This window comes from Martinezella sp. CNPSo 3957 (assembly GCF_057784395.1).
Genome location: NZ_JBXSOU010000001.1, coordinates 342,723 through 400,393, shown reverse-complemented (window position 1 = coordinate 400,393; position 57,671 = coordinate 342,723). Strand labels below are relative to the sequence as shown.

Below are 57,671 nucleotides of genomic sequence, written 5' to 3'. Positions count from 1 at the left end.
ACCACCAACAGCTACGCGCTCGTACCCTTCCACATTGGCGAAGAGCGGTTCTGGAAGGAAGGGGCCGATCTCATCGCGCTTTCCGGACAGCTGGCTCGCGACGCCGCCAATGCCTGCAAGGATCGAAAAATCTTGGTCGCCGGCTCCCTGCCGCCCATCTTCGGCTCTTACGAGCCGCAGAATTTCGATCCGTCACGCGTTCAGGACTATCTCAAGGTTCTGGTCGAAAACCTCGATCCTTATGTCGATGTCTGGCTCGGGGAAACCCTCAGCCTGATCGCGGAGGGAGAGGCGGTTCGGGCCGCGGTTGCCGAAACCGGCAAGCCGTATTGGATCTCCTTCACACTGGCCGATGATGCCGCGCAAAGAAATGGAGCCTCGCCCAAGCTCCGCTCCGGCGAAGCCGTCGAGGATGCGGCTCGCTGGGCAGCAGCATCCGGTGCCGACGCGCTTCTTTTCAACTGCAGCAAACCGGAGGTCATGCGAGAGGCCGTCGATGTCGCAGCGGAGGTTTTCAAGCAGAGCGGCCACAATCTGCAGATCGGCGTCTATGCCAATGCCTTCGAAGGCGAACAAGGTGAGTTGGCCGCCAATGAAGGCCTTCACGCGACCCGGCAAGATCTGAGCGACGACGCCTATTCGCGCTTCGCCTGTTCATGGGTCGATGCCGGCGCAACGATGGTAGGCGGTTGCTGCGGGATTGGCGCGGGGCATATTCATCGGCTGAAGAAGGCCCTCCTTACCCAGGGCGTGTAGCAAAAGCCGAACATTGATCCGCAAGGCGATCGCTGGCCAAAGGACCGAGATAGGTCTTTTAATCATGCGCCGCTGCTACGGCCTGCGAAGCCGGGCTTTGAGTCCGGCTTTGCAGAAGTTCGCCGCGCTCCTCCAGAACGGGATAGGCGGCAGCGGCGACCAGATGGGAATTGATCTGTTTGAGATCGCGCAGCAAATCAAGGTGAAGAGAACTGGTCTCGACGGTCTCGATCCCGCCTTGCCGCAGGCGTTGGAAGTGAGCCTCCGTACCCTCACGCTCCGCCTTGCGAAAGATAACCTTCTCCTCCGCCAGCATGCGAGCGGTGCTCTCGTTCTGGGTCATGAGCAAGGCCGCCGTCGTGCGCAGGTTCGTCTGCAATCGATCGAACAGCCGCGCCAATTCAAGCTGGCCCTCCTTCGAGAAGTTCAGACCCCGGCGCAGACGTTTGGCCAGATGCGGCAAGAGGTTCTGATCGAGAACGTCGCCGGCGTGTTCCATATTCATCGAGAACAGCAGGATCTCGTTCAGGCGTCGTCTGTCGGCCTCGCCGAGTTCATCGGGATCGATCGAGGTGAGATAGGTCTTTACGGCCGCATTCAGACTGTCGAGGATATTGTCCAGCGACCGCAATCGCGTCAGCGCCTTTCGATCCGTATCCGATAGGGCAGCCTTGGCGCCGGCGAGCATTTCGGAGAGGACATCGACCAATCTCAATGCCTCTCGTGCTGCCGCACCAAGCGCGACGACGGGTGTCTCCTTGGCAGCTGGATCGAGATACCGGGGACGCGTCGGATCGGTCTCGTCAATCTTCCGCGGCAGCAATTTGGTCAGGAGATCAGCATAGGGCCGCAATAGCGGCATGAACACCATGGCCAAAACGACATTGAAGGCGGTATGAAAATTGGCGACGGCGCGGGCGCTATCGCTATCCACCAGCGCCGACAAGCGCGTGACCGGTTCCAAGAAGCCGATCAGCGCGATCACGCCGACAATGCGTGTCATCATATTGCCTATGGGCAGGCGTTTCACCGATAGATCGGTCCCCGATTGCCCTTCGATGAGCGGATTGATCGCGGTTCCGAGATTGGCGCCGAGAACGAGCGCAAAAGCCTGGTCGACATCGACAAGGCCCTTGCTCGCGAGAGACATGATGAGCAGCACGACGGCCACGCTGGAATGGGCGGCCCATGTCAGAATAGCGGCAAGGAGCATGCTCAGCACCGGCGTCGCGGCAATCGCATCGAGGACATAAGCCAGCGCCGTCGACCCCTCATACTGCGTCATCAGGTCGAGAAGCTGATGCAGCGCCAGAAGCATGAAGCCAAGCCCGATCATGACCCGGCCAAGATCGTGCACACGTGAGTTCCCGGTTCGGCGGAACATCAGCACGCCGATCAGGATCAGCGCCGGCGAAGCCGCTGCGACATTGAAAGACAACACCTGGACGATCAGGGTCGTGCCGACATTGGCTCCCAGCATGACGGCAAGCGCCGGCACGAGATCCACCAGGCCGCCGGCCGCAAAGCCGGAAGCCATCAGGCCGGTTGCCGTGCTGCTCTGCAGGATGGCAGTGACGCCGATCCCGGCAAAAAACGCCTTGGTGCGATTGCTAAGCGCACGGCCCAGAAAAGATCGTAGATCAGGGCCGAAGGCGCGCTGAATGCCGGTCTGGACCATGCGCGTGCCCCAGAGCAGAAGGGCGATGTGGCCGGCCAAAGCAACGAGGCCGAGGATAAGCGCCATAATGGTCCTCCATAAGCCAGCCACCTCTCCCGAGAGACAAGCGCCGGGAATCAAGATTGCAGATGGCAAACTTTCATTAGCCGACTATGTTCTTTGTCTTTGTACATTTTGCAAGGGCGGATTGTCATAAAACTGTTATTATAATATTTTTACATTTAAAATCAGCGAGATACACTGACATAGATACGATTGCCTCACTATGACGAATAAGCGCCTTACCGGAAAAGATCGGTCCAAAAACGACGGTTTCTATCCACGACAACACAACCTCGCCTTTTCCCTTTAATCCAGGGTATATCTGACCAATGTAACATACAGCCATCTCAGCCTGCGCCGGATCCCGTCCGCCGGCTGCGGCGATAGCTTGGCGAGGAATTCGAGATGGCGCATTTTGTCTGCATCACATGCGGTACGCAGTTCGGCGAGAGCAACGCACTGCCGCGAGCCTGCCCGATCTGCGAGGATGAGCGTCAATTCGTACCCCAATCGGGCCAGGAATGGACTGATGTGCCGAGCCTCGGCCAGACACATAGCGTGATCTGGAACAAGGAAGCGGAAGGTATTCATAGCCTGCAGATTTCGCCCTATTTCGGCATCGGCCAGCGTGCATTTTTGATCGAAGGGCCGGACGGCAACATTCTTTGGGATTGCCTCAGCCTCATCGACGAGGCCAGCAAGACGCGGATTGCCGCCATGGGCGGCCTGAGCGCAATCGCGATCTCCCATCCGCATTTCTATACGTCGATGGTCGAGTGGAGTGCCGCTTGCGGCGGCGCACCGATCCATATCCATGCCGACGATAGCGAATGGGTACAAAGGCCGGATGCCGCCTTGCACCCATGGAGAGTCGCGACGCTTTCGATCGGTTCGGCGACCATGATCCGATGCGGCGGCCATTTCGACAGCAGTTGCGTGCTCCATTGCCCCTGGCTCGAAGACGGGCGCGGCGCCCTCTTCGTCGGCGACACGATGCAGGTGACCATGGACCGTAAATTCGTGAGCTTCATGCGCAGCTACCCGAACCTCGTTCCGCTCGGCTCCAAGGCGGTAACGAGGATATTGGAAGCGGTTCGGCCCTATCGTTTCGAAGCGATTTATGGCGCATTTCCCGGCCGAACGGTCGAGAGCGGCGGCAACCAGGTGGTGGAGCGTTCGGCGCAGAGGTATATCAAGGCGATCGCAGGTTGAGAATTTTGCAACTGATTCTCCGCCTCAGGCATAGGCCCATTCGCACATGAAACAGAAAACACCAATACGGCAAACACCGGACGCCGAGCTTGCCGTTGCAATTGCCTTAGGAGCCATTGGTTGCACTCCGATTGCTGTTAGACGCTTCACAACCGGCGCACGGCACTATGTCTTCGATCTTCAGTTCGCTGACCGGCTTCCAGCCGTCGTGCGCATCGGCGATCCATCGGCTCGGGCCGAAATGGCCGGTGCGGTTCATCTTTCGGGATTATTGCGACCCAGAGGCGTGCCGCTTCCGGCCATTATAGCCGAAGATATTGACGCAGAGTTTCCCTGGCTTCTGCTAGAACGCTTTCCCGGCATGGATCTGGGTTCGGTCATCTTAAACCTCTCGGAAGAGAAGCTGGATGCGATTGCCTTACAGGTGGCGCGTGCTCAGGCCATCACAGCAAGAACCAAGTCAGCGGGACGCTACGGATATGCCGCACAAGCGGAACAAGCGCCGCACGGCGCGTGGTCGCAAGTGTTGCTTGCCAATCTTGCGCGTTCGCGAGGGCGGATCGGAGCTGCCGGATTGTTTGACACCGGGCTGGTTGACGCAATCGAACACGAGGTCGCTTCCAGACCCGGAGAGCTCGACAAGATCGAAGCCACACCTTTCCTTCACGACACTACGACGAAGAACGTGATTGTGACACCAGAGGGCGCGTTTAGCGGCATCGTCGATGTCGATGATCTTTGCTTTGGCGATCCACGTTATCCCGCCGCTTTAACATTGGCTGCTCTGATGGCCTATGGTGGCCCCGTGAGCTATGTCTTTGCGTGGCTCCGGCATGCCGGGCAAACCGATGACCGGCTTTTTCGTCTCTATACGAGCGTCCTTCTACTGGACCTAATGGCCGAGCACGGCCACATTTTCAATGGCAACGAGACTCCGTTAGCGCCTGTAGTTCGAGCGAGGATGCAGCACGCACTTGAATTCAATCTCAACTTGGTGCGGTCATGAGCGCTGCATAGATCAGGTTTCGCTGCTCTCTGATGACCAATCTGCGATATCCACCCTCGTTTCCAGACTAATCGGCCGCGCCCAATTAGCCTCTCCGCGTTTCCCCAAATCGTGAATGCCGCCGAGCACTTGTTGGAATTGTACTAATTTTCCAGCGCCGCCTGCTTGTCCTTGACCAGTCGCGCCGGCAGATTGACGGTGACAGACAATCCGCCCAGGCTGGAGCGGGCGAGCGCCAGCTTGCCGTCATAGGCCTCGACCAGATCCTTGGCGATCGCCAGGCCGAAACCGGTTCCGGCGATGCTTTCGTCCAGCCGCCTGCCTCGGCGAATGAAGGCCATCTCGGCATCCTCCGGCAGGCCCGGACCGTCGTCCTCGATGCACAATTCCACGCCCTCAGGCTCAGGCAACTGCGACAGACGGACCTTCACCTTTCCGGCCGTCCACTTTCTGGCATTGTCGATCAGATTGCCGGTAATGTCGGCAAAATCCGCCTCGTCGATCGCCAGCCACATCTCGGGCGGTGCTACAAGCTCGAAATCGATCTTGCGCTCGCTCGACAGGCGCCGCATGACGGAGATGATCTTCTGGAGATCGGCGCTGGCGTCCATGACGCCGACGGTATGGGCGGCCGCCAGGCTGGCACGGGTTTGCGCAAGCGTTCGCTTGATCTGCGCCTCCATCCGGCTGACCTCCGTCTGGATGGCTGCGGCCCGCTCCGACATGCCCTCTTCCGACAGAAGGCGCGCCGTCGCCTCCAGTGCCGCGAGCGGCGTCTTCAGGCCATGCGCCAGATCGCCGGCGCGCGCACGCGCCTGTGTCAACTGCGTTTCACGCGATGCGAGCAGTCCGTTGAGATCGTCCACGAGAGGCTGGACTTCCCGCGGAAACTGACCGGTGATCTTGCGTGCGGATCGCTCCTGGACCGCCATCAGGGCCGCGCGCAAATCATTGAGCGGCCGCAGCCCGTATCGCAGAAAAGCGATGACGGCCACGATGAGAGCGGCTGAAAGAACGCCAAGGGATGGCGCCATGGCGTAGAAGAAACGCCAGCGTGCCGGCGCAAGCTCGCTGTTGTCGAGTGCCATGACAATATCGACGATCTGGTCGCCCGTGGCCGAGGGGATCGAAATCGACCGCTCAACGGCAAGAAGACGGCTGCCGTTCGGCCCTTTCATATCCGTCGCCCGTCCGGCATCGCGAGGGCGGGCACGCAGCCAGGGCAAGTTCTGCTCCCAGAGCGATTGAGAGCGCAGCTCGACGGTGCCGTTGCGGCCGACCTGCCAATAGAAGCCACCATTCGGAATGCCGAAGCGGGGATCCGTCGGCGTGTCGTCAAGGAAGAGTTGATTGGAGGAATTTATATCGACCGCCGCCAGCAGGACGCGCAACTCCTCATCTATCTCGGAGAGGGCAAGCGCCCTGACGGCCAGTCCGGAAATGGCGTTGATGCCGACCCCGGCAAGAAAGGTTGCAACGATGATCGCCACCACGGAACCCAGCAGCAACCGCCCTCGCAGCGAGAACGGTGTCATGACGGCGGCGCCTCGCGCGGAATGATATAGCCCTGGCCGCGCCGGGTCTCGATCACGGTGCCGTCGAACTTGCGCCTGAGACGCGCGACGACCACTTCGAGCGCGTTCGACAGCAGCTCCGTCTCTTCATCATAGATGCTGTCGGCGATCTGCGTTCGGGAAAGCACGGTGCCGGCATTGTGCATCAGATAGGCAAGAAGCCTGTATTCGAGCGCCGTCACCTGGACCGGCTGCCCGCGAAACGAAACGGTACGCTGGCGTGTGTCGAGTTCCAGCACGCCATTGGAAAGGATCGGAGAAGATTGTCCGGCGGCGCGGCGCATCAGAGCGCGCACGCGCGCCAGAAGCTCTTCCATGCGGAAGGGCTTGGTCAGATAATCGTCGGCACCCGCATCCATGCCGTCGACCTTGTCGCGCCACCCGTCTCGCGCCGTCAATATGATGACAGGCATGCCGCGGCGTTCTGCACGCCAGCGTCGCAGCACCGTCAGTCCATCAAGCTTCGGAAGTCCGAGATCGAGGATGACAAGATCAAAATGCTCGATATCGCCGCGATACCAGGCTTCCTCGCCGTTGCTCACGGTCGAGACGACATAATGCTGATCCTCCAGGCAGCGGCGCATGTCCGCCACAATACTGGGCTCATCCTCAGCAATCAGAATGCGCATTCTCAGCGTCTCTCGATCACGGCAAGTGTTGCGCCGTCGAGCACTATATCACCACGTTTGCCATCCGGCTTCAACACGCGCACGGCATAGGCCTGACGCCCAGCCCGGCGAACCCGCTTGATTCGCAGCACCTTTCCCGGCATTTCGCGCGCAACGACCGCATAGATATCGCGTAGCGGCCGCAAGCTGCCGGCATCTTCGACCAGAACATTGCTATGTATACGAGCCAATGCTTCCATGCCTGGCAAGCTTAGCAGAACCGCTACCAAGAGAACGGACAGCCAGCGGGGCCAGCCGGCTCTTCGCCCGAATATGCGCAACGATATCAATCCTTCTTTCGAGATGGCACACAGGGCTCGCCCTGCAGCGAACCAAGCATAGCTTTCCCAACATTACAATTCACTGACAACGCCCGTAAGAGAGCTGCAAATTGAAGGGTGTATAAGCATGGGCAGATGGCACGCTGATTGTGCCGAGTTTCGTTCCGCAGAAGTTACCATGACTATCCAGATTTCGTCGATTACCCCAAATGCCAGCCTCTCGGTCTCCTCAGGCGGCATTCGGCCTGAGTTCGTCCGCAATGAAACCCTGGTGGACATCTTCAAGGCCACGGTTGCCCGCAGCCCCGACAAGACGGCACTGACCCTGATCGGAACAGACCAGGCGATGACCTATGCCGAACTGGACCGGCTTTCCGATGAGGCAGCGCGTGCACTCAGCCGTCGCGGCATCGGTCCCGGCGATTTCGTCGGCCTTTGGTTCCAGCGCTCCCTCGAGCTACATGTCGCACTTCTGGCGATTCTCAAGGCCGGAGCTGCCTATATTCCCTTCGATGCCGCTGCCCCTGCCGACCGCGTGGCCGTCAGCCTCGCCGATTGCGGCGCGAAATGGCTGTTGACGCATGACGAGAAGGCGGCCCTCGCTCCCGAATTCGACGGCCAGACCCTTATCCTCAAGGCACTGCTCGCAGAAGACGATGATGGCGTCGCGCCCCGCGCCGCCACGCGTGATGATCCCGCCTACGCCATCTATACGTCCGGCTCCACGGGCAAGCCGAAGGGCATCGTCATCACGCATCAGAATATCTGCCATTATCTGCGGGCCGGCAACGACGTCCTCGGCATGGTCGAATCGGACGTCGTTCTTCAGCAGGCTTCGGTCGCCTTCGACCTTTCGCTCGAGGAAATATTCGTTCCCTATCTGGTCGGCGCGACCCTGAAAGTTGCGACATCTGCCGTCATGGCCGAGCTCGACAGGCTGGGCGACGTGCTGGAAACCGAAAAGATCACGGTCATCGACACCGTGCCGACCCTGCTCACCATGCTCGAGCGCGATGTCGAAAGCCTGCGGGTCATCATTGTCGGCGGCGAAGCCTGCCCTCCGGCGATCGTCAGCCGCTTTTCCAAAGCCGGCCGGCGCCTGATCAATACCTATGGCCCGACCGAGACGACTGTGGTTGCGACCTACGCCGAACTCGATCCGTCTCGGCCGATCACGATCGGTTGCCCGATCGCCAACACGACCGCCTACGTCGTCGACGAAAACCTGCAGCTCGTTGCCCGCGGTGACACCGGCGAATTGCTGATCGGCGGACCGGGTGTTGCCGCCGGCTATAGAAACCTGCCGCAGCTGACCGCCGCAAAATTCGTCGCCAATCCCTTCGCCGGCCATGACGATCCGGTGCTTTACCGCAGCGGCGACGCCGTGCTGATGGACGAAGAAGGGCAGCTCCATTTCCTCGGGCGCATCGACGACCAGGTCAAGATTCGCGGCTATCGCATCGAACTCGGCGAGATCGAAACCGTCGTGGGCGAACTTCCCGAGGTGAAGGCCGCATCCGTCGTCGTGCATCGCCCGCCGGATGGCGAGGACATGCTGGTCGCCCACATCGTTACCACGGGCAGCAGCTTCGATCGCGACAAGGCCCGCGCTGTGCTTGCGGCCAAACTGCCGCCCTACATGGTGCCCGCCGCCTGGCATAGCCATGTCTCTCTGCCGCGTCTTCCGTCCGGCAAGATAGACCGCAAGACGCTTGCCGCCATTCCGCTGGTGGCCGATCAACCGACCCAGGCACAAGAGCCGCCGCGCACATGGACGGAGGCACAGCTGTTGAAGGCCGCAACCGAGGCGCTTCGGCTGCGTTCCATCGGCTTCGAAGCGGATTTCTTCACTGAACTCGGCGGCCATTCCATGCTGGCAGCCCGGTTTGTTTCCGAAGTGCGCAAGATCCCGCTGCTCGCCAGCATCGCCCTGCGCGACGTCTATGCCGGCCGCACCCTGCGTGGCATTGCCGCGATCCTGGAGCAGCGCGCCGAGAGCACTTCGGGTCAGGAGCGCAAGAGTTTCGAGCCGGTGCCGTTGCGCCGGCGTTTTCTCTGCGGTCTCGCTCAGGCCGTGGTATTGCCTTTCATCGTCGCGATCGCAACGCTGCAATGGATCGGCCTGCTGCTCGCCTCGATCCTGCTGATCGATGACGGTGCATCGCTCTGGAATGAAATCCTCATTCTCGGCGGCGTCTACCTCGCTCTCAATCTCGGCGAGAAGCTTGTTGTCATCGCCCTGAAATGGCTTGTCATCGGTCGCACGAAGCCCGGCGTCTATCCGCTTTGGGGTACCTATTATTTCCGCCTCTGGCTGATGCAGCGCATCGTCCAACTGACCGCTCCAAAGTTCCTCAAAGGTTCGCCGCTTATCCGCGTCTATATGCGCGCGCTCGGCGCCAAGGTCGGCAATGACGCGATGATCGACGAGTTCGAGGAAGGCGCGATCGACCTCGTGCGCATCGGCGCAAGATCCAGCCTCGGCGTCAAGATCAAGCTTGCCAATGTCGAAGTCATCGGCAATGAGATCCATGTCGGCACGATCGATATCGGCGAAGGCGTGCAGGTCGGCAATGGCTCGGTCATCGGCCATAACGTGAAGATCGGCGACGGCGCCGTCATCGGCGATCTGACGGCGATTGCCGCTGGCACCCATGTCGAGGCTCATACGCGCTGGGACGGCTCGCCCGCTCGCCAGACCGGGCATGCCGAGCACGAAGAGATGCCCGCCCATCCGGAGCTTGGAACCGTCGGACGCGTTTTCCAGTTCGTAGCCTATTTCGTTGCCTACAATCTCAGCGTCGTCGTCGGCCTGCTGCCGATCTTCCCGGCCTTCTATCTGTTCTCGGCCGTGCAGCAGATTTACGCGCCCGGCTCCGACGAAGCCTTGTCCTGGGGAATGATCGCCGCGCTCTCCTGGCCGGCCGCATTCCTGCTGATCGTTGTGTCCATGGCAGTGGTGGTGGCGCTCAGATGGGTGCTGTTGCCTCGCGTCGTGCCGGGCCGCTACTCCATCTTCGGCAATCTTTATTTCCGCAAATGGGTCGTCGGCCTGACCACCGAGGCCATGCTCGAAACCCTAAATTCGCTCTACGCCACCGTCTTCATGCGTAATTGGTACCGCCTGATGGGAGCCAAGATCGGCAAGGGCACGGAGATCTCGGCAAACTTCGCCGGCCGATACGATCTGATCGAAATGGGCCGCGACAACTTCATTGGTGACGAGACCATCTTCGGCGACGAGGAAATCCAGAACGGCTGGATGATACTCAAGCGCCTGAAGACCGGCGATCGCTGCTTCTTCGGCAACTCCTCCGTCATCTCGCAGGGTGCGGTGATCGAGAGCGATTCGCTCATCGGCATCAAGACGCGCCTGCCCGACTCCCTGCACGTCAAATCGGGTGAGACCTGGTGCGGCAGTCCCGCCTTCCAGTTCCCGACGCGCGAGAGGCTACAGGCGGCTGCGAACACCACCTATGCACCGCCGCTCCGCATGCGCCTTGTGCGTATTCTATTCGAGGCCATGCATACGTCGCTGCCGACCGCCATCCTGATCGTCATGGCACTCGCCATGTCCGACATGCTGGCCAGCGAAATCGACAACGGTGCCTGGGGCAGCCTGTTCTGGACGCTGATGGCCGCGGGCCTTGCGACCTCCGGCATCCTCTATCTCGTCGCCGTCGCCTTCAAATGGACGCTGATTGGCACCTACAAGCCGATGAACCGGCCGATGTGGTCGTGGTGGGCGATGCGTACCGAGGCCGTCGCGGTGTTTTACGGCGGTCTCGCCAGCAAGATGCTGCTCGACTATCTGCGCGGCACGCCTTTCCTGCCCTGGCTGCTCCGGCCCTTCGGCGCCAAGATCGGCCAGGGGGCATGGATCAACAGCACCGATATCTGCGAATTCGATTGCACCCATATCGGCGACCATGCGGTTCTCAACATGGGATCCTGCCCGCAGACCCATCTCTATGAAGACCGCATCATGAAGGTCGGCCGTATCACGATCGGCGAAGGCGTCACCATCGGCTCTGGCAGCACCGTGCTTTACGAGGCCAATGTCGGTGCTTTCGCCGAAATCGGATTGCTGACCCTGGTCATGAAGGGTGAGGCCATCCCGCAGGGGACATCGTGGGTCGGCGCACCCGCCCAGGCAGTTCAAGCCGAGCAGCAGCCGGAGCCGGTCACTCAGAAAGAGACCCTGCCCTCCGCCGCTGCGTGAGCGTGGGATGACGACCCCTCGATTCGAGGTCGTCCTGGCGGTCGCTGATGCGATCGCCATCCTTGTCCGCCCGATGCCGGGCGGGCGGGAAGAGCGTGATCAGATCGCGCAAATAGCCTTGAGAGAAGCCACACAACGGGACGATCTTTCCATCTATCGCCGGCCCAGCGAGCGGCCGGCGCTAAGGCCTCCGTATCACGAGCTGGGCGTTTCGCTTTCGCATCGCACCGATGTGCTGCTGGCGGGCTTTGCGCCTAACAGCGCTGTCGGCGTGGATATAGAGGTCGAAGATATCAATGGTTTCGAACCGGCGACCTTTGCCGCCGACCACTTCTCGCCACAGGAAGCGACCGCCGTGGCCACCCTCGATAGCGCAGCGGCGCTGGACGTCTGTTACCGACTCTGGGTCGCCAAAGAGGCTGCCTTGAAGATTAGCGGCCGCGGCATCTTCGACGGGCTGGACGAACCTGATCTGGCGGCGCAGCTGAACCTCCTCCGCACCGATGGCGCAACAATCCATCTTGGCGCCGGGTCGCGGCTGCCGCCGATTGCGCTCGCAGTGACTCGACTTTCCAACGCTGCGGATCAATCCGTCTATTATGCCCTTGCCAGGGATATGCGCTAGCGACGATCCCTCGGTTGCGAGCATTTCGGCCGGAGAGGCGCCGATGGAAACCGCGGCGCCTTCCCGACAGCGTGGATATTTCAGGGACGCGGCGGTGCGTCTGCGTCTTCGCGCGAGGCAAACCAGTTTGCCAGCGTCGCGCCGGAAATATTGTGCCAGACGGAAAAGATCGCGCTGGGAACCGCGGCGATCGGCGAGAAATAGGCCGTCGCCAGCGCGGCACCCAGGCCTGAATTCTGCATGCCCACTTCGATAGCCAGCGCCTTGCGCTTGTAGAAATTGAGCCCGAGCACCTTCGATGCATAGTAGCCGAAGAGATAGCCAAGACCGTTGTGCAGGATAACGACGGCGAAAATCAGCAGGCCGGACTGCACGATGGCCGCCTTCGACGCACCGACGACAGCCGCAACGATCAATACAATGCCGAAGACGCTGACAAGAGGCAGAACCGGTATTGCGGCACGAACCAGACCGGGCACGGCTTTCTGCGCAACAAAACCAAGTAGAAGCGGCACGATGATGACCTGCACGATGCTGATGAACATCGACCAGGCGTTGACGGGCAGATACTGGCTTGCAAACATCCACACGAGGAACGGCGTGACGATCGGCGCAGCCAGCGTCGTCACACTCGTACATGCGACCGACAGCGCTACGTCGCCGCGCGCAAGATAGGTCATGACATTACTCGAGGTGCCGCCCGGGCAGCAGCCGACCAGAATGACGCCGGCGGCGACTTCCGGCGGCATCGGAATGATCCGCGTCAAAAGCAGTGCCAGCGCCGGCATGATGCCGAAATGTGCGATGACGCCGATCGCGACCTCATGAGGGCGACGCGCCAGCTCGCGAAAGTCGTCAACGGATATGGTCAGCCCCATGCCGAACATGATTATGCCGAGAAGCACGACGATCCAGGGGGCAAACTGCTTGAAGACGTCGGGCAGGAAAAAACCGAGGACGGCAAACAGGATGACCCATATGGAAAAGGTCTTGCCGACGAAGGCGGAAAAGGATGCCAGGAATTTCATGGAATCTCCGGGGGGAAGGAGCATAATGATATTCGGCCGGTCTAAACCCGGCGCATCGGGTGTCAAGGCTTCGAACCGCTCGATCCGTCCACTTCCATCATCGATACGATATGAATCCGTCGACGAGCGCAGCAGGTTTGTCCTGCAAGGAGCCAATACATGACTGTTACCGAGCCCGAGCCGATGTCCCGCACGAAGGCCTTATCCTACGCGATCGGACTGCCGCTGGCGCTGCTCGTACTTATCTTTCTGCCAGCCGGTCGTCTCGACTGGCGGCCTGGATGGGTCTTCATCGCGTTCCTGGTGGTGAGCTATGGAATAGCGTTTCTGGTAATGCGGCGCGTGAACCCGGTCATCTTCCAAGCGCGCAGCCGCTTCCAGGCCGGAACCAAAGGCTGGGATCTGATCCTGGTCTCGCTGATCTTGCTTGGGATGACCGCCGAAATACCGCTCGGAGCCCTGGATGCCGGTAGGATGGGATGGTCGGTGATGCCAACCTCCATCATGATCCTCGGTTATCTCCTGCTCGCGGCAGGCATCGCGCTCGCCACGTGGGCTCAGGCGGTCAATCGCTTCTTCGAACCCGGCGTGCGCCTCCAGCGCGAGCGCGGCCAGCACGTCATCAGCGACGGTCCCTACGCCTACGTGCGTCATCCCGGCTATGTCAGCGCGATCTTGATATTTGCGGGGCTGGCATTGGCACTCGGTTCCTGGTGGGCCTTGATCCCCGCCGGCTGGGCAAGCGCCGTGCTGATCCTGCGCACGAGCTGGGAAGATGCGCTGCTTCATAGCGAGCTGGAAGGCTATGCCGACTATTCCAAGCGCGTTCGATTCCGGTTGCTGCCGGGTATCTGGTGACGCTCTGTTTCACCGGTGCTGGGTGTTGCCATGCCAAAGGGAGCGGAGGCCACCGACCTCTCCTTTCAGCGGATCCCTTGCAGGCACGCCAAGTTTTTCGATCATCGCCTGCTGTTCGGCCGTAGGCATTTCCCGGCAAAGATCGGCCACCTGACCTGGTGGATAGCCGCCGATCACAAGCAGATCCTTGCTCGCCTCCAGCCGGCAATGACCGGTTCCGGCCGGCAGCAGCAAGGCGTCGCCGGCCTCGACTGCGATTTCCTTGCCTGCGGGTCCGCCGATCATCAGCCGGGCCTGACCTGCGGCGACGCCCAATATTTCATGGGCCGTCGAATGAAAATGGTGAAAGGAATAGACGCCGTTTCGCCAGAGGCCGCCCCACCCATTGGTTCGAAAGAGCCGTTCGAAAGCCTCCGCCTTGTCGGGACCGTCAAGCACCTGCCGATAGACGATTACCGGAAATCGTCTGTTGTTGGGAACCCAGCCGGACTGCTCGAATTGGATTGCCTGCTCCATCCGTTTTCTCCCTGTCGATTGCCATCATAACCGCCAGATCTCACTGCGGTTCCCGCAGAAACTGGGGAACGATTGCCCGCGGCTGGGGTTTGGAAACGGGCATTCCGATCAACGATACAGCGAAAGGATAGATCATGCCTTCCATCAATTCCGCACATATCCTCATTCTGGCGACGGACGGCTACGAACGTTCGGAACTTCGCGTTCCCCTCGACGAACTCAGGAAGCGTGGCGCTGACGTCAAGGTTGCCTCCATCAAGAAGGACAGCATCAAGAGCTGGGACAAGACCGATTGGGGCGACAGCGTCGACGTCGATATCATGGCCAAGGATGTCGACGTGAACCAGTTCGATGCGCTGGTACTGCCGGGCGGCCAGATCAATCCCGACAAGCTGCGCCTCGAAGCAGACGCCATGCGTGTCGTCCGCGAGTTCCTGAATTCCGGCAAGGTGGTCGCCGCCATATGCCACGCACCCTGGCTGCTCGTCGAGGCCGACGCATTGCGGGGGCGCCAGGCAACCTCCTATTGGTCCATCAAGACGGATGTCAAAAATGCCGGCGCGACCTGGAAGGACGAAAAGGTCGTGACCGATGAAGGCATCATCACGTCCAGGTCGCCCGACGATCTTCCGGCCTTCGTCGACAAGATCGTCGAGGAAGTTCAGGAGGGCCGGCACCGGCGGCGTGCAGCCTGACCGCTCGATTCCAACGAAACTTGCGAAGCCCCGACAGCAACTGTCGGGGCTTTCGCATCTTTTCCCTGCAGCAGAACGGGAGCAGAGCCAATCCGCATATTGACTGGCCGGGCATGCTTTGATCTGTTGGCCGAACATGACAATGCCTGATGGCCGCCGGAGGTAGACGGATATCGGGGAGGAAAGCAGGGCATGACGATGGAGGCTGTGAGGGCGATCAGCCTGAAACAGGTGGCGATTTCCTTTGAAATGGCCGGCAAGGCACGGTTCGATGCCGTAGCGGCGACCAATCTGGAGGTAGGAGCGCATGAGTTCGTGGCCATCGTCGGCCCGACGGGCTGCGGTAAATCCACCCTTCTCAATGCGACGGCGGGCCTTTTGACGCCGGCGTCCGGCACGGTCGAAGTCTTCGGCCAGCCGCTGAAATCCATCAATAAACAGGCGGGCTATCTCTTCCAGCAGGATTCGCTGATGCCGTGGAAAACGGTTCTCGAGAATGTTGCGATCGGACTAGAGATTGCGGGAACGGATACGGCCGAGGCAAGACGGATTGCGAGCGATTGGCTGGGGCGCGTTGGCCTTGCCACATTTGCCGATCGTTTCCCGCGCATGCTCTCAGGCGGCCAGCGCAAGCGGGTCGGTCTCGCCCAGGTGCTCATCCGCAATCCCAAACTGCTCCTGATGGACGAGCCCTTCGGGCCGCTCGATGCGCAGACCCGGTTGATCATGGGCGACCTCCTGCTCAAGCTCTGGTCCGAGGACCGCAAAGCCGTGATGTTCGTCACCCACGATCTCGATGAGGCCATTGCCCTTGCCGACCGCGTCGTCATCATGTCGGCAGGTCCGAAGTCCCGCATCATCGGCGACTTCAAGGTCCCCTTGGAGCGGCCGCGCGATATCGGCGAGATACGCCACGATCCCGTATTCAACCGGCTGCATCGCGATATCTGGCAGGCGCTGCGCGATGAGGTGATGACCGCCTATCGCCAGAGCAGCGGAGAGATCGCATGAACCGTTCTCTCCTTCTCCTGCTGCAGATCCTGGTGGCCGTGGTCCTCCTGACTATCTGGCATCTCGCAACGAATACCGGCATTTTCGGCAACCCGAAAACCATATCCTTCTTCTTTGCCGATCCGCTCAAGGTGGCGCAGCGCGTCATTCAATGGTTTGCGTCGGGATCGATCTGGTATCACCTCTGGATCACGCTATCGGAATCGATCCTGGCCTTTCTGCTCGGCGCCTTCGGCGGCCTCGTCTTCGGCTTCTGGTTTGCGCGCCGGCCTCTAATTGCTGCCGTCTTCGACCCTTACGTGAAGGCGGCGAACGCGCTGCCCCGCGTCGTGCTGGCACCGATCTTCGCGCTGTGGTTCGGCCTCGGTATCTGGTCGAAGGTGGCGCTCGGCATCACCCTTGTTTTCTTCATCGTCTTCTTCAACGTCTATCAGGGTGTCAAGGAAGTCAGCCAGCCGGTGCTGTCCAATGCCCGCATGCTTGGTATGAACGAGCGACAGCTGCTGCGCCATGTCTATCTGCCATCCGCGCTTTCCTGGGTGTTTTCCAGCCTGCATACCTCGGTCGGCTTTGCCGTCGTCGGCGCCGTTGTCGGCGAATATCTGGGCTCGGCCGCCGGCCTCGGCTATCTCATCCAGCAGGCCGAGGGCGTCTTTGACGTGACCGGCGTCTTTGCGGGCATGGTGGTTCTGACTGCCTTCGTCCTGCTCGTGGACTGGCTGATGACGATGGTCGAAAGGCGCCTGCTCGCCTGGCGCGGCCAATAGCGCATTGAGAATAGCGAAGTGGAGGAACAAGGACATGGAACGCAGGACATTTCTGATCGGAACAGCAAGCTTCGGTATCGGCGCATCGCTTGCCGGCATCCTGCCCGCCGCGGCACAGGATGCGAAACCGGAAAAGCCGGATCTATTGATCGGCGTCGGCGGCAAGCCGCTGCTCTACTACCTGCCGCTGACGATCGCCGAGCGGAAGGGCTTCTTCAAGGAAGAGGGTCTCAACGTCACCATCAATGATTTCGCCGGCGGTTCGAAGTCGCTCGAAGGCCTGATCGGCGGCTCGCTCGATGTCGTCGCCGGCGCCTATGAACATACGATCCGCATGCAGAACAAGGGGCAGGATATCGTCGCGATCTGCAATCTCGGGCGCTTCCCGGGCATCGTCATCGCCGTGCGCAAGGATCTCGCCGGCGAGATCAAGTCGATGGCGGACATGAAGGGCCGCAAGATCGGCGTGACCGCGCCAGGCTCCTCGACGGCGCTGATGTTCCAATATGCCATGCTGAAAAACGGGCTGAAAACCGACGATGCATCGCTGATCGGCGTCGGCGGTGGGGCCGGCGCGGTTGCCGCGGTCAAGAGCGGTCAGATCGACGGCCTTTCCCATCTCGATCCCGTCATCGCGCAACTGCAATATGACGGCGACATCAACGTTCTTCTAGACACCCGCACCGAAGCCGGCACCCGTGCGCTCTTCGGCGGCCCGAACCCGGCCGCAACGGTCTACATCAAGCGCGAGTTTGCCAAGGAAAACCCGATAACCACGCAAAAGACGGTCAACGCCTTCATGAAGGCATTGAAGTGGATCTCGTCGGCAAGCCCGGATGACGTCGCCGGCGTCGTGCCGGAGGAATACCTGCTCGGCAACCGCGATCTCTATATGCAAGCCTTCAAAAATTCCAAGGAGATGTATTCTCCCGACGGCATGGTCACGATGGAAGGCTATAATTCCATGATGGGTGTCCTGAAAACGCTCGATCCCGAGCTCGCCAATGCCGACGTGCCCTTTGACAAGACATTCGATCCGACCTTTGCCAAGGCCGCAAAGACCTGATCGAAGCAATGGACGACAAGCGATAGCCCGACTGTCGCGGTCGTCCACGGCGTCACGTCCCTACTCAAATCAGCCCTTCTCGACCCGCAATCCTTCGAGAAACGTGCGGAAAGCGCCGACCGCCCGTTTCGAAGTCGTCTCTGGATCGTCCGAATTGGCGATCCATTGCGCGGCACAGCTGCTTGCTGCGTTGATGAGGCGAGCGCCGGCTTCCGGGTCTATATCGACGATGATACCGTCTTCGCGAAGGCAGCGAAGGCTTTCTGTAATCGTGGCGATACAGCCGTTGGCGCTCGGCCATCCGGAGGGTTCGCCGAGCACGGCCGGACCGTCACGAAACATAATGCGCTGAATTTCCGGCTCCAGCGCCATCTCGACGTAACCGACATTCTCATCGACGAACGCCTGCCAGCGCGACGGTGCTTGAGATGAGATCTGACAGAGCCTTGCGGTCATTTCGGCATCGATCTCGTTGACCACGGCCTGCAACAGGCCCTTTTTGTCGCCGAAGTGGTGATAGAGAGCCCCTCGCGTCAGCCCCGCCGCCGCTGTAAAATCATCCATCGATGCCTCGGCATAGCCGACGCTACCGAACGCCTTACGGGCAGCGCTCAGCAGCTTGGCTCGCGTTTCGGCAATCATTTCACTGCGAGGTTTGCGCATTGCGTCTCCGTCGGCTCTTCACATTTATTGGCATACGCCGCGTATATTAGTTGACATACGCAGCGTATGCAATTATTCATTAACATACGCCGCGTATGCGTACGCAATCTCGTCAATCGAGGAATGTTCCGATGTCCAATCCATATAGAGAGATTTTCCGAGCGCCCGGAGCCAAAGGCTTTTCAGCCGCCGCCTTCTTTGCTCGTCTTCCGCTTGCCATGGCGCCGATCGGCATCGTTGCCATGCTGTCGCAGACGCGTGGCGAATATTGGCTGGCTGGCGCGGTTTCGGCCACCTTCGCTCTGACAAATGCTTTCGTCTCGCCGCAGATATCGCGCTTCGTCGACCGGCTCGGTCAAAGTGCCGTTGTCGTGCCGACCACCATCATTTCGGTCGTTGCCTTCATCCTTCTGGTCGTCGCGGCAAATCAGGGCTGGCCCGCCTGGACACTGTTCGCATCGGGCTTTCTTGCGGCTGTCATGCCGAGCATCCCTGCCCTGGTACGTGCGCGCTGGACGGAAATTTTTCGAGACCGGCCCGAGTTGAACACGGCTTTCGCATTCGAATCGGCAGCCGACGAACTCGTCTACATCACCGGGGCATCCCTTTCCGTCGGACTTGCCGTCTCGTTATTTCCGGAAGCCGGAATGATCGCCAGCACCACCTTCCTCGCGCTCGGATCAGCAGCCTTCCTGATGCAGCGATCGACGGAGCCCAAGGTTCGTGCAATTGATGCCGAAGCGCCGCAGCACTCGGCGATCTGGCAGCGGCCGGTCCAGATCATCACGCTTGCGCTGATCTTCGTCGGAGCCACCTTCGCAACGGCGGAAGTCAGTGCCGTGGCCATCACCAAGCAGCTCGGCGAACCGAGTGCCGCAAGTATCGTCATCGGTGTCTATGCGCTCGGCTCCTTCATCGTCGGCCTCATCATTGGAGCGCTGAACCTCAAAATGCCGCTGCAACGTCAGCTGCTGGTGGCCGCCACCGTCCTTGCCATCACCTCCCTGCCGCTTCTTGTAGCCAGCACCTCGGTCGCGCTGCTCGCTTTTGCCGTTTTCCTCAGCGGCGTCGCCATTTCACCGACCTTCATCACTGCCTTCGGACTGATCGAACGCCGCGTACCGGAGGCCATGCTGACGGAAGGAGTGACCTGGGTCATGACCGGCATCGGTATCGGCATGGCACTCGGCGCCTTCGTCTCCGGCTGGGTGGTGGATAGTTTCGGCCCCGCCAACGGCTTCTGGGTTTCAGTCGCGGCAACCATCGCAGCCGTCATCGTCATAGCGCTCGGCCAGGCAAGCCTTTCCGGCGCACGAGCCCCCAGCACGGCCGCCGTTACACAGCTGGCCGAATGAGGAAACAGGAGAGCCACCTGCAGCGGCATATTGCTCCGTGACGAATGTGCCCCGGGACAACATTGCCTATTCCCGCAGCCTATGCGCGCCGAAAGACCCGTTGCCGGGTGCTGACCCAGTCGAGAAAAGTCAGCACCCCTCCCAGAACCAGAAAGGCTGCTGCCAGCAGCCCCATGTTCAGCAGGACGGCTTCAAGGCCGATATCGCGAACGTCCAGGAACGGGTATGGGTAGAAATGAGAGATATATCCATGCGCAAGCGTATAAGCGGAATAGGCTGCGGGAAAAGCCAGCCACCAGAGCACATCGCGCCAGGAAAGCCTGCCGCGTTCACTCAGAAAAATCCAATCCAGGGCATACAGCACCGGAACACAATAATGGAGTACCTGGTCTCCGAGCAGTTGCCAGCCGCGAGGGTGCCAAATGTCCCTTAGCATCAAAACATAAACGATGCCCGCAATCCCGACGTAAATGAGAACGGCGCTTCGGATCGACGGCTTGCTCGCCCATTGGCCAATCGACGAGCGCGACGCGATTTGCGCGCAAAGCAGTGTCGCGGCGAGGAGAAGATTGGACTGTATTGTAAAATAGCTGAAGAAATTCAACGTCATGGTCAGCCGCGAAACATGCACGCCCGGTATGATAGCGAAATATGAGATCGCGATACCCGACAAAGCAAGCAGGGCAAGCAGACAGCGATAGATGCGAATCAAGCCGGCCACGATGCCTCACCTGCTGATTTAACGCCGGAGCGAAGGCCGAAGGAATTCAACATCAACCCGTTCGATTTCATCGAAATTCTATAGCTCATTGAGGACAAGGCGCGCCTTGAAACTTCCGCCAATCCGCCGACCTCCGCGGTAAGATCGACGGTATTGGAGACATATATCGTCTCGCAGAAGACTATTCGATTGCGGCAAATCAAAAGCAAGCATCGAACGGCTGAAGAAATCCTCCGGCCACGAGGTGACGACAGCTCTTGGCCAAGTCGATGTCGACATGTTGAGCCCTGAAAGCGGTTTGCCTCTCGTGCCCTCGGAGGCGATTGTCAGATGCGCATCCGCGGCACGTCATTGGGATCGAGACGCAGCTCGATCAGCACCGGGCGATTGCGATTCCGGATGGCGTCCAGGGCACTTTCAAGCTCGTCGGCCGAGCTGACCGCAATACCGTGACCGCCAAGCGCGGTCGCGACCTCGGCAAATGAGGGCCAGTTGAACAGGGTGAGGCCCGGGTCCATCTTCCGATCGCGAAACTGGATATGTTCGGCTCCATAAGCGGAATCATTGCAGACGATGACGATCAGGTCCTGCCCAAGACGCACAGCCGTATTGAACTCGTTGACGCCGCTCATCATGAAACCGCCATCCCCGGTGAAAAGCACCACCGGCCGATCCGGCGCAGCAACGCTTGCGCCGATTGCTTCCTGCAACCCAAGGCCGATCGAGCCGAAATTTGCCGTCACCACGAAACTCCTCGGGTCGCTGATGGAAATTCGGCACCAGACCTCGGTCATGAAACGACCGCCGTCGGTCACAAGCACCCTGTTCTTCGGCAGAGCTTTTTCCAGCTCTTCGAGCGCCCAGATGTAATTCACATATCCCGTATTCGTCTTGCCGCGCCGATCGGATGGGTGGGTGGTGAGCGAGGGGACATCCAGTTCGTGCGTGAAGCCGCTCGGCGGAATTTCCGCCTCGTCCAGCCAATGAACGAAATTGTCTGCCGTCAATCCTGCATCGGCTACCAGGGCTGCATCCGGATGAATGTTCTTGCCGATGGCGCGCCCATCCATATCGATCTGAACGATGCGCTTGCCCTTCAGGAGCTTGCCCCGGTCGGTGGTGAAATCATGCAACCCCGCTCCGAAACAGATCAGGCAATCCGTCCTGGCAATCAAGTCATAAGCTGCAGGCGTGCTGAGCGTGCCGAAAATGTCCATATTATAGGGATGACCGCCGAAGAGCCCCTTTGCTTTCAAGGTCGTCGCAAGCGGAGCCTCCAGCCGATCCGCCAGCCGGATCAGCTGATCGCGCGCACCACTAGCCCCGCCACCTGCGAGGATGAGTGGACGCTTTGCCGAAGCGATCATGCCGATGGCCCTGTCCAGCGCGTCACCCTCGGGCACATATCCGGGAGCATCGAAGACTTCGAAGACAGCCCGCTCGTGAGCCTGTTCGCACCACATGAAATCGGCCGGCATGTTCAAGACGATCGGACGCCGCTCGACCCGGGCACGGTAGAAAGCGCGGGCAACGTCCCGGGTTGCAGTTTCCGGCGAGCGCATCTGCTCGAAGCCGGCGCCGGTGGCCTTGACGACCTCGCGCTGGTCGATGCTTTGCAGATGGTGCGGGTTGACGACCGGCGTGTCGCCCGCCAGGAGCACCATGGGGATGGAACCGCGGGCGCCTTCAGTGAGTGCGGTGACGCAATTGGTCAAAGCCGGACCGTGGGTCACGCTCGCCACACCCACCCTGCCCGCGACATGGGCATAGGCAAGCGCCATCAGAACCGAACTACCCTCATGCGCTGCCGGCACGAAGCGGCCGCCGCATCCGCGCACATAATGGTCGATAATAAAGAGATTGGCATCCCCCATGAGACCGAACATCGTGCCGACATCGTGATCGCGAATCGCCCTCGCGATCGACTGGTATACATAAATCGCATTGTCGGTCATTTAAGTATTTTCCCTCCCGCACCGCGTCAGATCGTTGATGCTCAGAATATCAGGAAGGTCACGCAAGAGGTGCGCGATTTGGAGACGAATTCCCCCGGCGAGTACAAGATAATCGCTGCATTGTCGTATGTTGCGCACAATTCGCGCATGGATAAATGTGACGGTTTCCACATGCGTAACTTCAGGCTGATGAGGCGGTGTCATCTCGGCCTTGTAGAAGGGACGCTGGCATAGAGACGGCAATGTTGCTGTCCAGGCAAACCCGAGGCATCCACAAAAGCGAACGGGCTCGTTCGCAAAATTCATATGGCCAAGGAAGGAACTTGCCCCGTCCTATCGGGGAAGATGATGCTCCTCGCCCGCAAATGTCTGCTTGGCGTCGTCGAGCTTGTTGTAACCTGCCTGTATGATATCAATATCGCATGCGTGACCGATGCCGGCCAATTTATAGAGCACGTCACCGACGGCTATATCCACGCGCGGCTTGTTCTTCGAATAGACTTTCTCAACCATCGGCTTGATAGCCGCTTCGGTGCCGCCTGCGGCAAAATAAAGCTCCAGAGCACGGCGCAGAAACGCATCTCTGCGATCATTCAAATCCATCAGAGACTCATCGCTTACAGTCGATGCCAGCATCCTGACGGCCTTATTTTGGTATTCACTCATATAATTCATCCAAATCTTCTGAACGATATTCGAATCGAAAATCTAATATAGGCTCTGCACGTCTATTCTTTCCCGAGACTGAATCGGTTTCGGCAGTTGCATAAGCCTGCGGGGCGATGCGGAGGCAGATGAGTTTTCGTCCGATTTCAGGTGAATAGCGATCTGTCATTTCCGAACGTTCACCAAGACTGCGGTCCGTCCATGAGAAGGGATGCGCCCTTCAGATAAGGTGTTTCGCATTTTTCTATAAAGTCATGTGATGGCGCACACCGTAACGTGCAACGCTCGTTTGGAGGAAACGAGAAACGCAAAGGTATGGAGGAGATTACCTTGGCAATAGCAGCAGAGGAAAATACCGCACGCCTATCCCCCGAAGATGAAAAACTCGGCATCGGCGCCAATCTGGCCTATGGGCTTCAGCATGTCCTGACCATGTATGGCGGCATCGTCGCAGTCCCGCTGATCATCGGCCAGGCATCGGGTCTGACTCCGGCCGACGTCGGTCTGCTCGTGACCGCATCGCTGTTTGCCGGCGGCCTCGCGACCATCCTGCAGACGATCGGGATACCATTTTTCGGAAGCCGCCTTCCCCTCGTACAGGGCGTATCCTTTTCCGGCGTCGCGACGATGATTGCCATTACCGGGCATGGGGGCATACAGGCCGTTCTCGGTGCGGTCATTGCGGCATCCTTCATCGGGCTCCTCATCACGCCCGTCTTTTCGCGCATCACGCGCTTCTTCCCGCCGATCGTAACCGGCATCGTCATAACAACCATTGGCCTCACCCTCATGCCGGTTGCGGCGGGCTGGGCCATGGGCGGCAACAGGAACGCGCCGGATTTCGGCAGTCAGGCCAATATCCTGCTCGCCGCCGCAACACTCTTGATCGTACTACTGCTCAGCAAGGTGGGGAGCGCTGCCATATCGAGGCTCTCGATCCTGCTCGCCATCATCATCGGCACGGGGATCGCCTATGCAGCCGGCATTGCCGACTTCTCGCGGGTGATGAACGGGCCGCTTGTCGCTCTGCCGCAGATCTTCCATTTCGGCTATCCCGTGTTCGATATGGCGGCGGTCATCTCGATGTGCATCGTCATCATGGTGACGCTGGTCGAAACCTCGGCGGATATCCTCGCCGTTGGCGAGATCGTCGGCACCAAGGTCGATGCGCGCCGGCTCGGCGACGGCTTGCGCGCCGATATGCTGTCCAGCATCCTCGCCCCGGTCGTCGGCTCCTTCACGCAGAGCGCCTTTGCCCAGAATGTCGGCCTTGTGGCCGTGACCGGCATCAAGAGCCGATTTGTCGTGGCGACCGGCGGCCTTTTTCTCGTCGCCCTCGGCTTGCTGCCGATCGTCGGCCGCATCGTCGCTGCCGTTCCGAGCTCCGTCCTCGGCGGGGCGGGGCTCGTCCTCTTCGGGACGGTCGCGGCAAGCGGTATCCGCACACTCGCCAAGGTCGACTATGAGAACAACATGAATCTCATCATCGTGGCGACCTCGATCGGCTTCGGTATGATCCCGATCGCGTCGCCTGGCTTCTATGAACATTTTCCGGCATGGGTCATCACCATTTTCCACTCCGGTATCAGCTCGGCGGCATTGATGGCGATCACGCTGAACCTCCTATTCAACCACCTGACGACCGGAAACTCGGATCAGCAATCGGTCTTCGTTGCTGGAACGGAACGTCTGATCCGCTATCAGGACATTGCCGGCCTGCATGACGGCGATTATTTCCTGAACGGCAAGCTTTACGACGCCAATGGCGCGGAAGTTCCATTGGTCCCCGCGGAAGCCCATTAAAACACAGAGGGACCTGCTTCGGCGGCTTCAAAGCATTCTGCACGGCTGAGAACCTTGTGAGCCGGACGGTCCCACAATCGCGCCGGTCTCGCAATCCAGCCATTTGGCCGGGGGACATGGGCTGCTGAAGCATTGCCCGAGTCCGCAAGTGGCCTGCGGCCAAGTTCGGCTTCAGGCGCACTGCCGAGCGGCACTTTTGCCTCTCCATCCGTAGATTGACAGGTCGAAACCACCATCCCCGATCCCTCCGCAATTCATCTAACTGACTTGAGTGAGATTGCATCCGGATTCGCCTGCCCAGATACCTCGGTAATGACTGTATAGTTTGTATTCTTTACTTACTATTTTTACGAAATTTCGATTGTTAACATACATTTTGTACGTTTATTACGTATAGATTTCTAATATACTTCATATACATACTAAGATCGCGTGATTTTATGGTGTATTTTTGCATCTTTGACGAATTTATGACGATAATTACTTTATCACTTCGAATTATTCTATTCCGATGCGTCAAAAGCCCCGCTAGCGTGCCGATACGAAAGTCTTTCGGGCTTTCGGTTAGAGGGAACGCCTAATTGATGAACGTGGTGGAAAACCTCCGGCTACGTTCCGATCCGGCAAATCGATTGGAGAAAAAATGAATATCAAGAGCCTTCTTCTCGGCTCCGCTGCTGCGCTGGCAGCAGTATCCGGTGCCCATGCGGCTGACGCGATCGTCGCTGCTGAGCCCGAGCCGCTGGAATACGTTCGCATCTGCGACGCATACGGTGCTGGCTACTTCTTCATCCCGGGCACGGAAACCTGCCTCAAGATCGGCGGTAAGGTTCGTACCGAAGGCAAGTGGTACGACGCCTACAGCCCAGACACTCACTTTGGCACTCTCTGGCACACGCGTGCTGAGCTGCAGCTGCAGACGGCAACCGACACCGAATACGGCGCGCTGAAGACCAACACCGAGCTGCGTTGGGACTGGAACGACGGCAACGCGACGTCGACCAACCTGCTGCACGCCAGCATCAGCCTCGGCGGCTTCACCGTTGGTAAGGAAGACTCGCAGTTCAACGTCTTCACCGGCTACGCCGGCGACGTCATCAACGACGACGTGATCGCTGATGGCCCGTACGAACTCAACCAGATCACCTACAACTACGACGCCGGCAACGGCTTCACGGCTGTGATCTCGGTTGAAGACTCGAACTCTGGTAAGGGTGCAACTGGCGCCAACGGCGAAGACAGCACGAACCACTACCTGCCTGACGTTGTTGCCGGTGCTGGCTACAAGGCTGGCGCATGGTCCTTCAAGGTCGTTGGCGGTTATGACTCGATCGTTGAAGAAGGCGCTATCAAGGCTCGCGTAGACGCTGACTTCGGCGTATTCGACGCCTTCTTGATGGGCGGCTGGAACACCGACGGCAAGAAGCTCAACAAGTATGCGCCTGGCGATTCGATCGGCCAGAGCTGGGGCGACTGGGCAGTTTGGGGCGGCGTTGGCGTACCGGTCAACGAAAAGCTGAAGTGGAACCTCCAGCTCGCTTACACCGACAACAAGACTTTCTCGGCAACCACGAACGTCAAGTGGAAGCCGGTCAAGAACCTGCTCATCGAGCCGGAAGTCACCTACACCAACTGGGACTCCATCAACAAGGACCAGTGGGCTGGCATCCTCCGCTTCGAGCGCTCGTTCTAATCTGATCTGAACTAGACCTCCGATCAGAGACGGAAGAAGACCTGGTTTCCCTCCGGGTCTTCTTCCACAATTCGTTAAAGCCGTACCGGCTGCCATTCCAATCCGCATGACACGCGCCTCCCTAATATGCGAGAGGAAGCGCACGCGTTACGGACGCGAAACTTTTCGGCCTCGTGGGGCCTGCGCCTACTGCGATGAAGGCGCGCCAGGGGCTAAGATTGCTTTCGCGCGCCTCTCCGTTGTCGCACATTGCCCGTCGCGAGACCCAAGAAAGCTCGTTCCGCCCCTCAAAATCCGAAGATGATACCGCCGACGCACCTTGAACTAGCCAAGAAACCTTTCGCGCGGCATCTTCTACGGCACCTCAAGGTCGAATCCGGCAGAGTCAGCTTCGTATTTGCGAATGTGTTGACGGTCCTCGCACTCGCGTAACGCAAATGTTTCGAGAATCTTTCCCGAAGGAAAGCATCTGTCCGGTTGCCAAAAAACCATAATTGTTCCACCTAGATTATAGATTGAACATTTAACGTTGAGAATCGGGCCAAGACTTGATGCGTACGAAATATGGTTTCTTCTGCCTGTTCCTGGCATTTGCCTCATCGGCATATGCTGTGGAAGCCGGTTCACCGCCAGTTTTGACACCGCTGCCGCAGCAAGCACAGGCCGCTCATTTGACGGCGCAATTTCTGCAGCGCTTCCACTACAAGCCCGTTCCGCTCGACGACGTTCTCTCCGCCCGGATCATGAATCGCTTCATCAAGTCCCTCGATCCGGATCGTGTCATCTTCCTGCAGAGCGATATCGACAAGTTCATGGCGGGCAGCACCAAGATCGATGACGCCATCAATCAGGAAGACCTGAATATCCCGTTTTCCATCTTCAACGTCTATGAACAGCGCGTCGTCGATCGCATGACCTATGCGCGCAGCCTGCTCACTCAGAAGCTGGATTTCACCGCTAAGGAAGACTATGCGCTTGCACGTGACAAGGAGCCTTGGCCACAAACCGAAGCTGAAAGCGATGATCTCTGGCGCAAACGCGTCAAGAACGACTGGCTGCGCCTGAAGCTTGCCGGCAAGGATGATGCCGCCATTCGCGATACGCTGGACAAGCGCTACGAAAACTCGCTGGAGCGCGCCTATAAATACAAAAACGACGATGTCTTTCAGACGTTCATGGACGCCTATACGACGTCGGTCGATCCGCACACCGACTATTTCGGCGCGACCGCCTCGGCGGAATTCGATATTTCGATGAAACTTTCCCTGGTCGGTATCGGTGCGGTGCTGCAGGAAAGGGACGACTATACGACGATCCGCGAACTGGTTGCCGGCGGCCCGGCGCAATTGTCCGGCAAGCTTGCGGTCGGTGACCGCATCATCGGTGTCGGTCAAGGCGAGAACGGCCCGATCAAGGAAGTCGTTGGCACGCGGCTCGATGAAATCGTGCAAATGATACGCGGCGCTAAGGGTTCGGTCGTGCGCCTCGACATTTTGCCTTCTGATGCCGGGCCGGACGGCAAGCATCACGTCATCAGTCTCGTCCGTGACAAGATCAGCCTCGACAAACAGGCCGCCAAGCAGACGATCCTATCCGTGAAGGACGGCAATACGACGCGCAGGATCGGCGTGATCACCCTGCCGGCTTTCTATGAGGATTTCGAAGCCCGGCGCAAGGGCGACAAGGATTACCGCAGCGCCAGCCGCGATGTCGCCAAGCTTCTCGGCGAACTGAAGCAGGAGAAGGTCGACGGTGTCCTGATCGACCTGCGCAATAATGGCGGCGGCTCGCTGTCGGAAGCGATCGACCTGACGGGGCTCTTCGTCGGCAAGGGTCCTGTCGTCCAGCAGCGCGATGCAGGCGGCGAGGTGGAGGTCGAGAGCGATGATCTTGCCGCTCCGGCCTGGACCGGCCCGGTCGGCGTGCTGATCAATCGCGGCTCGGCATCGGCCTCCGAGATCTTCGCCGCGGCGATCCAGGATTACGGTCGCGGCGTGATCATCGGCGAACCGAGCTTCGGCAAGGGCACGGTACAAACCGTTGTTAATCTCGATCAGGTGGCCCACAATCAGAAACCGAAATTCGGCGAGCTGAAACTGACGGTCGCTCAATTCTTCCGCGTCAACGGGGGTACGACGCAGTTGCGCGGCGTGACGCCGGATATCAGCCTGCCCGGAATTTCGGACCTCAAAGCCTTCGGCGAATCCAGCTACGACAACGCGCTGCCTTGGACGCAGGTGAAGCCTGCGAACTACAAGCCCTGGGGTGACCTCCAGGCGCTGCTGCCGCAGCTGCAAAGCCGTCATGACGCGCGAGTGAAGGATGATCCGGAATATAAGCGCTTCATGGAAGACGTCACCACGCTGAAGGAGCAGCGCGACAAGAAGGTCATCTCCCTCAACGAAGCCGAACGTCGCAACGAGCTGACCGCCCAGGCAAACCGCATCAAGGCGCGCGGGCAGGCGAATGATGGCATCGATACCGGTGAGGATGATGGTCTGCAGGCCAATGAGCGCAGCTTGAGCGCCGATATCGCCATCGAGAAGGCCCGCAAGAACGCAAAGGATATCCTGCAGAACGAGGCGGCCTCCATCGTTGCCGATGAGGCTGACCTCCAAGCCGGCATGTCCAGGGCCGCGGCAAAGTAGTCACGGAGTTCCATCCTGCCTCTCACGGCCGAAGCAAAATGCCAAAAAGTGTGGATGGCTTTCGGGCGACCTCCCGTTCTATCGCCTTGATTTCAAGGCGAATTCGGATTTTAGGTCGAAGACCTGAGATCATGGAGCTTCAGAGCCTCAGCTACGTTTCAGCTAGCCGTTGTACACTGTGTGCGTGCGAATACTTGCGCCCCCAACAAAGTTTCGCACGAGGCGCCGATAAGGCTCTCTGCTCTGCCTCATGCAAATGAGGCAGAGCTTTCCCCGCCTGGATCAGGCTCAACGAGCTTCGGCTACGCCATCGAAGGCCTTGGATACTTTCCACGGCTATGCTCATCATTTTTATCGCAGCGCGGGCCACCGCATGTCTTATCGGCCGGCGGCAACTGCCTCTTCGCAGCGTTCACGAAATTGGCTAAGAGGCCATATGTTTGAGCTTGTTTCGATCGCCACCGCCAATCAGGAAATCAAGCGAAGCCGGTTCGTTGCGACGGCCGCTCCGATCGCCGATACCGAGGCGGCAAAGGCGTTTGTCGCGCAGCACTCTGTCACGGATGCCAATCACAATTGCTGGGCCTGGCGTATCGGACAGAACTATCGCTTCAGCGATGATGCCGAGCCGAGCGGCACGGCCGGCAAACCGATCCTCCAGGCTATCGACGGCTTCGAATTGGATATGGTCGCTGTCGTCGTAACACGCTGGTTCGGCGGCACACTTTTGGGTGCAGGCGGACTGATCCGCGCCTATGGCGGCACGGCCGCGCAATGTCTGCAAGGCGCGGAAAAAAGAGAAATACTGCCGACCATCGCGGCAACGATCGATGTGCAGTTTTCGCATCTCGCTCTCGTAAAAGCGAAACTTCATGCCGGGGCCGGCGTGCAGGTTCTGGAAGAGCGTTTCACCGAATCCGGAGCCCTGCTCAGCGTGACCATAGCCGCGTCGCTCGCCGAACAGGTTTTTGACACTATTCGGGATCTCACGAGCGGCCGCGCCACGGTAAAACTCGATTGAGCGAAGCTCAGGGATATGCCCAAAGGATGATGCTTTCCTGGCCCCGCAATAGGGCGGAGATAGGCCATCAATCGCCTGAGAACACAACGCCCTGAGGTCGCCCCGGTGCGGAAGCGGCCACGCGCAGCACCCCATGAAACCCGACCCAAAGCGCAATCGACCCGAGCGCAAAGCTGCCGAGGATCATGAACATCGGGCTGTAACCGATCTCCTGCGCCAGCCAGCCGCCGATCGCCGGGCTCAGGGATGCGCCGACCCCTTGCATGGTCATAACGACACCCTGGCCGACATTGATACGGCCGGTTCCGTTCAGGATGCGGGCGACGAGCGTCGGCACGGCAACGCTTTGCAAGCCCGCGCCGATACCATCGAGAACCTGAACGGGATAGACACCCCAGGACGTAATCAGATGCGCCGCCACGAAGCCGCGGATCGGCAAGGAGGCGAACGAAACCAGCAGCACGAGCCATTGCCCTCTTCTTTCCGCCATATGCATCGCGATCAGGGAGGTGATGATCATCGTGCCCTGCGCCACCACCACCGTCAGCGCGACGAAGCCCGCGGGATCGGCCTGACCGGCGGAGACGACAGCCAGCCCGAACAATGGCAACATCGCGCCGTTGCCAAGATGAAACAAAGCAAGCGCACCCGCCAGGATCAGCAGCGGCTTCGATTCTGCGAGCACCTTGAAGCCGCTCGGTTTTCTGTGTTTGGGAGGCTCGGCCTCCCCCTGTGAGCCAACGGCAGCAAGGGTTGCACCCCGCGCTTCATCATCGTCGATCGCATCGGATGGGATCATCAGCACGGAAATGATGGTCAGCACGCCGAAGACGGCCGACAGCCAGAACACGGCAGTCAGCCCGAACATCCAGCCGAGCCATCCCGACAGCCCGGCGCCGACCAGGTTGCCGGCATGATTGAATGCCTGATTGTAACCATTCTGCCGATTGAAGCCCGCCTGCCGGACAATGCCGAGAGTAATGCCATTAAGCGCTGGCCCGATCGCAGCGCCGGCAATAGCGGTCGCAACCTGCGACAGCGCCACGACCCAAAAGAGCTGCGACACCAATATGATCATCGAGGCGAGGACCGTGCAGATGCCAAGCACGATCACGCATGTGCGCTTATGCGTGGTCTCATCGATGAAGGCTCCGGCAGGCGCCATCATCACCATCCCCGCAATCCCGCCGATCGTCATGACGGAGCCGATCGAACCGCTTTGCCAGCCATGGGTGACCAGGAAAACGCCGAGGAACGGGCCGATGCCCGCCTGAACATCGGCCATGAAAAAATTCAGAAATCCAAGTGGGACGAGAGCTCGGGATTGCTGCTGGTCGTTGGGGGATGAACGCGACAAATGACAACCACATGGTTCCTGAGATCGTCAAATGAAAAGCGTTGGACGGCAAAAGGTTCCCCTCTATTCGACGGGTGGGGCCCCTTGGCTCGCGGTCCCAGCTGCTTCGGCGAAACCGGCCCTGCCGTCGGTGTTTATCCGACATTGAAGCAGGCAAGCCATCGCGATCTCGATAGCACTTTGGCGTTTGAGGAGAGTTTCGCCTACAGCGGCTCAAAAAAAGAGAAGGATTCGGAGGGAAAGCCGAATCCTTCTCGTCTTGATCGGAGGTCAACCGATCGGGGTGGGCAGCCGCATCGGATTGGAACGATGGGCTGCGGCTACCGACACAGAGTGTCGGATGGCGGTCGGACTCGGAGTTTGAAAAGCGCCCCTCGCCCAAGCTTGGGTTCTATATACATACATTCGGTATGTTTGACAACTGATCTCAAGGAGATTATGGCGACATTCAGAGAAAATTTATTGTTGGCGCCGGGTGTGGCCTTCATACTCCCGCAGCCCTGGTCAATTATTGACCATGCGAATTCGACCGGCAGGATGTCGGAAAGCTGAATGCGATGAATGACGAGGATACTTTAATGACCCGGCTGCTCAGGAACGATATCTGAGGAATAGATCTATCCTCGACATGCCAACCCTAGAAATCCCACTGAAAACGATTGTGCCGTCGCGACATCTATGAGATGGCCGTGCAACGATCTTGGCAATCGCACGGAGAACCGGATGAATCCCCTGGGAAAAGACAGTCTTGCCGGTGCCGGACAGCAGACTGCATCAATCGACAGCAGGTCATCCTCCGAATATTGGTGGGTAACCTGGAGCCTGGCGATATATTTCATCGTGCAGGCAGCCATCCGCATCGCCATATCGAGCTCGCTGCGGATCGACGAAGCGCAGCAGTTTCTCGTCGGCCAATGGCTCGCCTGGGGCTACGACGCCCAGCCGCCGCTCTACAACTGGATTCAGTACGGCATCTTCGAAATTTTCGGCACGAATGTCGCATCGCTCGTCATCGTGAAGAATCTTCTGCTTTTCCTGGTCTATCTCGCCTATTACAAGCTTCTGCGATTGCTCTTGGCCGACAAAAGGCTGGCGGCGGTCGGAACGCTATCGCTCCTGACGATGCCACAGATGTTCTGGCAGGCGCAGAGAGACCTGACGCATACCGTCGGCACCCTGCTTGCGGTGCTCATGTTGATCTATTTCGTCATCGTCACCATCCGTCGCCCGACAGTCCTCTCCTACGCGCTGATCGGGCTTTGGGCCGGGCTCGGCATGCTGACGAAGTACAATTTCGCTCTGGTGATTGGCAGTGTCCTCATCGCGACCTTCTTTCATCCGGTCGGGCGAAAAAGGCTCCTGGACTGGCGCCTCCTGCTGACGCTCGCAATCGCCGTTCTCGTGTTCCTGCCGCACGCGATATGGATGGTGTCCAACATGGATCGGGTCCTGACAACGACTGTCCAAACCATGTCGGAGCAAGGCGCCGGCGGAAAGCTTTCCGATATCGGTTTCGGACTTCTGGAGCTGATAAAGACGAGCGTCGCCATCATTGCTCCCACGAGCGTGATCTTTCTTCTGTTCTTCCGTCAATCATTTCTGCGAGCGCTGCGGGCCAGAAGTGAATGGAGCGATTTCGTCGGCAGGATACTCTTAAGCACCGCCGCCATCTTGGTACTCTTGATACTGGTGATCACGCTTACGGAATTTCGCGACCGCTGGCTGCTACCCTTCCTGTTTCTGCTGCCAGCCTACTTCTGTCTGAAGCTCGATGCAGCGGGACAGCAGAGCCAGGCCGATATAAAGAAATTCCTTTACGTACCCATCGTCATGATGATCGCGCTCCCTCTGATCATAGCCGGAGGCGTCCTCTTTGCGCGGTTTTTCCATTCTTATGAGCATCTGAACGCCCCTTATGCCACCTTCGTGGACAAAGTCGTCACCGCAGAAGGAAAACAACCCTCCGCAGTCGTAACGACGACCTGGCTCAAGGCCGGCAATCTGCGTGTGAACATGCCGCACACATCGGTGGTATCGGCGGAATATCCTGCGTCGGATCTCACCCGCCAGGTCATAGGCGATGGACCGGTCCTGTTGGTCTGGAACGAACGGGACGGGCATCAATCAACTATGCCGAACGCACTGCAGCTATGGCTTACGTCGAAATACGGAACGGCGGCAGAACTGCCGCCGCAGCAGGACATTGCCCTTCCCTATTACTACGGCAAGGAACCGGATCGTTATCACTTTGGTTATGCTTGGTATTATCCCAAACCGAACTGACTTGAGATTGCGCAGCGGCTCGAGCTCATCGATGAGATGATCAAGAAGCAGGAGACATCAATTGCCGGCTAGCGCTCCAGCGCGCCCTTTCCGGCGAGAATATGATTGCGGAACTTCGCAATCCGCGCGGCCCGCGTTTCGGATTTCTTCACGGAGCCGAGGTTGATCACATAGCTTTTCTTTCGCCCTGGCGTCAGATCGTGAAAAGCTTCCGCAAGCTCAGGATCGGAATCCAGTGCCTCGATCAACTCGTCCGGCAATTCGATTTCGCCCACCTCTTTTGCAGGCTTGATGCCGGCCTCCGCATATCCCATCGCCTCCCTCAGATAGGCTCGGATGACGGGCTCCATCTTCGCCACGGCGGCGTTACTCACGAAGCGGATCATATCGGGATGCTGGGTATTCTGCCCTTGCTTTTCGAGCACGCCCTCAGCGTCCTTCATCAGTGCCGCGTTGAAGAAAGTGAGGCGAAAATCGCCGCGAAAGGCGCCGATAATGACGATGTTGCGTTCCTCGTGCATGTAGCATGGATGGGCCCACTTCACCGTCTCGACGAGCCCGGCCTCCAGACAGATTCGGCGCAGTTCGTTCAGACCGTCAATCCATTGCCTGGTGGAACAGTCCGGTGTCGCAAAACGTTCGCAGCGCCCGCATCCCTTGGCAAAGAAGTCCTCGATATTGGTGATCATGTCCTCATCCACTTTATGGTTCGGCTATCTGAAGTATCCACGCCGTCAGCCAGAACAAGACAAAGGCCTGATGAAAGCAAGTGGCCGGGCCATACTCGCAGGATTGCATCCCGGGTTTGCCAGCAATAGCCTCAACTTACGCCATCCCCGCCTTGGCGTCTCCATAGGGCTGTTTCTGATCTGGCCCGAAACTGGATCATCATGTGCGAAATTCCATGTGTAGGACAGTCGGCTGCTCGGGTCGATGACGAGCCCCCTCGATCCAAGATACCGCCCCAGTCGCTGCGGAAAGCTCAAGTGCCGGGGATCGGCTCCCACGTCGAATTGCCGGTCCTGGAGAATTGCGGAATATGGCCGAGGCTCTGAATGAGATCGCAATCGGATCCCAGCGTCTCGCACCAATCGCGGGCTTCCGTCAGAATGACGCCAATGCCGACGACCTCGGCTCCGGCCTTGCGCACCAGTTCCAGCGAGCCCTTGAGGCTCGATCCGGAGGCAACCACGTCGTCGACGACAAGCACGCGCTTGCCGTTGAGAAGGGGGATCGCGGCACGGTCCAGCAGCAGGCGCTGCTCGCCCTTGGAGGTGATGGAGGAGATGCGTTGTTCCAGTGCATTCGCCAAATGGATTTTCGGCGACTTCTGTAGGACGACATACTCATTGAGGCCGAGCGCCCGGGTGACCTCGATGGCGACGGGGATGCCGAGCGTCGCGGTACCGACCACGATATCGGGCTTGAGCGATGCGAATTTGGCGGCAAGCTTGGTGCCGACATGCTCACCGAACTTCACACCGAGATCGATGACCATCATCAGCGAAATGGCAAAATCCGGCTTGATCGCCACGATGGGCAGATCAACGGTATAGCCGGCAACGTCGACCTTCCAGTTCTGCCCGGTTCTCGGGTCGGCGGTCTCAGAGCTCATAGGTCTTATCCTTCATGCTAAGGCGCTGCTCGACCATCAGGCCAACCTCGCGCCAGGTTGTTCGCTTGTGTTTCAGATCATACCCGTAAAGGGTAAGCGAAAACGAGATGGCATGCGCCATGCGGATCGCCTGAACGAGCAGCGGGATGCCGCGTGCCAATGCAAAGCGCAATTTCGTCGGCAGGCCGACATCGTCGATCTCCATACCGCGAGAACGCTGGGCATCCGCAATGCGCTCGAAATCGTCGCGCAGCATCGGAATGACACCGAAGGTCAGCGACAGAACGAGAGTGGCAATGGAGGGTAGCCGCGCGGCGCTTGCCGCCGCCAATATTTCGCCCGGCGAGCTTGTTTCCATGACGAAATAGAAGGCGGCCGTTGTCGTCACCAGTCTGGCGGCCATCGCCGCCGCGACAGGCAGGGCCTGCGGCGTTGAAAGACCCTGCAGCCAGAGATTTATCATCCAGCTCACCATGACCATGCCCGTCAGCAAAGCTGCACCCTTGATGTAGCCGCGAAGACCGGGAACTCTCAGGCCCCACAGAAGGGCCAGGCAGACAAGCGCAAGAGTTACGCCGAACCGCCAATCGGGAGCAAACCAGGCAGCCAGCATGATGATGAAGGCAATGCCCAGTTTGATAAAGAAATTGAGCTCATGAAGCCGCGTCATGCCATGCTCCAGGCCGTCATATCATAGGGCGCCTGCCAGCCGAGAGAACGGAAGACATCGCTTTTCCAGCCCTCTTCCGGCGTTCCCTCGAACGCGATCGTGCCATTGTCGAGGATCATCAGGCGGGTGGCCAGATCGTCGACCAGTTCCAGATCGTGCGAAATCAGCATCACGGCTCGGCCCGAGGACTGCATTGAAGAGATGAAAAGCTCCAGCATCTGCCGCCCTTTGATGTCTCTGCTTAGAAGCGGTTCATCGATGATGGCGACGAGTGCGCCGGTGGCATCGGCGCAGGCCAGCCCCAGCAGCGCCTGCTGGCGGGCCGATAAAGCAAACGGATTGGCTTCCGCCAGGTCGGAGAGTGCGTAGCGCTCCAACGCCGCCTTGGCGCGCGCGACGACGGCGGGGTCGCTCGACGATGCGCTCGACGCGGTGATGGCAAAGATCACCTCACCGAGCACGGTCATGTTGAACAAAATATGCCGCATGTTTTGGGGGATATAGGCGATCTTGCGAGCTCGCGCGGCAACCGACCAGTTGTCGGCCTTCATCCCGTCGAGGAGGATGGAACCCGAGGTGGTTTTCGTCAGCCCGAGGATCGATTTGAACAGCGTCGTCTTCCCGGCGCCGTTACGGCCGATAAGCGCCAGCACTTCTCCGGCCCGGACATCGAGGCTTACGTCCTTCAGCACCGGGTTTCCGCGCGAGCGCGAAAGCTGGCTCGTCAGCCCCGAAACGGACAACAGCGGACGCCCTCGCTCGACAGTCTGCCGCGCCGGCCGAGCGCGCAGCGGCGGCAAAATGCCGGCATCGATCCAGGCGGAATCCTGCCTGAGCACCGTCTCCGGCGGCATGCTTGGAGAGATGCCGCCGCGACGCAACAAGGCAATGCTGTCTATTACGGAGCGAAGCGGCAAAGGGTCCTGCTCGGAAATCAGCAATGTCGGGGTGCTGTCCAGCACTTTGCGCAGGATATTGGACAACCGCACGCGAGCCGCCGGATCGAGCCCGGTCGTCGGTTCGTCCAGCACCAGAATCGATGGGCTCGAGACGATCGCCGCAGCAATGGTGACCATTCGCCGTTCGCCCCCCGAAAGGGTCAGAACCCGACGGCCGCTCAGTGCTTCCAGCCCGAACTCGGTCATCAGTTCGGTGAGCCGGTCCCGGATTGCGCTCCGCTCGACACCCTTGTTTTCCAGCGGAAAGGCGATGACGTCCTCGACACAAATATCCCAAAGCTGATCTTCGCTGTTTTGCGACACGAAGCTGATCGTGTCGAAGAGTTCCCTCTTTGTGAGGGAAGGCAGCGGACGGCCGGCAAGCTCCACCCGCCCGGAGAATTCGGCAACGGGAATGAGACGCGGAATCAAACCCGCGGCAACGCCGAGCAGCGTCGACTTGCCGCTGCCGGCTTCACCACAGACGAGAAGCCGCTGCCCCTGGTCCAGCAAGCAATTGGTCTCGGCGAACACCGGTGCGGCGCCGCCGAAACCAATCGTCAGATTGGCAATATTGAGCACTTGTCGATCCAGATTGGGTTCAGAAGCGCTTGAAACCGGCGGGATGAGCACTCTTCAGAATTTTCAGGGCCGGGATGATCAGAAGCGGCGTGCCGACGACCATTGGGACGATGTCGGACAGGCCGATATAGCCGAAGCCCCACCAGAACGGGAAAATGCCGAGATAGGCAAGGCTTGCTGACACCGCCGCCACCATGATCAGCCCGATGACAAGGCAGACTATGGCGATTTTGATCAGCGCGGCGCGATCGAAGACCGTTTTGGCAGGATCGAAGAAGAGCCCCGGCACGAGACCGGTCAGACCGACCATGATGCCATCAACAATAAGCGAATGCGCGGGTATGAACGTGCCGGCTAGAAGCGACCAGACAATAGTGCCGAGATAGCCGCAGATGAAGCCGCTGCGCCAGCCGAGCAGAATGCCGATCACTGGCGGCAGGAAGGCGAAAATGCGCCACTGAATGATCCCCGGCACGAGTTGGATCGGATTGGCATAGGCCCAAAGCACACCGGTCGCGGCTGCCGCCACGATCGAGAGGACGATGGGAAAAAGTGTATTGCCGTCAGATTGTGACATGCTCGCTGGCTGCATGATTTTGGTTCCTTTAAAAAGTAATTTCCAAAAATTGCCGGAGAACCGGCTGAGAGGCTCTCCATGACCATTCAAGCGCAGGGAAGCGCCTTATCTATAATGCATGCACTTGCTCGGATAATCGCCCATCCGGATCATGAAAGGCAGTGTGAACACGCCACCTGCCAACCTCAGTTACAGTACGTCTCGAACTTCAGAGGCTTGGATGAGTTTTTGAAACGAAGATCGCGAAGCAACCGAGTTGAGATCGAGATAGGGATCGATTGCCGGCTCACAGAAAAACCTTTTCCAAGAACTGAATGACTATGCGTGTTTCTGTTCGTAAAAACCATTTCAGATTGCATATAAAACATGACCTAGCATAGGGGACATCGATCGGCCAATGCATTCATGCGCATCATGGACCGGCTGCTTCAAGATAGCCATGCTAGGGACCGGCGACTTGCCTACATCCCTGCTGCGCTCTTTTGGATTGCCGCGCGTCTTCGCTCGAACTGCGTCAAAGTCTTGCCAGGCGAAGCCTGATCATCCGTCCAGGCGTCCTTCTCGGTGACGAGATCGGGCGTCGCCATCCCGTCGACAATATCGAACTGTGGAATATGTCCCAGGCTGGTCACGAGGCGGGCGTCATCACCCAGCAAATTCCGCCAGGCATGACCCTCGGTCAGAATGGCGCCGGCGCCAATGACGTTTGCGCCTGCACGGCGCACCAGCCTGAGTGCTGCCGCCATGCTGGAACCGGTTGCAATAACATCGTCGACAACAAGGACGCGTCTGCCTTGAAGCAGTTTTATCGAACGGCGATCGAGCAAGAGGCGCTGCGGCACTGCGGTCGTAATGGAACGGACATCCTCGACCAAGGCATCCGCTAGATGAAATTTGGGCGATTTCTGCAAGATGACATATTGATCGATACCAAGGCGCCGCGAAACCTCTATGGCGACCGGCACGCCCAAAGTAGCGCTGCCGACGACAATATCGGGTTTCGACTGCGCAAAATGACGGGCAAGGGCATCGCCGACGAGATCTCCGAACCGGATCCCCATATCGATTACCATCAGCAATGCGATCGCACGCCGCTCGCTCAGTCGGACGATCGGCAGGCTGAAATTTTCGCCCGCAACCTGTACCTGATAGGTTTGAGAAGTCTCAAGATACATCACTGCGGCCTTTTTGGCACATTGTTTGCATTCAAATTCTCGTCTTAATAGACACCAGATCACACGATTTTTACAACCAACAAAATTCGTCTGGTATGTTTCCTTTTCTTCAACGAGGTATAGCTCCGAATGAGCAGGCTCCTGTTTTCCCGCTTCGCGCATTACCTCGACGAGATCGCCAATCACGGCTCGATCAGAAAGGCCGCCGAAAAGCTGAACGTATCGGCTTCAGCGATCAACAAACAGCTCATCAGCGCCGAGGAGGAGTTTGGTGTCACTCTCTTCGAGCGCCTGCCGCGCGGCATGCGGCTGACATCGGCGGGCGAATTGCTCGTCAATGGCTATAGGGAATGGAATAAGGACCTTTCCCGCATCAAATCCGAAATCGAGGAGCTGAAAGGACTTCGCCGCGGCGAGGTGAAAATAGCCTCGTCGCAAGAAGCGGTGCCCGATTTCCTGCCCGCAGTGATTGCGCGGTTCACGAAGGATCATCCTCGTATCCGCAATGCGATCGCAGTGGAGGATTCCGACCGTGTGCGGCAGCTGGTAAGGGATGGGGGCGCAGACTTCGGCCTAACATTCAGCCCCCTGCCCTTGCCGGGAGTGGTCGTCACGCGTTCCGCCGACTTTCATCTCATTGCCATGCTGCCGGGAGATCTCCATCTTGAACGGCCCGAGAGCATATCCATAGACGAATTCTTCAAGAGTCCGACAATTGTACCCGACACCAGTAGCCACCTGCGGGATATCGTCGATATCGCCGCCGCCCGTATCGACATCCGCTTTCAGCCAATCTTGACCACCAATAGCCTGTCGCTCATGCGCTCCATGGTCCGCGAGGGCTGCGGTTTCGGCGTGACGGCCATGCCTGCCGGCAGGCCTCTTCCCCATGAGGTTGGATTGCACTACGCCCGCATAGCGGACAACGACTTACCGCCGATGGTGCTTTCTCTGATCGTCGATCCCAAGCGCAGTCTCTCGATGACTTCAATCATTGCGCGCAGATACTTTGAGAAGTATTTTGATGAGATTTCTCTTCAATGGAAAAACATCGGCCAATCCGTTTGAATAGCCGTTCCCCATCGAGGCAGGATACTATACTTATCCACGCTGCCACCTGACTTCCGCTGATCCTCTTCCTTAAGCGGCATGCAGCAAGGCCGCGAGTCTTATGATTATCTCCGTGAAACTATTCGAACGCAGGAGATTGAGAGCCGCTCTCCCGTTGAAGAAAAGGCAACACACCGAGCGAATTTTGATGCTTGCAAAAGTTGCATAATCTCACGCCTATAAGCCCCTGTCTCTTCCGATGCTAATTCTCGATGTGGCAAGGGAACGGTGAATGACGGATAGCTATGGCCGATCTGGATCCCAGGGGAGAGCGCGAACAAAGCTGCGACTCCTCCCTGCGCTGGAACCACGCCTTGTCGAAGAGAAAACTGAAGAAATTTCCTCGCCCGAAGCCAAGTCGTATCTTTTAAATCCGGCTGATGGAACCATTCGCACGGTGATGCTTCCCGCCGGCAACCGCACCGAGTACATCCGCAAGCTGGTGAGGGCCAGCAAGGTTGCTGTTATCGGCATCGAGGATGCGCATCTTCTCTATACCGATAACAATGGTCTTATCGACGGCCTTTCGAGCGTTACGGATTTGAAGGGGCACTCCTCGCCACTGGCCGGTAATCTTTTGATCGTTGGCAGGGATGAAAGCGGCGCGGCCGCAAGTGTCAGCGCCGGTATCGATGATGTCGCTTCGTGGTTTACCATCATCCGTCCGGTTTTCCTGCCTGTTTTCGAGACGTTGCGCGAATCTCAAACACTCAGCACCCGTGTCATTCGCCTGGATGTCCGGATCGAACGCTCCATACCGAATGTCATACGGTGAGCGGAGAGAGCATGGACGCTCTCGCTATAATAACGTCTTTAGAGCGGGGGGTCTTTAACGCTCGGATGATGTCCCTAAACATTTGACGGCGCCGAACCAAAGCTTTCGCGCCGAATGAGCTTGCTTTCGATGACATGACGCAAGGCCGTTGCCTTATCTGGCGCGTCGATCCGTTCCATCAGCAAGCTCACGGCCATCTGCCCCATTTCCTCCACCGGCTGTTCGATGGTCGACAATGGCGGCAGCGAATACTCACAGACCGGGGCGCCGTCGAAGGACACAATGGAAAGATCGGTTGGAATCTTCCAACCCATGCGTTGAACGCAGCTCATGAAAGAAATCGCCATGTCGTCGCTGGTGGCAATGACGGCCGTGGGCTTCAAGATGAGATCGGCAAATTCCGCTGCCGCAGTGACGCCGATCTGGAAACCATGCTGATAATCAAGGCTGCCGCCGGACCTGACGATCGCCGTCTCCGGCAGACCCGCAGCAGCAAGCGCTTCAACGGCACCCAGATAGCGTTCTCGGTCATGGTAATTGCCCTCGGGACCGGCAAGATAAAGGAAACGCCGGTGGCCGCGAGCAATCAATTCGGTCGTGGCATCGCGAACGGCTTGCCGATCATTGGTTACGACACTCGGCAGGGCTGCGTGGCTCATATCGAACAAAAGGGAGACGATCGGCAGGGCCGAATCCTTAAGCGACCGACCGCCATGGACCGGCAGATCCGAGGAGAGAATGATGGCACCGCGAACCGTGCCGCCGAAAGCCAGATCGAGAATATGGCGCTCCGAAGCCTCGTCGCGATCGAGGTTGGCAATCATGAGATGGTAGCCATTCTGGCTCAACGAGCGGTTTATCCCCTGCAGAACCAGGGGAATGACCTGCGAAACACCGTAATAGAGTGAGCCTGGCAGAATGATCATGACGACATTGGATTTGCCGACACGAAGCCCCCTCGCCATGGCATTGGGGGTATAGCCGAGCTGCTTGGCAGCGGCATCGATCTTGGCGCGGGTCTTTTCGTTGACGCGGCCGGGATTGGCGAGTGCCCGGCTAACCGTGGAGATCGCGACGCCGGCCAGCCGTGCGACATCCGCCATCAGAGGGCCGGAATGCTCTTCTGCCGGCAGATCCTTGTTATTCTTCACTTTTTTGCGTCCTCCCCATGCGCATCGCCCGGGAATGCTACGGCAATCCCAGCCATTTAGCAAACGTTTGCCAAAAATCGCTTGCATAAAAAAACGACTTGTCTACTATCTAGGCACGGCAAACGTTTGCCAATTATAGTGCATTGAAATCATTATGGATTATTTACCGCGGACCATGGCTCCGCGAGCGATCTTCCATGCCTTAACAATGGATAGTCTCATGACCTCTACGGAACGGCTGCACTTTGGTGTCGATCTCGTCACCTTTTTCCACCCCGGATTTTGGGGCGTAGAGGATTATGACGGCATCATCGCGCTATCGCGCAATGAGCCCCGCGCTTTCTGGGACAAGATACTGAATGCCGTGCAAGCCTCCGGCGTCACCGGCGTGGAGCTGACCTTCTCGCCCTTCAACTGGCAGGATGCGACGAAGACCTATGGTTCGGTCGAGAAGTTTGCCGCAGAGCTTTCCAGCCGCGGGCTGACGCTTGCGAGCGGCTTCTTTGCAGAACTCGAAGCCGCCGGCGACTTCACCGAGGCATCAGCGCAGGCCGCCATCATCGACAAGGCAGAAAAATATGCCGAGTTCCTTAAAGCCTGCGGCAGCGATATCATGGTCATCGGTGCGCCGCTTCGCCAGACGCTCGGCGCTCAGCCGGTGCGGTTCTTTGATTTCGAGCAGGCGCGCAAAATTGCCGATTTCCTCAATCGTCTCGGTGCCGCTCTCTACGCCAAGGGTGTGCGGCTTGCTCTCCACACCGAGGCACATTCGATCTTCGCGGCAGCGCGCGATGTCGATCTGCTGATGCTGCTGACCGATCCCGCCTACGTGCATATGTGCCCGGATACGGCGCATATCATCGTTGCCGGCTCCGATCCGCTGCAGCTTGTCGACCGTCACCATGAGCGCGTCATCATCGCCCATTGGAAGGATGCGCTGGGTCCGATGCCCGCCGATACAGTGATCGACGAGCGTATCCATGACCGCCATCGTCCCTATTTCTGTGGCTTCGGCCTTGGCCGGGTCGACTGGCCGGGCTGGGCCAGGCTCCTGCGCGACCGTGGCTATGAAGGCTGGGCCATTCTCGAGCTGGATGCAGCGCCCGATCCGGTCGGCGATATTGCCAACGGCCTGACGCTGGTCAGACAGGCACTCTTGCCGATCTATCGCTGATACCAAAAATCCGAAAACGAATAGCCCCGCCAAGAGGGCTTTCCTGAAGAGGTGGAACGATGAAAAATACAGTGAAATTGCTATTGATGGGAGCCGCACTCGTTACGGCCTCCCTCCCTGCCCATGCGGAAGACAAGCCGCAGGCCGAGGTGATGACCTCCTGGACATCAGGCAGCGAGGCCGCTGCCCTCGGCGTCGTCAAACAGGAGTTCGAGAAGCGCGGTGGCACCTGGAAGGATTCTTCCATCGCCGGTTTCGGAGCGGCCGATGCCGCTTTCCAGAACCGTTTGGTCGCAGGCGACCCTCCGACTGCCAAGCAGGCCGTGCTCGGCCTTGCCAACACCGATTTCGTCAATCAGGGACTTATGAACCCGATCGATGATGTAGCGAAAGCCGGCAAATGGGCCGATGTCCTGCCGAAATCGATCTACGACCTCATCTCCTATAACGGCAAGGTCTATCTCTCTCCGACCGGCGCCCATGGCGAGAGCTGGGCGTTCTATTCCAAGGAGGCCTTCGCCAAGGCTGGCCTTACCGACGAGCCGAAGAGCTGGGACGAATTCTTCTCGGCACTCGACAAGTTGAAGGCTGCCGGCATCCAGCCTGTCGCCTGGGGCGGTCAATCCTGGCAGGAATCCAAGGTCTTCAACATGATCCTGCTGACCCAGGTCGGCATTGACGGCTTCCTCAAGATCTATGTCGACAAGGACAAGGGCGACGCCTCGACTGCAGGCGTAAAGAAGACGCTGGATATTCTCGGCAAGCTCCGCGCCTATGTCGATGAAGGTGCCGCGGGCCGCAACTGGAACGACGCGACCGCCATGGTCATCACCGGCAAGGCCGGCGTGCAGTTCATGGGCGATTGGGCCAAGGGCGAATTCGTTGCGGCTGGCAAAGAGCTCGGCAAGGACTATGGCTGCATGCTTGTACCGCAATCGCCGGGCATGGTCTATGTCGCCGACTCCTTCTCCTTCCCGAAGATCGCCGACGCGGCCGCACAAAAGGGGCAGGTCCTGCTCGCCGAGGTCGCCATGGATCCGGCCGTGCAGGTCGAGTTCTCGCTCAGGAAGGGCTCGGTGCCGATGCGTACCGACGTCGACAAATCTAAGCTCGACGTCTGCGCGCAAAAGGGCCTTGAGCTGATGAGTGCCGGCAAGATCGTGCCGGATCAGGCTCTGATCCTTTCACCGCAGCAGGCCGGCGCACTCAACGACTTCGTCGACGAGTTCTGGACCAATCCGTCCGAAGACAGCGCCTCAGGTGCGAAGAAGTTCTTCGCAATCTTCGAATAGCCTTCCAGCGAGCCGATTGTCGGAATTGTCGATCGGCTCCGCTCATCTTTCGAGAAAGTTTGCTAATGCAAGCCAAGCGCAGACGTCCCCTTGCTGCGAACTTTGCCCTGCTCCCGACATGGATTGCCGCGATCTTCGTCTATATCGGCACCATGGTCTGGTCGGTGCGCCTGTCTTTCACGGATTCGACCATCTTCCCGTCCTCCAACTATGTCGGCTTTGCCCAATATGCCAAGCTGTTCCGGACATCGCGATGGCTGGCATCGCTAGAAAATGTGCTGATCTTCGGCGTTCTCTATGTCGCCGGCTGCCTTGCTCTCGGCTTCGTGCTTGCCGCAGCGCTCGATCGCAAGGTTCGCTTCGAAAGCGTATTTCGCACCATCTTTCTTTACCCCTATGCCATGTCCTTCGTGGTTACCGGCCTCATCTGGCAGTGGATGCTGAACCCGACCTTCGGCATTCAGGCGACCGTCAGGGCGCTCGGCTGGCAGAGCTTTGTCTTCGATTGGATCGTCAATCGCGACATGGCGATCTACACGGTGGTCTTTGCCGGCGTCTGGCAGGGTGCTGGCCTCGTCATGGTCATCGCACTGTCAGGCATGCGCGGGATCGGCGAAGAGCAATGGAAAGCGGCCCAGATCGACGGCATTCCGGTCTGGCGCATCTATACCTCGATCATCCTGCCGCAGCTTGGGCCGGCGCTTGCCGCATCGGGCATGCTGCTCTCCATGGGCGTGATCAAGACCTATGACCTCATCGTCGCGCAGACCGGTGGCGGCCCCGGCTACTCGACCGAAGTGCCGGCAAAATTCATCATGGACAATCTCTTCGAGCGCCAGAACCTCGGCCTCGCGAGTGCCGGCGCCACCGTGCTCGTGCTTTCGGTGGTCATGGCCGTCGCGCCGTTTCGCTATGCGCTCCACATGCGCGCCAGAAGAAGGGGAGCACATTAATGGCGGCTCTCCATCCCCGCGGCCCCAAACCATCGCGGTTCACCGCAGGCCAGATCGGGCTTTATGCCTTTCTTATCCTGTCTGCACTCTTCTTCCTGCTGCCGCTTTACACGATGCTCGTCACCTCGCTGAAGACGATGGAAGAAATCCGCCAGGGCCGCATCTTCGCCTTGCCTGATATCGTCGACTTCAACGCGTGGAAAACCGCCTGGTCGGGCGCCTGCATGGGTACCCAATGCCTGGGCGTGCGCATCGGCTTCTGGAATTCGGTCAAAATCACCGTGCCGGCCGTAGCAATCTCCGTCTTCATAGGCGCGATCAATGGCTATGCCCTCTCCTTCTGGCGGCCGAGAGGCTCGAACCTGCTGTTTGGGCTTCTGATGGCCGGCGGCCTCATCCCCTACCAGATCTTCCTTTATCCGCTGGTGCGGCTGCTCGCCAATCTGAGCCTTTATAATTCGGTGGCAGGCGTAGTCCTCGTTCACGTGATCTTCGGCCTGCCACTGGTGACGCTGTTGTTCCGCAACTATTTCGTCGCCATTCCCGAAGAGCTCTGCAAGGCGGCCCGCGTCGACGGCGCCGGCTTCTGGCGGATATTCCTCGAGATCATGCTGCCCATGTCTGTGCCGATGATCGTCGTCGCCTCGATCTTCCAGTTTACCGGCATCTGGAACGACTTCCTGATCGGCCTGGTCTTTGCAGGGCGCGACAATCTGCCAATGACGGTGCAGCTCAACAACATCGTCAACACCACCATGGGCGAGCGCGCCTACAATGTGAACATGGCCGCCACCATTCTCACCGCCGTCGTTCCGCTCGCCATCTATTTCTTCTCCGGCCGCTGGTTCCTGCGTGGTGTCGCCGCCGGCGCCGTCAAGGGGTAACGCCATGCAGCCTGCCGTTTCGGTCAAGGATCTCAAAATCGCCTATGGCGATCACACCGTCATCGAAAAGATGTCGATCGACATCGCTCGGCGCGAATTCCTAGTGCTGCTCGGACCCTCCGGCTGCGGAAAGTCGACCCTGCTCAACTCCATCGCCGGCCTGCAGGACATCAGCGACGGCGAAATCTGGATATCGGACAAGAACGTCACCTGGGCAGAACCGAAGGATCGCGGCATCGGCATGGTCTTCCAGTCCTATGCGCTCTATCCCCGCATGTCGGTGCGCAAGAATCTGTCCTTCGGCCTGCGCGTGGCGGGTCTTCCCAAAGCCGAGATCGAGGCGCGCGTCGCCCGCACGGCTTCGCTTCTGCACCTCGACAAGCTGCTCGACCGTCGGCCTTCGGAATTGTCGGGCGGTCAGCGCCAGCGCGTCGCCATCGGCCGCGCTCTTGTGCGTGAGGTCAACGTATTCCTGTTCGACGAGCCGCTCTCCAATCTCGATGCCAAGTTGCGCAACGAGCTGCGCGTCGAGATCAAGAAGCTGCACCAGAGCCTCGGCAACACGATGATCTATGTCACGCATGATCAGGTCGAGGCACTGACCCTTGCCGATCGCATCGCCATCATGAAGGACGGCGTGATCCAGCAGCTCGCCAGCCCGTCCGAAATCTACCATCGCCCCGCCAATCTCTTCGTCGCCGGCTTCATCGGCGCACCGGCGATGAACTTCATCGAGGGCGAGATTGTTTTGAAGGCGGACGCACCGATATTCGAAAGCAACGGGCTTGCCATCGATCTAGCGGGCTATCCTTTCCTCAGCGCTACCAAGGCAGGTCCCGCGACGCTCGGCATCCGGCCAGAGCATATCGCGCCGAATGGTGCGGACATGGGTTGGCCCACCGTTCCCGGCACCGTCTCGGTCGTCGAACCGATGGGCGCCGATACGGTGCTGTGGTTCGACTGGGCGGGCCAAAGCCTCTCCTACCGCATCATGGGAGATGCCATCCTGCAGCCGGGTACGGCGATCGCACCCGGCCTCGATATCGCCAAGGCCTCCCTCTTCGGCGTTGATGGCGCCCGCCTTTAAGACCACTTCACAGCATACGGAAATTATCCATGTCTCAGACTGACTATGACGCGCTGGTGATCGGCTCCGGCGCAGCCGGCTCCTTCGCCGCCAAGGAATTGACTGCCCAAGGGCTGTCGGTATTGCTGCTCGAAGCCGGCCCAGCCGTGACCCAGAAGGATTTCGATCCGAACCGCAAGAAGGCGCCGGCAAGCAGCATCAATATCTGGGAGCGCGCACGCGCCACGCTGAAGGGCCAGCCCATCCAGGCGCGCGCCGCCTTCTTTACCGAGCGCTTCAGCCATTTCTTCGTCAACGATCGCAAGAACCCGTATACGACGCCGAAGGATGCACCATTCCTGTGGATACGAGGCCGTCAGGGCGGCGGCCGCCTGCACAGCTTCGGCCGGGTGTTGCTGCGCTGGACGGACGATGATTTCAAGATCCGCTCGAAGACCGGCAAGGGCGTCGACTGGCCGGTTTCCTATGACGAGCTCGCGCCTTTTTATGCCGAGGTCGAAGCGAGCCTCGGCCTTTATGGCAATGAAGATGGCGTGGAGACATTGCCCGACGGCGTCTACGCCCATCCGGCAAAGCTGACGCCGGCTGAAGAAATCTTCAAGACGGAAGTCGAAGGACGCTGGCCGAAGCGGCATGTCGTTTCCTGGCGCTATATCGCGCCCGATGCTGAACGGACGCCGAAACCGCTGCGCGAGGCGTTGGCGACCGGACGGCTGACCATCCGCCACGATGCCATCGTGCGCCGTATCACCACCGACGATGCCGGCGGCCGGGCGACGGGCGCCGAGTTCATCGATCGCGCGACTGGAAAGGTCGAAACCGCCCGCGCTGCCATCGCCGTGCTCTCGGCATCGCCGATCGAAAGCGTGCGGCTACTTCTCAACTCGACCACGGCTCGCCACCCACATGGCCTTGGCAACAGCTCGGGGGCACTCGGGCGCTATTTCATGGACCAGCTGCCATGCCTTGCCTTCGGCTCCTTCTCCAAGGCGAAGGGATGGGCGACCGATGATTCCGCGCCTATTGACCCCTTCTACAATCCATCCGGCGGCATCTTCGTGCCGCGCTTTGGAGAGGGCGACGCCGGCCGCGACGATTTCGACTATCAGGGAAGCATCGGCCGAGCGCCGACACCGGATGACGAGCCTTCGCGGCTGGCCTTCTTCGGCTTCGGCCGCATGCTGCCCTATGCCGACAATCGCATCACGCTCGATGCAAAGCGCAAGGACGCCTGGGGCATCCCCGTTCCTCATATCCGATGCGCCATGGGCGAGGAGGAACATGCCCTGCTGCGCCGGCAGGAAGAAGTGCTGATCGACATGGTGCGTGGCGTCGGCGGCGAGCTGGAATTCATCGGCTCGCCTACCGGCCTCAGGGAAATGGGTCGCGGCGCCTTTCCCGATGCCGATCCGTTCAGCCGCTTCATGTTCCGCTCGTGGTTCCGCAAGACCATGTGCATGGGCGCCGCCATACACGAAACCGGCGGTGCGCGCATGGGGACATCGAGCCAGGAATCCGTCCTCAACGCCCATAATCAGAGCTGGGACATACCCAACTTGCTCGTGACGGATGCTTCCGCCTTTCCGGGCAGCGGCATTGCCGGCACCACGCTGACCGTGATGGCTCTGACCATCCGCGCCTGCAGGAACATCGCCGATCAATATCGCGCCGGACAATTATGATCGGGCGCTCCGTTCGGATTGGAATTTACAATTTCGGTCGGCCTCCATTTTAGATATGGAGGCTCGCCGCACTCCCCATGGCCGCCATCTGTGTGGCCTTCGCGATTTCACCATCCGGCGGAAATAGTTTGGCTTTCTCACCTTGCCGCGATAAATATCATGCATATCCTCTTGCCTCCGCTGCATCGCGCGGTTGCGCAGGACGGAGCGATGGCTTCGGCCACCCAATAACGGCGCCCAACTCAGAAGAAATTCGCGCCGAAATAGCTTGAAAAATTAGAATGTCTTTCGCGAATTGCGGGGAAATCCGGCTCTAGCGCGCAAAGCCATTAAAAGCGCACAATCCCCCCTCGCCACGAAGCGTTGAAAGCCGCTTCTCGCGGCCCGCATCTGGAGGAGATGCGAGGCAAGCCCCATGATTTGACGAGCGTCGGGAACGCTTAGGGAGGAACAATGCTTGAACGACTTTTCAAATTGAGTGAACACGGCACGTCCGTGCGCACCGAACTCATCGCCGGCGTGACGACGTTCCTGACGATGTCCTATATCATCTTCGTCAATCCGGACATTCTGTCGACGACTGGTATGGACCGCAATGCGGTCTTTGTCGCCACCTGTCTCGCAGCCGCGCTGGGTTCGATCGTCATGGGCCTCGTCGCCAATTGGCCGATCGGCATGGCACCTGGCATGGGGCTCAATGCCTTCTTCGCTTTCACCGTGGTTTCGGCTCTGGGCTTTACCTGGCAGCAGGCGCTCGGCGCGGTCTTCATTTCCGGTTGCATCTTCGTCCTATTGACGGTGACCGGCGTGCGCAGCTGGCTGATCGCCGGCATCCCGCATTCGCTTAGAAGCGCAATTGCCGCCGGTATCGGTCTCTTCCTGGCGATCATTGCGCTGAAGAGCGCCGGCATCGTCGTCGCCAACAAAGCGACCCTCGTCGGCCTCGGCGACCTTAAACAGACCGGCCCCCTTCTCGCAATCTTCGGCTTCTTCGTCATCGCCGTTCTCGACGCACTGAAGGTCAGGGGGTCTATCCTCATCGGCATTCTCGCCGTTACCATCCTCTCCTGGATCTTCGGCGTCAGCGAGTTTCATGGCATCGTTTCGGCGCCGCCGTCGATCATCCCGACCTTTTTGCAGCTCGACATCGTCGGCGCTCTCCATGGCGGCCTGGTGCATATCATCCTCGTCTTCGTGTTGGTCGAAGTCTTCGACGCCACGGGGACGCTGATCGGCATTGCCAAGCGGGCGAACCTCATCCAGGACGGAAAGCCGAACCGCTTGAGCAGGGCTCTGCTTGCCGACAGCGCCGCCATCGTCGCCGGCTCGCTGATGGGCACGAGCAGCACGACGGCCTTCGTGGAAAGCGCTTCGGGCGTGCAGGCCGGCGGCCGCACAGGCCTGACCGCGATCACCATCGCAGCCCTCTTCATTGCGGCTCTCTTCTTCTCGCCGCTCGCAGCTTCCGTTCCCGCCTATGCGACGGCTCCGGCGCTGCTCTATGTCGCCGGCCTGATGATGCGCGAGCTGACCGAGATCGAATGGGATGACCTGACCGAAGCGGCACCGGCGGCAATCACCGCGCTTGCCATGCCCTTCACTTATTCGATCGCCAACGGCCTTGCCTTCGGCTTCATCACCTATGTTGCCGTGAAGGTCTTCACCGGCCGCTGGTCGGTGCTGCATCCGGCAACGCAGATCGTCGCCGCCCTGTTTGTCGTGCGCTTCGCCTTCTTCGCGGACTAACTGCAGGTATTAAATGCAAGACCGGATCATTCGCTGGAATGACCCGGTCTTTTGGCATTCGAGAGCTGTTGGAAAAGGGAACTTGCTCTAGCAAATAAGGGGCGTTGCGATGGCAGCGCCCCTTCCGATATCTGAACCGATCCAGCTCCTTTCAGCGGATCAAAAACGTCTCTTTGTAGAAATGCTCCTCGAGATTGACACCCTTGCCGCCGCGATCGACGACGATGAAGTCGGAGATGCCGTCGAGGGGTGTCAGGATGCCATGCCAGACGTTGCGCCAGATATTGACGCCCTGCCCCGGCCTGGTGCGAAAAGCAACAGGCTCGCCTGGACCGTTGTCCGTTTCGTGAGCCGCAACGACGAGGAACGGATGGCTCGAGAGCGGAACGAAGGCCTGGCTGCCGAGAGGATGCCGCTCGACCATTTTCAGTTCCAGCGGCAGTGGATAGGGCTCGCCGCGCAGCCAGCTGATCATCGTGCGCGCTTCCTCACCGATCGCTTCGACCTTTGCGAGGTCATGATAGCGAACGCATTTGCCGGCGTTGATGGGAAAGCTGTGCGCACCCTCCATTTCGATCACATCGCCGAAAGGCGCGAATGCGGCTCTCGTCAGCAGCTGAATTTCGATCACTTTCATTGATGGTCTCCCGTTTCCATTCTCCGAAATCACCTCTTCCTCGATCGACGATATGTTCGCTTGGGTACGATGCTTGACCCGCGGTGCGGGCAGCAGAAATCGACCGGAGCGCGGCTGGCACTTCGTCATGCCGCGGCTATTTCCATAGTCGATCATTACCGATGGTGATCGCGAAGACCGCGGCATCGGTTTCCCGCTAGCTGCGGGAAGGCTTTTCTGCAGCCAAGCGCCTCGACCCGATACGCATCAGGGCCAGTCGAAAATCGGCGCACTCATCACTTCCGCCATGCAACGACACCGGCGGAAACCTGCCTTTTCATGAAATGCATATCGCCATATCGCACGTATTTCGCCGCCTTGGTGCATGCGAATTGCACGGGCCGAGCTCATCCGTCCCGCCGCGATATCGTATGAAACGTTCCTCCAAACGTTTTCGATACCCAATGTCTAACCGCAAATCGCATGCGCCATTCCCCCTGGAAAATTTGAAAGTCTCGAACGCTACAGCTGCTTTTCATGGGAATGGGCCTGGCGGATAGTGGAACACGAGAACTTCGTTCGGGAGAAAAACATGCAGCCTCATTCGCCCGGAGCCGGCCGGCTCACGACCCACGTGCTGGACACGGCGCGCGGCAAGCCAGCTCAGGGCTTGCGCATCGATCTCTACCGGATCGACGGCGATGAACTGCACCTTGTGAAATCCGCGCAAACCAATGATGACGGCCGTTGCGATGCGCCGCTGCTGTCTGACGAAGCCATGAAGACCGGCACCTACGAGCTGCGCTTTCATGCTGGAGACTATCTTGGTCGCACATCGGATGGCCCAATGTTTCTGGATATCATTCCGATCCGCTTCGGCCTTGCAGACGAGGGCGCGCATTACCACGTGCCGCTCCTCCTTTCGCCCTACAGCTATTCCACCTATCGTGGGAGCTGATCGATGATCGCTGCAAGAATCCGCTCCGAACTGCGCTTCATCCTGAACGGCGAGGACGTTGCGCTCCGGGACATCGCGCCAGACCAGACGCTACTCGACTGGCTGCGCCTCTCCCGCTCGCTGAAGGGCACGAAGGAAGGCTGCGCCGAGGGCGACTGCGGCGCCTGCACTGTATTGGTCGGACGCCTGACGCCGGCGGGCGAACTCGTCTATGAGAGCGTCAATGCCTGCATTCGCTTCCTTGGCTCGCTCGACGGCTGCCACGTCGTCACCGTTGAGCATCTGGCAGCCAGCGGCGAGCACCTGCATCCGGTGCAGCAGGCGATGGTCGATTTCCATGGATCGCAATGCGGTTTTTGTACACCTGGCTTCGTGATGTCGCTCTATGGTTTGTGGATGCAGACGCCGAAACCCACGGACCAGCAGATCGAAACGGCACTGCAGGGCAATCTCTGTCGCTGCACCGGCTATGAGCCGATCCTGCGCGCGGCCCGCGCAATCTCCAACTATGGCGGTACGCAGAACGATCCCCTGCTTGTCGAGCGCGAAACCATGACTGCGCGGCTGAAGGCTCTTGTCGACGGTGCCCGAGTCGAAATCGGCGAGGGTCGCAATCGCCTGATCGTGCCAGCGAACCTTGATGATTTCGCTTCGGTTCTGGAGGCATCGCCGACGGCAACAGTGGTAGCCGGCTCGACCGATGTCGGTCTTTGGGTCACCAAGCACATGCGCGATATCAAGCCGGTCGTGTTCATTGCCGGGCTGCAGGAGTTGAAATCGATCGTGGTGAAAGGTGGGCTTATCACCATCGGCGCCGGCGTCACCTATTCGGAGGCGGTCGCGACGCTGTCTGAGCATATCCCGGCTCTCGGGCCGCTGATTGCCCGCATCGGCGGCCAGCAGGTGCGCAATATGGGAACGATCGGCGGCAACATCGCCAACGGTTCGCCGATCGGCGATACGCCGCCGGCCTTGATCGCGCGCGGTGCATCGCTGACCTTACGCAAGGGCGCCGCCCGGCGCACCATTCAGCTTGAGGACTTCTTCATCGCCTACGGCAAGCAGGACCGCCAGCCCGGCGAATTCGTTGAAGCCGTGCATATTCCGGTTCCGGCAATAGGCGAAATGTTCGCCGTCTACAAGGTGACGAAGCGACGGGACGAGGACATCACGGCCACGCTCGGCGCCTTCCGCCTCGCACTTGCCGCCGACGGTACGGTCGCAGAAATCCGGATCGCCTATGGCGGCATGGCGGCCACGCCGAAACGAGCCTTTACCGTCGAAAAGGCATTGCTCGGCCAGCCCTGGAACGAGCAAACTGTAAATCTGGCGATGGAGAAATACGCCGAGGATTATTCGCCGCTGACCGACATGCGCGCCACGGCGGAATATCGTGCGCTCGCAGCCAGGAACCTTCTGCTCCGTTTCTACCTGGAAACGACGTCCAATGAGGCACCGGTTCAGGTGTCCAGATATGAGGCGCATAGGCCATGAACAAACACGCTTCAGACATCAAGGCCGAAAGCATCGTGGGCGGGGTTCATACCAGCCCTCGTCATGACTCCGCGCACAAGCATGTTTCCGGCGCAGCCGTTTATATCGACGACATTACCGAACCGACCGGAACGCTGCATGCAGGGCTTGGCCTATCCACCGTCGCCCATGGCATCCTGAAATCCGTCAATCTTACCGCCGTGCGGGCGGCCCCCGGCGTCGTTGCAGTATTGACCCATGAGGACGTGCCTGGCGTCAACGATATCTCGCCCTCCTACATGAACGACGACCCGGTGCTTGCTGCCGGCAAGGTCGAGTTTCACGGCCAGCCGATCTTCTGCGTAATCGCCGAAACGCGCGAGCAGGCTCGCCGCGCCGCAAGGCTGGCAAAGATCGAGTACGAGGAATTGCCTGCTGATATTGACATCAGGGATCTCGACGTTTCGACCCATCGGCAGGTCGTCACGCCGCTGACGCTGAAACGAGGCGATGTGGATGCCGCCCTCAAGAGCGCTCCGCGCCGCGTGAAGGGCCGCATGCGGCTTGGCGGCCAGGATCATTTCTATCTTGAAGGCCAGGTTTCCCTAGCTGTCCCCGGCGAGGACGACGAGGTCGTCGTCTATTGCTCGACCCAAGGCCCGAGCGAAACGCAGCATATGGTTGCCCACGCGCTCGGCGTGCCGAGCAATGCTGTTACGATCGAGGTTCGCCGCATGGGTGGCGGCTTCGGCGGCAAGGAAACCCAGGCGAACCAATGTGCCGCAATTGCAGCCATTGCCGCCAAGAAGCTAAAGCGTGCCGTCAAGGTCCGGCTCGACCGCGATGAGGACATGGTCGCGACCGGCAAACGGCATGATTTTGCCATCGACTACGATGTCGGCTTTGACGACGAGGGCCGCATCCTCGCCGTGGACTATACGTTTGCGCTCCGGGCCGGCTTCTCGGCCGACCTTTCCGGCCCGGTCGGTGATCGTGCGCTGTTTCACTGCGACAATGCCTATTTCTTTCCGCATGTGCAGGCAAAGTCGGCGCCGCTCTATACCAACACCGTCTCCAACACGGCCTTCCGCGGCTTCGGCGGTCCGCAGGGGATGGTAGGTGCCGAACGCGTTATCGACGAGGTGGCCTACGCCGTCGGCAAAGACCCGCTCGACATCCGCAAGCTGAATTTCTACGACGCAATGGGCGTTCAAGGCGAACGCAACCTCACCCCCTATCACCAGAAGGTCGAGGACTGCATCATCCAGCGCATCGTTGCGGAGCTGGAGGAAAGCGCCGATTATGCAGGCCGCCGCAAGGCAATCGCCGAGTTCAATGCGAAGAGCCGTATCGTCAAGCGCGGCATCGCGCTGACCCCGGTCAAATTCGGCATCTCCTTCACGAAGACGGAATCGAACCAGGCCGGTGCTCTCGTGCATGTCTATAGCGACGGCTCCGTGCACATGAACCATGGCGGCACCGAGATGGGGCAAGGCCTGCACCTGAAGGTGGCGCAGGTGGTGGCGGAAGAATTCCAGATCGATCTTGACCGGGTGAAGATCACGGCGACGACGACGGCAAAGGTGCCGAACACCTCGCCGACCGCCGCCTCCTCGGGCGCGGACTTGAACGGCATGGCGGCGCAAAACGCCGCGCGCCAGATCAAGGAACGACTGATCGCCTTTGCCGCGGAAAGCCATCAGGTTCCCCGCGATCAGGTGGCGTTCCTGCCCAACCGCGTGCGCATCGGCGATGTCGAAATGTCCTTCCCCGATCTCATCAAGAAGGCTTATATGGCCCGCGTCCAGCTTTCGGCCGCCGGTTTCTACAAGACGCCGAAGATCCATTGGGACCGCAAGGCCGGCCGCGGCCATGCCTTCTACTACTATGCTTATGGCGCTGCTTGCTCGGAAGTGTCGATCGACACGCTGACCGGCGAATATGTCGTCGAACGCACCGATATCCTGCACGATACAGGCCGCTCGCTGAACAAGGCCATCGACATCGGCCAGGTCGAGGGTGGCTTCATTCAAGGCATGGGCTGGCTGACGACGGAAGAGCTCTGGTGGGACGGCAAGGGGCGGCTGCGCACTCATGCGCCCTCCACTTACAAGATCCCGCTTGCATCGGACCGCCCGAAGATCTTCAATGTGGCATTGACCGACTGGTCGGAGGCCTATGAGCCGACGATCCATCGTTCCAAGGCGGTCGGCGAGCCGCCGCTGCCGCTCGGCCTTGCCGTTCTGCACGCTTTATCGGATGCCGTGGCGAGCGTAGCCGACCACAAGATCTGCCCGCGTCTCGACGCGCCGGCAACGCCCGAACGGGTGCTGATGGCGATCGAACGTCTCAAGGCTGCACAAAAGGAGTGAGATGATGCCTGCCCGCGAAGACATCCGCGATTTCCTGCGTCGGGAGCCGATGTCGATGCTCGTCGAAGTCATGGGTGTCGCGGGTTCGGCGCCACGCGATACCGATGCCTGGATGCTGGTGTCGGAACGAGCGATTTTTGCGACGATCGGCGGCGGGCAACTCGAATATATGGCGATCGACCAGGCGCGCCGCGCCTTGCGCTCAGGTCTTACGGCCGAGCCGATGAGCGTGCCGCTCGGGCCGGAGATCGGGCAGTGTTGCGGAGGCCGGGTGGGCCTTGCCTTCACCGCCCTTAGCCCCAGGCTTGCGAATGATCTCATAGATCGGAGCGACCGCGAGATGGCCGCGCGCCCACATGTCTATGTTTTCGGCGCCGGTCATGTCGGCGATGCCCTCGCCATGGCGCTTTCGCTGGCGCCGTTACGCGTCGTGCTTGTCGATACGCGAGAGGAGGAGCTCGTCGCCAGTACCGTGCCGGGCGTCGAGACCTGTCTCACGGCCATGCCCGAGGCTGTCGTCCGCGACGCGCCGGCCGGCAGCAGCTTCGTCATCCTCACCCATGACCACGCACTCGATTTCCTGATTGCAGCAGAGGCGCTCAAGCGCTCGGATGCCGCTTATGTCGGCATGATCGGCTCCAAGACGAAGCGCGCCACCTTCCGCAATTGGC

48 protein-coding genes (2 of these 48 cut by a window edge) are annotated in these 57,671 nt (G+C 59.4%); 29 read left to right on the top strand and 19 right to left on the bottom strand.

Translation table 11 applies throughout. The annotated features are described in order from the left end of the window. On the top strand, window positions 1-756 hold the 3' portion of the coding sequence (locus AC13QE_RS01880; RefSeq protein ID WP_488482334.1) for a homocysteine S-methyltransferase family protein. Its footprint begins 162 nt before the window's first position; the window shows 756 of its 918 coding nt (coding positions 163-918); the start codon falls outside the window, past its left edge; its stop codon occupies window positions 754-756. Window positions 757-814: 58 nt separating this feature from the next. On the opposite strand, the gene AC13QE_RS01875 is transcribed toward AC13QE_RS01880, so the two are convergent. Then, complete coding sequence (locus tag AC13QE_RS01875) at window positions 815-2,500, bottom strand: Na/Pi cotransporter family protein (RefSeq protein ID WP_488482333.1); 1,686 nt, start codon at window positions 2,498-2,500, stop codon at window positions 815-817. A 381-nt stretch (window positions 2,501-2,881) separates the two neighbouring features. Between AC13QE_RS01875 and AC13QE_RS01870 the strand changes: the two genes are divergently transcribed. Together AC13QE_RS01870 and AC13QE_RS01865 are read left to right on the top strand one after the other, a co-directional pair. Beyond that, window positions 2,882-3,688 (top strand): MBL fold metallo-hydrolase, encoded by an 807-nt coding sequence (locus AC13QE_RS01870; RefSeq protein WP_488482332.1) that lies wholly within the window; start codon window positions 2,882-2,884, stop codon window positions 3,686-3,688. A 46-nt stretch (window positions 3,689-3,734) separates the two neighbouring features. Further along, entirely contained in the window at window positions 3,735-4,694 is a 960-nt protein-coding gene (locus AC13QE_RS01865; RefSeq protein WP_488482331.1) for a phosphotransferase family protein, read from the top strand. Window positions 4,695-4,837: 143 nt separating this feature from the next. Here the strand turns inward: AC13QE_RS01865 and AC13QE_RS01860 are convergent, their stop codons facing one another. From AC13QE_RS01860 to AC13QE_RS01850, 3 genes are read right to left on the bottom strand one after another with little or no spacing between them, the layout of a single operon-like run. Then, the gene (locus tag AC13QE_RS01860) at window positions 4,838-6,229 is read right to left on the bottom strand and encodes an ATP-binding protein (protein ID WP_488482330.1); all 1,392 of its coding nucleotides are present in this window, start codon (window positions 6,227-6,229) and stop codon (window positions 4,838-4,840) included. Then, the gene (locus tag AC13QE_RS01855; protein WP_015342375.1) at window positions 6,226-6,897 is read right to left on the bottom strand and encodes a response regulator transcription factor; all 672 of its coding nucleotides are present in this window, start codon (window positions 6,895-6,897) and stop codon (window positions 6,226-6,228) included. Before AC13QE_RS01855 ends, AC13QE_RS01860 begins: the two co-directional genes overlap by 4 nt. Window positions 6,898-6,899: 2 nt before the next feature. Next, a complete protein-coding gene (locus AC13QE_RS01850; protein WP_015342374.1) occupies window positions 6,900-7,136 on the bottom strand; it encodes a PepSY domain-containing protein in 237 nt (78 codons plus the stop codon). Between the two features lie 259 nt (window positions 7,137-7,395). Between AC13QE_RS01850 and AC13QE_RS01845 the strand changes: the two genes are divergently transcribed. Both AC13QE_RS01845 and AC13QE_RS01840 read left to right on the top strand, forming a co-directional pair. After that, window positions 7,396-11,439, top strand: a complete 4,044-nt coding sequence (locus tag AC13QE_RS01845) for a Pls/PosA family non-ribosomal peptide synthetase (RefSeq protein ID WP_488482329.1) — start codon at window positions 7,396-7,398, stop codon at window positions 11,437-11,439. 7 nt (window positions 11,440-11,446) lie between these two features. Then, entirely contained in the window at window positions 11,447-12,064 is a 618-nt protein-coding gene (locus tag AC13QE_RS01840) for a 4'-phosphopantetheinyl transferase family protein (protein ID WP_488482328.1), read from the top strand. 80 nt (window positions 12,065-12,144) lie between these two features. Here AC13QE_RS01840 and AC13QE_RS01835 read toward each other — a convergent pair whose 3' ends face one another. Continuing rightward, a complete protein-coding gene (locus AC13QE_RS01835) occupies window positions 12,145-13,092 on the bottom strand; it encodes a bile acid:sodium symporter family protein (protein ID WP_488482327.1) in 948 nt (315 codons plus the stop codon). A 159-nt stretch (window positions 13,093-13,251) separates the two neighbouring features. Here AC13QE_RS01835 and AC13QE_RS01830 point away from each other — a divergent pair, with 159 nt between their 5' ends. After that, window positions 13,252-13,950, top strand: a complete 699-nt coding sequence (locus AC13QE_RS01830) for a methyltransferase family protein (RefSeq protein WP_488482326.1) — start codon at window positions 13,252-13,254, stop codon at window positions 13,948-13,950. A 9-nt stretch (window positions 13,951-13,959) separates the two neighbouring features. Here the strand turns inward: AC13QE_RS01830 and AC13QE_RS01825 are convergent, their stop codons facing one another. Next, entirely contained in the window at window positions 13,960-14,466 is a 507-nt protein-coding gene (locus tag AC13QE_RS01825; RefSeq protein ID WP_488482325.1) for a cupin domain-containing protein, read from the bottom strand. 134 nt (window positions 14,467-14,600) lie between these two features. Between AC13QE_RS01825 and AC13QE_RS01820 the strand changes: the two genes are divergently transcribed. The 4 genes from AC13QE_RS01820 to AC13QE_RS01805 all read left to right on the top strand — a co-directional run bounded on the left by AC13QE_RS01820 (window position 14,601) and on the right by AC13QE_RS01805 (window position 18,005). Continuing rightward, a complete protein-coding gene (locus AC13QE_RS01820) occupies window positions 14,601-15,161 on the top strand; it encodes a type 1 glutamine amidotransferase domain-containing protein (protein WP_132721383.1) in 561 nt (186 codons plus the stop codon). 192 nt (window positions 15,162-15,353) lie between these two features. Continuing rightward, window positions 15,354-16,172, top strand: coding sequence for an ABC transporter ATP-binding protein (locus tag AC13QE_RS01815; RefSeq protein WP_488482324.1), 819 nt, complete (start codon window positions 15,354-15,356; stop codon window positions 16,170-16,172). Further along, window positions 16,169-16,939 carry an ABC transporter permease gene (locus AC13QE_RS01810; protein ID WP_488482323.1) on the top strand — a complete coding sequence of 257 codons (771 nt, stop codon included), beginning with the start codon at window positions 16,169-16,171 and terminating at the stop codon, window positions 16,937-16,939. Before AC13QE_RS01815 ends, AC13QE_RS01810 begins: the two co-directional genes overlap by 4 nt. A 34-nt stretch (window positions 16,940-16,973) precedes the next feature. Beyond that, window positions 16,974-18,005: an ABC transporter substrate-binding protein gene (locus AC13QE_RS01805; protein WP_488482322.1), complete on the top strand. Its 1,032-nt coding sequence runs from the start codon at window positions 16,974-16,976 to the stop codon at window positions 18,003-18,005. Between the two features lie 69 nt (window positions 18,006-18,074). Here the strand turns inward: AC13QE_RS01805 and AC13QE_RS01800 are convergent, their stop codons facing one another. Beyond that, the gene (locus AC13QE_RS01800) at window positions 18,075-18,668 is read right to left on the bottom strand and encodes a TetR/AcrR family transcriptional regulator (RefSeq protein WP_165915359.1); all 594 of its coding nucleotides are present in this window, start codon (window positions 18,666-18,668) and stop codon (window positions 18,075-18,077) included. A 131-nt stretch (window positions 18,669-18,799) separates the two neighbouring features. Here AC13QE_RS01800 and AC13QE_RS01795 point away from each other — a divergent pair, with 131 nt between their 5' ends. Next, window positions 18,800-20,023, top strand: a complete 1,224-nt coding sequence (locus AC13QE_RS01795; RefSeq protein ID WP_488482321.1) for an MFS transporter — start codon at window positions 18,800-18,802, stop codon at window positions 20,021-20,023. Window positions 20,024-20,102: 79 nt separating this feature from the next. On the opposite strand, the gene AC13QE_RS01790 is transcribed toward AC13QE_RS01795, so the two are convergent. From AC13QE_RS01790 to AC13QE_RS01780, 3 genes are all read right to left on the bottom strand, one after another. Continuing rightward, a complete protein-coding gene (locus AC13QE_RS01790; protein WP_488482320.1) occupies window positions 20,103-20,744 on the bottom strand; it encodes a Pr6Pr family membrane protein in 642 nt (213 codons plus the stop codon). A 326-nt stretch (window positions 20,745-21,070) separates the two neighbouring features. Then, window positions 21,071-22,699 carry a thiamine pyrophosphate-binding protein gene (locus tag AC13QE_RS01785; RefSeq protein ID WP_488482319.1) on the bottom strand — a complete coding sequence of 543 codons (1,629 nt, stop codon included), beginning with the start codon at window positions 22,697-22,699 and terminating at the stop codon, window positions 21,071-21,073. A 333-nt stretch (window positions 22,700-23,032) separates the two neighbouring features. After that, window positions 23,033-23,365: a hypothetical protein gene (locus tag AC13QE_RS01780; RefSeq protein ID WP_488482318.1), complete on the bottom strand. Its 333-nt coding sequence runs from the start codon at window positions 23,363-23,365 to the stop codon at window positions 23,033-23,035. A gap of 330 nt (window positions 23,366-23,695) precedes the next feature. Here AC13QE_RS01780 and AC13QE_RS01775 point away from each other — a divergent pair, with 330 nt between their 5' ends. The 4 genes from AC13QE_RS01775 (at window position 23,696) to AC13QE_RS01760 (ending at window position 30,530) form a co-directional block, all read left to right on the top strand. Continuing rightward, window positions 23,696-25,168, top strand: coding sequence for a nucleobase:cation symporter-2 family protein (locus AC13QE_RS01775; protein ID WP_488482317.1), 1,473 nt, complete (start codon window positions 23,696-23,698; stop codon window positions 25,166-25,168). A gap of 643 nt (window positions 25,169-25,811) precedes the next feature. Next, window positions 25,812-26,861, top strand: coding sequence for a porin (locus AC13QE_RS01770; protein ID WP_488482316.1), 1,050 nt, complete (start codon window positions 25,812-25,814; stop codon window positions 26,859-26,861). Window positions 26,862-27,412: 551 nt separating this feature from the next. Then, on the top strand, window positions 27,413-29,509 hold the full coding sequence (locus tag AC13QE_RS01765) for a carboxy terminal-processing peptidase (protein ID WP_488482315.1): 2,097 nt from the start codon (window positions 27,413-27,415) through the stop codon (window positions 29,507-29,509). A gap of 436 nt (window positions 29,510-29,945) precedes the next feature. Then, window positions 29,946-30,530: an IMPACT family protein gene (locus AC13QE_RS01760; RefSeq protein ID WP_488482314.1), complete on the top strand. Its 585-nt coding sequence runs from the start codon at window positions 29,946-29,948 to the stop codon at window positions 30,528-30,530. 67 nt (window positions 30,531-30,597) lie between these two features. Here the strand turns inward: AC13QE_RS01760 and AC13QE_RS01755 are convergent, their stop codons facing one another. Then, window positions 30,598-31,887: an MFS transporter gene (locus AC13QE_RS01755; RefSeq protein ID WP_488482313.1), complete on the bottom strand. Its 1,290-nt coding sequence runs from the start codon at window positions 31,885-31,887 to the stop codon at window positions 30,598-30,600. A 723-nt stretch (window positions 31,888-32,610) separates the two neighbouring features. On the opposite strand from AC13QE_RS01755, the gene AC13QE_RS01750 reads away from it, so the two are divergent. Then, entirely contained in the window at window positions 32,611-34,170 is a 1,560-nt protein-coding gene (locus tag AC13QE_RS01750; RefSeq protein ID WP_132721405.1) for a glycosyltransferase family 39 protein, read from the top strand. A 68-nt stretch (window positions 34,171-34,238) separates the two neighbouring features. Here AC13QE_RS01750 and AC13QE_RS01745 read toward each other — a convergent pair whose 3' ends face one another. From AC13QE_RS01745 to AC13QE_RS01720, 6 genes are all read right to left on the bottom strand, one after another. Continuing rightward, window positions 34,239-34,859, bottom strand: a complete 621-nt coding sequence (locus AC13QE_RS01745; protein ID WP_488482312.1) for a YdeI/OmpD-associated family protein — start codon at window positions 34,857-34,859, stop codon at window positions 34,239-34,241. A gap of 293 nt (window positions 34,860-35,152) precedes the next feature. Further along, window positions 35,153-35,785, bottom strand: a complete 633-nt coding sequence (locus tag AC13QE_RS01740) for a phosphoribosyltransferase family protein (protein ID WP_488482311.1) — start codon at window positions 35,783-35,785, stop codon at window positions 35,153-35,155. After that, complete coding sequence (locus AC13QE_RS01735) at window positions 35,775-36,455, bottom strand: energy-coupling factor transporter transmembrane component T family protein (protein ID WP_488482310.1); 681 nt, start codon at window positions 36,453-36,455, stop codon at window positions 35,775-35,777. The genes AC13QE_RS01740 and AC13QE_RS01735 overlap by 11 nt, the downstream gene beginning before the upstream one ends. Then, a complete protein-coding gene (locus tag AC13QE_RS01730; RefSeq protein ID WP_488482309.1) occupies window positions 36,452-37,975 on the bottom strand; it encodes an ABC transporter ATP-binding protein in 1,524 nt (507 codons plus the stop codon). Before AC13QE_RS01730 ends, AC13QE_RS01735 begins: the two co-directional genes overlap by 4 nt. A 19-nt stretch (window positions 37,976-37,994) precedes the next feature. After that, on the bottom strand, window positions 37,995-38,567 hold the full coding sequence (locus AC13QE_RS01725; protein ID WP_132721415.1) for an aminotriazole resistance protein: 573 nt from the start codon (window positions 38,565-38,567) through the stop codon (window positions 37,995-37,997). 446 nt (window positions 38,568-39,013) lie between these two features. Beyond that, a complete protein-coding gene (locus tag AC13QE_RS01720) occupies window positions 39,014-39,913 on the bottom strand; it encodes a phosphoribosyltransferase family protein (protein WP_488482308.1) in 900 nt (299 codons plus the stop codon). On the opposite strand from AC13QE_RS01720, the gene AC13QE_RS01715 reads away from it, so the two are divergent. Next, window positions 39,857-40,795, top strand: coding sequence for a LysR family transcriptional regulator (locus tag AC13QE_RS01715; protein ID WP_488482307.1), 939 nt, complete (start codon window positions 39,857-39,859; stop codon window positions 40,793-40,795). The genes AC13QE_RS01720 and AC13QE_RS01715 overlap by 57 nt on opposite strands. A 274-nt stretch (window positions 40,796-41,069) precedes the next feature. Beyond that, window positions 41,070-41,612: a hypothetical protein gene (locus tag AC13QE_RS01710; protein WP_488482306.1), complete on the top strand. Its 543-nt coding sequence runs from the start codon at window positions 41,070-41,072 to the stop codon at window positions 41,610-41,612. Window positions 41,613-41,686: 74 nt separating this feature from the next. On the opposite strand, the gene AC13QE_RS01705 is transcribed toward AC13QE_RS01710, so the two are convergent. Further along, window positions 41,687-42,763 (bottom strand): LacI family DNA-binding transcriptional regulator, encoded by a 1,077-nt coding sequence (locus tag AC13QE_RS01705; protein WP_488482305.1) that lies wholly within the window; start codon window positions 42,761-42,763, stop codon window positions 41,687-41,689. Between the two features lie 220 nt (window positions 42,764-42,983). Between AC13QE_RS01705 and AC13QE_RS01700 the strand changes: the two genes are divergently transcribed. The 7 genes from AC13QE_RS01700 to AC13QE_RS01670 all read left to right on the top strand — a co-directional run bounded on the left by AC13QE_RS01700 (window position 42,984) and on the right by AC13QE_RS01670 (window position 51,581). Then, a complete protein-coding gene (locus AC13QE_RS01700) occupies window positions 42,984-43,937 on the top strand; it encodes a sugar phosphate isomerase/epimerase family protein (RefSeq protein ID WP_132721423.1) in 954 nt (317 codons plus the stop codon). 59 nt (window positions 43,938-43,996) lie between these two features. After that, window positions 43,997-45,229 carry an ABC transporter substrate-binding protein gene (locus AC13QE_RS01695; RefSeq protein ID WP_488482304.1) on the top strand — a complete coding sequence of 411 codons (1,233 nt, stop codon included), beginning with the start codon at window positions 43,997-43,999 and terminating at the stop codon, window positions 45,227-45,229. Window positions 45,230-45,294: 65 nt separating this feature from the next. Beyond that, window positions 45,295-46,182, top strand: coding sequence for a carbohydrate ABC transporter permease (locus tag AC13QE_RS01690; RefSeq protein ID WP_488482303.1), 888 nt, complete (start codon window positions 45,295-45,297; stop codon window positions 46,180-46,182). Next, entirely contained in the window at window positions 46,182-47,066 is an 885-nt protein-coding gene (locus AC13QE_RS01685) for a carbohydrate ABC transporter permease (RefSeq protein ID WP_488482302.1), read from the top strand. Before AC13QE_RS01690 ends, AC13QE_RS01685 begins: the two co-directional genes overlap by 1 nt. A gap of 4 nt (window positions 47,067-47,070) precedes the next feature. Next, window positions 47,071-48,153, top strand: coding sequence for an ABC transporter ATP-binding protein (locus AC13QE_RS01680; protein WP_488482301.1), 1,083 nt, complete (start codon window positions 47,071-47,073; stop codon window positions 48,151-48,153). A gap of 29 nt (window positions 48,154-48,182) precedes the next feature. Next, a complete protein-coding gene (locus AC13QE_RS01675) occupies window positions 48,183-49,835 on the top strand; it encodes a GMC oxidoreductase (RefSeq protein WP_488482300.1) in 1,653 nt (550 codons plus the stop codon). A gap of 453 nt (window positions 49,836-50,288) precedes the next feature. After that, window positions 50,289-51,581, top strand: a complete 1,293-nt coding sequence (locus AC13QE_RS01670; protein WP_488482299.1) for an NCS2 family permease — start codon at window positions 50,289-50,291, stop codon at window positions 51,579-51,581. Between the two features lie 151 nt (window positions 51,582-51,732). Here AC13QE_RS01670 and AC13QE_RS01665 read toward each other — a convergent pair whose 3' ends face one another. Then, window positions 51,733-52,218 carry an ureidoglycolate lyase gene (locus AC13QE_RS01665; RefSeq protein ID WP_488482298.1) on the bottom strand — a complete coding sequence of 162 codons (486 nt, stop codon included), beginning with the start codon at window positions 52,216-52,218 and terminating at the stop codon, window positions 51,733-51,735. Window positions 52,219-52,789: 571 nt separating this feature from the next. Between AC13QE_RS01665 and uraH the strand changes: the two genes are divergently transcribed. The 4 genes in view from uraH to xdhC are tightly spaced (at most 3 nt apart) and all read left to right on the top strand, a layout consistent with a single transcriptional unit that may run on beyond the window. Next, window positions 52,790-53,155, top strand: coding sequence for a hydroxyisourate hydrolase (gene uraH / locus AC13QE_RS01660; RefSeq protein WP_488482297.1), 366 nt, complete (start codon window positions 52,790-52,792; stop codon window positions 53,153-53,155). A 3-nt stretch (window positions 53,156-53,158) separates the two neighbouring features. Then, window positions 53,159-54,649, top strand: coding sequence for a xanthine dehydrogenase small subunit (gene xdhA, locus AC13QE_RS01655; protein ID WP_488482296.1), 1,491 nt, complete (start codon window positions 53,159-53,161; stop codon window positions 54,647-54,649). Then, complete coding sequence (xdhB, locus tag AC13QE_RS01650; protein WP_488482295.1) at window positions 54,646-57,000, top strand: xanthine dehydrogenase molybdopterin binding subunit; 2,355 nt, start codon at window positions 54,646-54,648, stop codon at window positions 56,998-57,000. Before xdhA ends, xdhB begins: the two co-directional genes overlap by 4 nt. Window position 57,001: 1 nt before the next feature. After that, a protein-coding gene (xdhC, locus tag AC13QE_RS01645) for a xanthine dehydrogenase accessory protein XdhC (RefSeq protein ID WP_488482294.1) crosses the window boundary here: on the top strand, window positions 57,002-57,671 show its 5' portion. 182 nt of this gene lie beyond the right edge of the window; 670 of the gene's 852 nt are visible here — the first part of the coding sequence; it begins with the start codon at window positions 57,002-57,004; its stop codon lies off the right edge, out of view.

What these genes read in the sequence shown, in the direction of transcription:
- AC13QE_RS01875 (WP_488482333.1), bottom strand. Translation starts at nt 2,500, where the DNA reads ATGGCGCTTATCCTCGGCCTCGTTGCTTTGGCCGGCCACATCGCCCTT.
- AC13QE_RS01870 (WP_488482332.1), top strand. Translation starts at nt 2,882, where the DNA reads ATGGCGCATTTTGTCTGCATCACATGCGGTACGCAGTTCGGCGAGAGC.
- AC13QE_RS01865 (WP_488482331.1), top strand. Translation starts at nt 3,735, where the DNA reads ATGAAACAGAAAACACCAATACGGCAAACACCGGACGCCGAGCTTGCC.
- AC13QE_RS01860 (WP_488482330.1), bottom strand. Translation starts at nt 6,229, where the DNA reads ATGACACCGTTCTCGCTGCGAGGGCGGTTGCTGCTGGGTTCCGTGGTG.
- AC13QE_RS01855 (WP_015342375.1), bottom strand. Translation starts at nt 6,897, where the DNA reads ATGCGCATTCTGATTGCTGAGGATGAGCCCAGTATTGTGGCGGACATG.
- AC13QE_RS01850 (WP_015342374.1), bottom strand. Translation starts at nt 7,136, where the DNA reads ATGGAAGCATTGGCTCGTATACATAGCAATGTTCTGGTCGAAGATGCC.
- AC13QE_RS01845 (WP_488482329.1), top strand. Translation starts at nt 7,396, where the DNA reads ATGACTATCCAGATTTCGTCGATTACCCCAAATGCCAGCCTCTCGGTC.
- AC13QE_RS01840 (WP_488482328.1), top strand. Translation starts at nt 11,447, where the DNA reads ATGACGACCCCTCGATTCGAGGTCGTCCTGGCGGTCGCTGATGCGATC.
- AC13QE_RS01835 (WP_488482327.1), bottom strand. Translation starts at nt 13,092, where the DNA reads ATGAAATTCCTGGCATCCTTTTCCGCCTTCGTCGGCAAGACCTTTTCC.
- AC13QE_RS01830 (WP_488482326.1), top strand. Translation starts at nt 13,252, where the DNA reads ATGACTGTTACCGAGCCCGAGCCGATGTCCCGCACGAAGGCCTTATCC.
- AC13QE_RS01825 (WP_488482325.1), bottom strand. Translation starts at nt 14,466, where the DNA reads ATGGAGCAGGCAATCCAATTCGAGCAGTCCGGCTGGGTTCCCAACAAC.
- AC13QE_RS01820 (WP_132721383.1), top strand. Translation starts at nt 14,601, where the DNA reads ATGCCTTCCATCAATTCCGCACATATCCTCATTCTGGCGACGGACGGC.
- AC13QE_RS01815 (WP_488482324.1), top strand. Translation starts at nt 15,354, where the DNA reads ATGACGATGGAGGCTGTGAGGGCGATCAGCCTGAAACAGGTGGCGATT.
- AC13QE_RS01810 (WP_488482323.1), top strand. Translation starts at nt 16,169, where the DNA reads ATGAACCGTTCTCTCCTTCTCCTGCTGCAGATCCTGGTGGCCGTGGTC.
- AC13QE_RS01805 (WP_488482322.1), top strand. Translation starts at nt 16,974, where the DNA reads ATGGAACGCAGGACATTTCTGATCGGAACAGCAAGCTTCGGTATCGGC.
- AC13QE_RS01800 (WP_165915359.1), bottom strand. Translation starts at nt 18,668, where the DNA reads ATGCGCAAACCTCGCAGTGAAATGATTGCCGAAACGCGAGCCAAGCTG.
- AC13QE_RS01795 (WP_488482321.1), top strand. Translation starts at nt 18,800, where the DNA reads ATGTCCAATCCATATAGAGAGATTTTCCGAGCGCCCGGAGCCAAAGGC.
- AC13QE_RS01785 (WP_488482319.1), bottom strand. Translation starts at nt 22,699, where the DNA reads ATGACCGACAATGCGATTTATGTATACCAGTCGATCGCGAGGGCGATT.
- AC13QE_RS01780 (WP_488482318.1), bottom strand. Translation starts at nt 23,365, where the DNA reads ATGAGTGAATACCAAAATAAGGCCGTCAGGATGCTGGCATCGACTGTA.
- AC13QE_RS01770 (WP_488482316.1), top strand. Translation starts at nt 25,812, where the DNA reads ATGAATATCAAGAGCCTTCTTCTCGGCTCCGCTGCTGCGCTGGCAGCA.
- AC13QE_RS01765 (WP_488482315.1), top strand. Translation starts at nt 27,413, where the DNA reads ATGCGTACGAAATATGGTTTCTTCTGCCTGTTCCTGGCATTTGCCTCA.
- AC13QE_RS01760 (WP_488482314.1), top strand. Translation starts at nt 29,946, where the DNA reads ATGTTTGAGCTTGTTTCGATCGCCACCGCCAATCAGGAAATCAAGCGA.
- AC13QE_RS01750 (WP_132721405.1), top strand. Translation starts at nt 32,611, where the DNA reads ATGAATCCCCTGGGAAAAGACAGTCTTGCCGGTGCCGGACAGCAGACT.
- AC13QE_RS01745 (WP_488482312.1), bottom strand. Translation starts at nt 34,859, where the DNA reads ATGATCACCAATATCGAGGACTTCTTTGCCAAGGGATGCGGGCGCTGC.
- AC13QE_RS01740 (WP_488482311.1), bottom strand. Translation starts at nt 35,785, where the DNA reads ATGAGCTCTGAGACCGCCGACCCGAGAACCGGGCAGAACTGGAAGGTC.
- AC13QE_RS01735 (WP_488482310.1), bottom strand. Translation starts at nt 36,455, where the DNA reads ATGACGCGGCTTCATGAGCTCAATTTCTTTATCAAACTGGGCATTGCC.
- AC13QE_RS01725 (WP_132721415.1), bottom strand. Translation starts at nt 38,567, where the DNA reads ATGCAGCCAGCGAGCATGTCACAATCTGACGGCAATACACTTTTTCCC.
- AC13QE_RS01715 (WP_488482307.1), top strand. Translation starts at nt 39,857, where the DNA reads ATGAGCAGGCTCCTGTTTTCCCGCTTCGCGCATTACCTCGACGAGATC.
- AC13QE_RS01710 (WP_488482306.1), top strand. Translation starts at nt 41,070, where the DNA reads ATGACGGATAGCTATGGCCGATCTGGATCCCAGGGGAGAGCGCGAACA.
- AC13QE_RS01700 (WP_132721423.1), top strand. Translation starts at nt 42,984, where the DNA reads ATGACCTCTACGGAACGGCTGCACTTTGGTGTCGATCTCGTCACCTTT.
- AC13QE_RS01695 (WP_488482304.1), top strand. Translation starts at nt 43,997, where the DNA reads ATGAAAAATACAGTGAAATTGCTATTGATGGGAGCCGCACTCGTTACG.
- AC13QE_RS01690 (WP_488482303.1), top strand. Translation starts at nt 45,295, where the DNA reads ATGCAAGCCAAGCGCAGACGTCCCCTTGCTGCGAACTTTGCCCTGCTC.
- AC13QE_RS01685 (WP_488482302.1), top strand. Translation starts at nt 46,182, where the DNA reads ATGGCGGCTCTCCATCCCCGCGGCCCCAAACCATCGCGGTTCACCGCA.
- AC13QE_RS01680 (WP_488482301.1), top strand. Translation starts at nt 47,071, where the DNA reads ATGCAGCCTGCCGTTTCGGTCAAGGATCTCAAAATCGCCTATGGCGAT.
- AC13QE_RS01675 (WP_488482300.1), top strand. Translation starts at nt 48,183, where the DNA reads ATGTCTCAGACTGACTATGACGCGCTGGTGATCGGCTCCGGCGCAGCC.
- AC13QE_RS01670 (WP_488482299.1), top strand. Translation starts at nt 50,289, where the DNA reads ATGCTTGAACGACTTTTCAAATTGAGTGAACACGGCACGTCCGTGCGC.
- AC13QE_RS01665 (WP_488482298.1), bottom strand. Translation starts at nt 52,218, where the DNA reads ATGAAAGTGATCGAAATTCAGCTGCTGACGAGAGCCGCATTCGCGCCT.
- uraH (WP_488482297.1), top strand. Translation starts at nt 52,790, where the DNA reads ATGCAGCCTCATTCGCCCGGAGCCGGCCGGCTCACGACCCACGTGCTG.
- xdhA (WP_488482296.1), top strand. Translation starts at nt 53,159, where the DNA reads ATGATCGCTGCAAGAATCCGCTCCGAACTGCGCTTCATCCTGAACGGC.
- xdhB (WP_488482295.1), top strand. Translation starts at nt 54,646, where the DNA reads ATGAACAAACACGCTTCAGACATCAAGGCCGAAAGCATCGTGGGCGGG.